Annotated in this window: 47 protein-coding genes, 2 tRNA genes and 1 other annotated feature (1 of these 50 running past the window's edge); of the genes, 13 read left to right on the top strand and 36 right to left on the bottom strand. The window is 49.9% G+C overall.

Translation table 11 applies throughout. The features are described from left to right. Positions 1–4: 4 nt before the first annotated feature. The 9 genes from RTU33_RS12580 to RTU33_RS12540 form a co-directional block, all read right to left on the bottom strand. A complete protein-coding gene (locus RTU33_RS12580; RefSeq protein ID WP_312627785.1) occupies positions 5–2,356 on the bottom strand; it encodes a type VI secretion system tip protein VgrG in 2,352 nt (783 codons plus the stop codon). After that, positions 2,353–5,007 carry a type VI secretion system ATPase TssH gene (tssH, locus tag RTU33_RS12575; RefSeq protein WP_312627783.1) on the bottom strand — a complete coding sequence of 885 codons (2,655 nt, stop codon included), beginning with the start codon at positions 5,005–5,007 and terminating at the stop codon, positions 2,353–2,355. Before tssH ends, RTU33_RS12580 begins: the two co-directional genes overlap by 4 nt. 171 nt (positions 5,008–5,178) lie before the next feature. After that, complete coding sequence (gene hcp, locus RTU33_RS12570) at positions 5,179–5,670, bottom strand: type VI secretion system effector Hcp (RefSeq protein WP_028019678.1); 492 nt, start codon at positions 5,668–5,670, stop codon at positions 5,179–5,181. Between the two features lie 13 nt (positions 5,671–5,683). Next, positions 5,684–7,381 carry an OmpA family protein gene (locus RTU33_RS12565; protein ID WP_312627780.1) on the bottom strand — a complete coding sequence of 566 codons (1,698 nt, stop codon included), beginning with the start codon at positions 7,379–7,381 and terminating at the stop codon, positions 5,684–5,686. After that, positions 7,378–8,067, bottom strand: coding sequence for a type VI secretion system protein TssL, short form (gene tssL, locus RTU33_RS12560; RefSeq protein WP_312627778.1), 690 nt, complete (start codon positions 8,065–8,067; stop codon positions 7,378–7,380). Before tssL ends, RTU33_RS12565 begins: the two co-directional genes overlap by 4 nt. Next, on the bottom strand, positions 8,064–9,404 hold the full coding sequence (tssK, locus tag RTU33_RS12555; protein WP_312627776.1) for a type VI secretion system baseplate subunit TssK: 1,341 nt from the start codon (positions 9,402–9,404) through the stop codon (positions 8,064–8,066). Before tssK ends, tssL begins: the two co-directional genes overlap by 4 nt. Before the next feature lie 16 nt (positions 9,405–9,420). Further along, positions 9,421–10,971: a type VI secretion system contractile sheath large subunit gene (gene tssC / locus RTU33_RS12550; protein WP_312627773.1), complete on the bottom strand. Its 1,551-nt coding sequence runs from the start codon at positions 10,969–10,971 to the stop codon at positions 9,421–9,423. A 35-nt stretch (positions 10,972–11,006) separates the two neighbouring features. Next, entirely contained in the window at positions 11,007–11,504 is a 498-nt protein-coding gene (gene tssB, locus RTU33_RS12545) for a type VI secretion system contractile sheath small subunit (protein ID WP_312627771.1), read from the bottom strand. A gap of 869 nt (positions 11,505–12,373) precedes the next feature. Beyond that, a tRNA-Ser gene (locus tag RTU33_RS12540) sits at positions 12,374–12,463 on the bottom strand. Positions 12,464–12,555: 92 nt separating this feature from the next. On the opposite strand from RTU33_RS12540, the gene mtfA reads away from it, so the two are divergent. Together mtfA and RTU33_RS12530 are read left to right on the top strand one after the other, a co-directional pair. Further along, positions 12,556–13,353, top strand: coding sequence for a DgsA anti-repressor MtfA (gene mtfA, locus RTU33_RS12535; protein ID WP_312627769.1), 798 nt, complete (start codon positions 12,556–12,558; stop codon positions 13,351–13,353). A 100-nt stretch (positions 13,354–13,453) separates the two neighbouring features. After that, positions 13,454–13,529 (top strand) — tRNA-Asn (locus RTU33_RS12530). Between the two features lie 107 nt (positions 13,530–13,636). Here RTU33_RS12530 and RTU33_RS12525 read toward each other — a convergent pair. The 4 genes from RTU33_RS12525 to dacD form a co-directional block, all read right to left on the bottom strand. After that, entirely contained in the window at positions 13,637–13,972 is a 336-nt protein-coding gene (locus tag RTU33_RS12525) for a DUF496 family protein (protein WP_312627767.1), read from the bottom strand. Positions 13,973–14,136: 164 nt separating this feature from the next. Next, the gene (locus RTU33_RS12520) at positions 14,137–15,195 is read right to left on the bottom strand and encodes an FUSC family protein (RefSeq protein ID WP_312627765.1); all 1,059 of its coding nucleotides are present in this window, start codon (positions 15,193–15,195) and stop codon (positions 14,137–14,139) included. Positions 15,196–15,296: 101 nt separating this feature from the next. Next, on the bottom strand, positions 15,297–15,770 hold the full coding sequence (sbmC, locus tag RTU33_RS12515) for a DNA gyrase inhibitor SbmC (RefSeq protein ID WP_312627763.1): 474 nt from the start codon (positions 15,768–15,770) through the stop codon (positions 15,297–15,299). Between the two features lie 129 nt (positions 15,771–15,899). Further along, positions 15,900–17,066 carry a serine-type D-Ala-D-Ala carboxypeptidase DacD gene (dacD, locus tag RTU33_RS12510; protein WP_312627791.1) on the bottom strand — a complete coding sequence of 389 codons (1,167 nt, stop codon included), beginning with the start codon at positions 17,064–17,066 and terminating at the stop codon, positions 15,900–15,902. 186 nt (positions 17,067–17,252) lie between these two features. On the opposite strand from dacD, the gene sbcB reads away from it, so the two are divergent. After that, positions 17,253–18,677, top strand: a complete 1,425-nt coding sequence (gene sbcB / locus RTU33_RS12505; RefSeq protein WP_312627761.1) for an exodeoxyribonuclease I — start codon at positions 17,253–17,255, stop codon at positions 18,675–18,677. Positions 18,678–18,740: 63 nt separating this feature from the next. On the opposite strand, the gene RTU33_RS12500 is transcribed toward sbcB, so the two are convergent. The 4 genes from RTU33_RS12500 to RTU33_RS12485 all read right to left on the bottom strand — a co-directional run bounded on the left by RTU33_RS12500 (position 18,741) and on the right by RTU33_RS12485 (position 22,158). Further along, a complete protein-coding gene (locus tag RTU33_RS12500; protein ID WP_312627759.1) occupies positions 18,741–20,099 on the bottom strand; it encodes an APC family permease in 1,359 nt (452 codons plus the stop codon). Further along, on the bottom strand, positions 20,089–20,151 hold the full coding sequence (gene yoeI / locus RTU33_RS12495) for a membrane protein YoeI (protein ID WP_101706264.1): 63 nt from the start codon (positions 20,149–20,151) through the stop codon (positions 20,089–20,091). The genes RTU33_RS12500 and yoeI overlap by 11 nt, the downstream gene beginning before the upstream one ends. 232 nt (positions 20,152–20,383) lie before the next feature. After that, the gene (locus tag RTU33_RS12490) at positions 20,384–21,301 is read right to left on the bottom strand and encodes a LysR family transcriptional regulator (RefSeq protein ID WP_312627757.1); all 918 of its coding nucleotides are present in this window, start codon (positions 21,299–21,301) and stop codon (positions 20,384–20,386) included. A 38-nt stretch (positions 21,302–21,339) separates the two neighbouring features. Then, the gene (locus tag RTU33_RS12485; protein ID WP_312627755.1) at positions 21,340–22,158 is read right to left on the bottom strand and encodes an SDR family oxidoreductase; all 819 of its coding nucleotides are present in this window, start codon (positions 22,156–22,158) and stop codon (positions 21,340–21,342) included. A gap of 176 nt (positions 22,159–22,334) precedes the next feature. Between RTU33_RS12485 and hisL the strand changes: the two genes are divergently transcribed. The 9 genes from hisL to hisIE all read left to right on the top strand — a co-directional run bounded on the left by hisL (position 22,335) and on the right by hisIE (position 29,626). Beyond that, positions 22,335–22,385 carry a his operon leader peptide gene (hisL, locus tag RTU33_RS12480; protein ID WP_001364200.1) on the top strand — a complete coding sequence of 17 codons (51 nt, stop codon included), beginning with the start codon at positions 22,335–22,337 and terminating at the stop codon, positions 22,383–22,385. Continuing rightward, positions 22,361–22,484 (top strand) — a sequence feature (His leader region). Its footprint overlaps the gene before it by 25 nt. 45 nt (positions 22,485–22,529) lie before the next feature. Then, positions 22,530–23,429 (top strand): ATP phosphoribosyltransferase, encoded by a 900-nt coding sequence (gene hisG / locus RTU33_RS12475; RefSeq protein ID WP_312627753.1) that lies wholly within the window; start codon positions 22,530–22,532, stop codon positions 23,427–23,429. A 95-nt stretch (positions 23,430–23,524) separates the two neighbouring features. After that, entirely contained in the window at positions 23,525–24,829 is a 1,305-nt protein-coding gene (gene hisD / locus RTU33_RS12470) for a histidinol dehydrogenase (RefSeq protein WP_312627751.1), read from the top strand. Further along, positions 24,826–25,887, top strand: a complete 1,062-nt coding sequence (gene hisC, locus RTU33_RS12465; RefSeq protein ID WP_312627749.1) for a histidinol-phosphate transaminase — start codon at positions 24,826–24,828, stop codon at positions 25,885–25,887. Before hisD ends, hisC begins: the two co-directional genes overlap by 4 nt. Continuing rightward, positions 25,884–26,951 (top strand): bifunctional histidinol-phosphatase/imidazoleglycerol-phosphate dehydratase HisB, encoded by a 1,068-nt coding sequence (hisB, locus tag RTU33_RS12460; protein ID WP_312627747.1) that lies wholly within the window; start codon positions 25,884–25,886, stop codon positions 26,949–26,951. Before hisC ends, hisB begins: the two co-directional genes overlap by 4 nt. Next, positions 26,951–27,541, top strand: a complete 591-nt coding sequence (gene hisH / locus RTU33_RS12455) for an imidazole glycerol phosphate synthase subunit HisH (protein WP_312627745.1) — start codon at positions 26,951–26,953, stop codon at positions 27,539–27,541. Before hisB ends, hisH begins: the two co-directional genes overlap by 1 nt. Beyond that, positions 27,541–28,278 carry a 1-(5-phosphoribosyl)-5-[(5-phosphoribosylamino)methylideneamino]imidazole-4-carboxamide isomerase gene (gene hisA / locus RTU33_RS12450; RefSeq protein ID WP_312627743.1) on the top strand — a complete coding sequence of 246 codons (738 nt, stop codon included), beginning with the start codon at positions 27,541–27,543 and terminating at the stop codon, positions 28,276–28,278. The genes hisH and hisA overlap by 1 nt, the downstream gene beginning before the upstream one ends. Next, the gene (gene hisF / locus RTU33_RS12445; protein WP_312627741.1) at positions 28,260–29,033 is read left to right on the top strand and encodes an imidazole glycerol phosphate synthase subunit HisF; all 774 of its coding nucleotides are present in this window, start codon (positions 28,260–28,262) and stop codon (positions 29,031–29,033) included. The genes hisA and hisF overlap by 19 nt, the downstream gene beginning before the upstream one ends. Further along, the gene (hisIE, locus tag RTU33_RS12440; RefSeq protein WP_312627739.1) at positions 29,030–29,626 is read left to right on the top strand and encodes a bifunctional phosphoribosyl-AMP cyclohydrolase/phosphoribosyl-ATP diphosphatase HisIE; all 597 of its coding nucleotides are present in this window, start codon (positions 29,030–29,032) and stop codon (positions 29,624–29,626) included. Before hisF ends, hisIE begins: the two co-directional genes overlap by 4 nt. 63 nt (positions 29,627–29,689) lie before the next feature. Here the strand turns inward: hisIE and wzzB are convergent, their stop codons facing one another. Next, complete coding sequence (wzzB, locus tag RTU33_RS12435; protein ID WP_312627737.1) at positions 29,690–30,694, bottom strand: LPS O-antigen chain length determinant protein WzzB; 1,005 nt, start codon at positions 30,692–30,694, stop codon at positions 29,690–29,692. 238 nt (positions 30,695–30,932) lie between these two features. Here wzzB and RTU33_RS12430 point away from each other — a divergent pair, with 238 nt between their 5' ends. Next, a complete protein-coding gene (locus RTU33_RS12430; RefSeq protein WP_312627735.1) occupies positions 30,933–31,937 on the top strand; it encodes an NAD-dependent epimerase in 1,005 nt (334 codons plus the stop codon). A gap of 55 nt (positions 31,938–31,992) precedes the next feature. Here the strand turns inward: RTU33_RS12430 and ugd are convergent, their stop codons facing one another. The 18 genes from ugd to wcaM all read right to left on the bottom strand — a co-directional run. Continuing rightward, a complete protein-coding gene (ugd, locus tag RTU33_RS12425; protein ID WP_312627733.1) occupies positions 31,993–33,159 on the bottom strand; it encodes a UDP-glucose 6-dehydrogenase in 1,167 nt (388 codons plus the stop codon). Positions 33,160–33,380: 221 nt separating this feature from the next. Next, positions 33,381–34,787 (bottom strand): NADP-dependent phosphogluconate dehydrogenase, encoded by a 1,407-nt coding sequence (gene gndA, locus RTU33_RS12420; RefSeq protein ID WP_312627731.1) that lies wholly within the window; start codon positions 34,785–34,787, stop codon positions 33,381–33,383. A 125-nt stretch (positions 34,788–34,912) separates the two neighbouring features. Continuing rightward, positions 34,913–36,067, bottom strand: a complete 1,155-nt coding sequence (gene glf, locus RTU33_RS12415) for a UDP-galactopyranose mutase (RefSeq protein WP_312627729.1) — start codon at positions 36,065–36,067, stop codon at positions 34,913–34,915. A gap of 8 nt (positions 36,068–36,075) precedes the next feature. Then, positions 36,076–37,011 (bottom strand): glycosyltransferase, encoded by a 936-nt coding sequence (locus RTU33_RS12410; RefSeq protein ID WP_312627727.1) that lies wholly within the window; start codon positions 37,009–37,011, stop codon positions 36,076–36,078. Beyond that, positions 36,983–37,978, bottom strand: a complete 996-nt coding sequence (locus RTU33_RS12405) for a glycosyltransferase (RefSeq protein ID WP_312627725.1) — start codon at positions 37,976–37,978, stop codon at positions 36,983–36,985. The genes RTU33_RS12410 and RTU33_RS12405 overlap by 29 nt, the downstream gene beginning before the upstream one ends. Next, positions 37,968–39,119 carry a glycosyltransferase family 4 protein gene (locus RTU33_RS12400; RefSeq protein WP_312627723.1) on the bottom strand — a complete coding sequence of 384 codons (1,152 nt, stop codon included), beginning with the start codon at positions 39,117–39,119 and terminating at the stop codon, positions 37,968–37,970. Before RTU33_RS12400 ends, RTU33_RS12405 begins: the two co-directional genes overlap by 11 nt. Next, complete coding sequence (locus RTU33_RS12395) at positions 39,116–40,288, bottom strand: hypothetical protein (RefSeq protein WP_312627721.1); 1,173 nt, start codon at positions 40,286–40,288, stop codon at positions 39,116–39,118. Before RTU33_RS12395 ends, RTU33_RS12400 begins: the two co-directional genes overlap by 4 nt. Beyond that, positions 40,285–41,247: a glycosyltransferase family 52 gene (locus RTU33_RS12390; RefSeq protein WP_312627719.1), complete on the bottom strand. Its 963-nt coding sequence runs from the start codon at positions 41,245–41,247 to the stop codon at positions 40,285–40,287. Before RTU33_RS12390 ends, RTU33_RS12395 begins: the two co-directional genes overlap by 4 nt. 2 nt (positions 41,248–41,249) lie before the next feature. Beyond that, positions 41,250–42,452, bottom strand: a complete 1,203-nt coding sequence (locus RTU33_RS12385) for an oligosaccharide flippase family protein (protein ID WP_312627717.1) — start codon at positions 42,450–42,452, stop codon at positions 41,250–41,252. Then, positions 42,452–43,138, bottom strand: a complete 687-nt coding sequence (locus RTU33_RS12380) for an acylneuraminate cytidylyltransferase family protein (protein WP_312627715.1) — start codon at positions 43,136–43,138, stop codon at positions 42,452–42,454. Before RTU33_RS12380 ends, RTU33_RS12385 begins: the two co-directional genes overlap by 1 nt. Beyond that, positions 43,135–44,190: a nucleotidyltransferase family protein gene (locus tag RTU33_RS12375; RefSeq protein WP_312627713.1), complete on the bottom strand. Its 1,056-nt coding sequence runs from the start codon at positions 44,188–44,190 to the stop codon at positions 43,135–43,137. The genes RTU33_RS12380 and RTU33_RS12375 overlap by 4 nt, the downstream gene beginning before the upstream one ends. Positions 44,191–44,207: 17 nt before the next feature. Next, entirely contained in the window at positions 44,208–44,855 is a 648-nt protein-coding gene (locus RTU33_RS12370; protein WP_312627711.1) for an acetyltransferase, read from the bottom strand. Beyond that, positions 44,848–45,921: an N-acetylneuraminate synthase gene (neuB, locus tag RTU33_RS12365; protein ID WP_312627709.1), complete on the bottom strand. Its 1,074-nt coding sequence runs from the start codon at positions 45,919–45,921 to the stop codon at positions 44,848–44,850. The genes RTU33_RS12370 and neuB overlap by 8 nt, the downstream gene beginning before the upstream one ends. 6 nt (positions 45,922–45,927) lie before the next feature. Next, positions 45,928–47,091: a UDP-N-acetylglucosamine 2-epimerase gene (gene neuC, locus RTU33_RS12360; RefSeq protein WP_312627708.1), complete on the bottom strand. Its 1,164-nt coding sequence runs from the start codon at positions 47,089–47,091 to the stop codon at positions 45,928–45,930. A 5-nt stretch (positions 47,092–47,096) separates the two neighbouring features. Continuing rightward, positions 47,097–48,239, bottom strand: coding sequence for a LegC family aminotransferase (locus RTU33_RS12355; protein WP_312627707.1), 1,143 nt, complete (start codon positions 48,237–48,239; stop codon positions 47,097–47,099). Between the two features lie 15 nt (positions 48,240–48,254). Beyond that, positions 48,255–49,445: a UDP-N-acetylglucosamine 4,6-dehydratase gene (locus tag RTU33_RS12350; RefSeq protein ID WP_312627705.1), complete on the bottom strand. Its 1,191-nt coding sequence runs from the start codon at positions 49,443–49,445 to the stop codon at positions 48,255–48,257. Between the two features lie 354 nt (positions 49,446–49,799). After that, positions 49,800–50,693, bottom strand: coding sequence for a UTP--glucose-1-phosphate uridylyltransferase GalF (gene galF / locus RTU33_RS12345; protein WP_312627703.1), 894 nt, complete (start codon positions 50,691–50,693; stop codon positions 49,800–49,802). A gap of 145 nt (positions 50,694–50,838) precedes the next feature. After that, positions 50,839–51,325, bottom strand: partial view of a colanic acid biosynthesis protein WcaM gene (wcaM, locus tag RTU33_RS12340; protein ID WP_312627701.1) — the end only. Its footprint extends 917 nt past the window's final position; the window shows 487 of its 1,404 coding nt (coding positions 918–1,404); its start codon lies beyond the right edge, outside the window; the stop codon is at positions 50,839–50,841.

The following is a 51,325-nucleotide window of genomic DNA, read 5'->3' as shown; positions in this document are numbered from 1 at the left end:
CTTGTCAGGAAAAACTGAAGTTACTGAAAGGTTCGGCCGTTTCAGGTGCCACATTCGGGAAATCTTCTGGCTTGTTGGCCTTTTCTTTGCGCCCGTAGAACCCGGCTTTTGTCCGGTACTCACCAAATGTGGCAGATTCGATGCCGTTGGCATCCAGGCTGATATAACTTCCGCCGCCATTAATCACCACACGCTTATTCGCTGTAATATGGATTTCATCCTCAGTACTGATAATACTCAGTTCCCCGCGCGCCATCAGTTCCATCAGATCGTTTTGTGCCTGCACCTTCACCGGCCCCTGATTCGCTATCAGCTTGATCCCCAGCTTGCGCACAAACACGCTCAGGGCATTACCCACCCCGATGAACAGGTTCTTCACCACGCTGACGTCGGCATTTTTACCGGCCGTGGCAATCAGGTTCTGCCCGGCTGAGACCTGCAGGTGCTCGCCGCTGGTCAGCGCCATACCCTCCGGCGCGCTGAGCAACAGCACCGACTTTTGAAGGTCGCTAATTTCTTGTTCCAGCAGTTTGATTTGCGCCTGGAGATCGGCCGGGTTCGCGGTCGCCTTCTGCGCGTCATTCGAGATGTCGGTCATCTGCTCCCGGGCGTTACCCAGATTGTTGACCGCCGACTGCATTTCCAGCACCTTGCCCTGCGCTTTTGCCTGGCCATCCGCTGTGATGAACAGCCCTTTCTGCGCCCGGATGGCCCCCCAGCTGTCGGTTCTGAGCTCAAAACCCTCGCCGCGCTTCTGTTTTTCGCTGTCGACGAGGTGGCCCAGGTTCAGCTGGCTCTTGCCGCCATGCTCCGTCGAGACCTTGATGTGCTCCTGGCCGCGATTATCGTCGAGGCGAATTTTGTTGTTCGCAGGTGTGCGCAGGACGTTGCGTTTGTAGTTCTGAATAGTGACGTGGTCACCGTGAGCCGAGTCGTGCAGCACGCCGGAGATATACGGCCTGTCCGGGTTACCGTCCTCAAAACCAATCGCCACTTCGGTGCCCGCCAGCAGCGGCAGGTGCAGGCCGTAAGTGTCACCCGCGTACGGTCGCGACTGACGCACCCACAGGCTTTCAAAACCGGTCTCCCGGCTATCGCGGTCAAACAGCATATTAACGCGATAGCGACCGTCTTTATCGATATGGCCGTAGGTGTCATTTTCGGTGGTGCTTGTCACGCGCGCCGGGAGTGTGCCGGCCATTACCGGGCGCTTGCCGGGTTCCGGGCGGAAACCAAAATCCGTGCTGTCCGGCATTCCGCTGAAATGTACTTCAAAATCTTTGTCGCGTTTTGCTGCACTGGTCATTTCGGTGATGACCATACCCTTGCTGAACACCTCAGCCACTTCATAACCGCCGGTCACCTTCAGCACCTGACCCGGAGAGAGCAGCGGGCAGCTGGTAATGGCCTGCGCCTGCGTCTGGCCATTCAGGTAGCGTTCATGGCGAATACGGGCGTAAAACGCGCCGGACTCCGGGGCCGGATTGCGGTCATATGCGCTGCCCTGGGTCAGGTAGTTATCGGCATAGTGATAGGCATCGCCGTAGGTGGTCGCATCCCCGCTGGTAGCATCTACAAGCGTGTTCATGTCTTCCGTGGCCTGACGGTAGTTGTAGTCGCGGGTGCTGACCTGCTTCTGCACCACGGTGTGGTGGCATTCCATGCCCCACACCGCGTCCGCACCTGTCGAATGCTGGCCTGACGGCGGCACCGACGGCAGTGTCAGGCTTTTCTCGTAACCCTGCTGGCTGTCGTAAAACTCCACCACGTCAATATTAAGGCGCGTGTCGGTGGTAAAGCGGAACCAGATGCCCACCTCGCCCAGCAGTCGGGTGATAAAGCGCAGGTCGTCTTCGCCGTACTGCATCACCTGCTCACGGCGCGGATACTCTTTGCTCAACGAAAACAGAAAATCCTGGCCGCGCATGGCGTGGCGCTCACGCAGGATTTTTTCCACGATTTGCGGAACGGACAGGTCCTGGTAGATGGCGTTCTGGTGTGAACGGTCAAGCAGCGCCAGGCGCGGCGTGAGGGTCAGGGCGTAGTGAGTTTCATCCTTTGAGGTTCCGAGGCGCTCGAACCCACTCACCACACCCTGAAGGGTGCGCACGGCCTGCTGTAGCTTAATACCAAAGCCCTGGTCAACCGGGGCCTGCAGCGTCAGGGAGGCTGTTTTCATCAGCATCATTTCTTTGCTGATAGCATGCTCACCGCTGGTGAACTCAATGCGGTAGCTGAACGGTTTGCTCAGAGCTTCGTTGCCTTCAAATGCCAGCACATCCAGCTCTGCTTCACAGCCTTTCACTGCCAGCAGGTGGTGGTTGTGGCTGAATCTTATCGGGGGATTGTTGCTCATGCGTTCTCTCCTTCAGTCCGGTTGAAGTCCAGTGAGATCCCCTCTTCCTCGCTCCAGCCGAGCGTCAGAGATTGCGGTTTCTGTTTTGCAGCCATGTGGGTCAGCAACTGCTGGCTCAGCACCGGCAGAATTTGCTGGTTGAGCAGGCTGTCGACGTTACGCGCGCCGGTGTCCGGCAGCAGACAGGCTGAAGTCAGCGCGTCATACAGGCTTTCGTCAATTTTAGTGGTCAGGCCGTAGTGACGGTGCAGGCGCTTGCTCACCTGGGCAAGCTTCATTTCCACGATGGTGCGCATGGCGTTTTCTGCCAGCGGGCGATAAATCACCGTCTGGAAACGGGCGAGCAGCGCGGGCTGGAAGTGGTCACGCAGGATCGGGCGCAGCAGTTCGTGCAGGTCGCCTTCGGTGGCTTCTGGCTGTTCGCCCAGCAGCTGCATCAGATGGTCGCTGCCGAGATTAGAGGTCATCAGAATGACCGTGTTACGGAAGTCGATTTCCCGGCCTTCGCCGTCGCGCATAAAGCCACGGTCGAACACCTGGTAGAACAGGTTCATCACGTCGCGGTGCGCTTTCTCCACTTCATCCAGCAGAACAACGCTGTACGGGCGCTTGCGCACGGCTTCGGTCAGAATACCGCCCTGACCATAACCGACGTAGCCCGGAGGCGACCCCTTCAGTTGGGAAACAGTGTGCGGCTCCTGGTATTCCGACAGATTGATGGTAATCAGCGATTTCTCGCCGCCATACATCACGTCGGCCAGCGCCAGCGCGGTTTCGGTTTTCCCCACGCCGCTCGGGCCGACCAGCAGAAACACACCCTGCGGGCCGTCCTCGGACGTAAGCCCGGTTTTTGCCGCACGCAGGCGCTGGGCGATGGCTTCAAGCGCCACATCCTGTCCGACCACGCGTTTGCCGATTTCGTTTTCCAGGTTCAGCAGTTCGGTCTGCTCGTCTTTCATCAGTGAAGACAGCGGCACGCCTGTCCAGTCGGCAATCACGGTGGCGACGGTGCGCACGTCCACATCCACGGAAAGCAGCGGATTGCTGTGCTGCATGCCGTTCAGTTCCTGCTGCAGCGCGTGCGTCTCGCTCTGACGGGAGATGTCCTGGCGGCTTTCCAGCAACTGCTCTGTGAGTTTCAGCTCCTGCCCGTACTGGGTTTCCAGCTCGTCGAGCGCAACGATAAGGTCGTTCTCTTCCTGTTCGATTGCCGTCAGGCGTTCACCTTGGCTCTGACTGCCAACAGCGATATCTTCCAGCAGCGCCTGCTTCTCCATTTCAAGGGAAGTAATCTGCGAGCGAATGCGGGTCAGCTGTTCCGGCACGGTGTCGAGGCTCATACGCACGCGGGCAGCAGCGGTATCGAGCAGGTCAACCGCTTTGTCCGGTAGCTGGCGGCCTGTTAAATAACGGCGTGAAAGCGTAACGGCGGCGCGCACCGCATCGTCGGTGATGTGCACATTATGGTGTTCGGCATAGCGGGATTTCAGACCTCTGAGCATCAGGCAGGCGGTGTCGTCGTCGGGCTCGTCCACCTTCACCATCTGGAAGCGGCGCTCCAGCGCAGCATCACGCTCGAAGTACTGCTTGTACTCGCTCCATGTAGTGGCGGCGATAGTGCACAGCTCACCGCGCGCCAGCGCAGGTTTCAGCAGATTGGCCGCATCGGCGCCGCCCGCCTGGTTGCCCGCGCCGATGATGGTGTGCGCTTCGTCGATAAACAACAGGATCGGCGCCGGCGACTGCTGCACGGCATCGATGACGTTTTTCAGGCGCTGTTCAAATTCACCCTTCACGCCTGCTCCCGCCTGTAACAGGCCAAGATCAAGGGTACGCAGCACAACAGACTTGAGGGATTCCGGCACGTTGCCTTCGGCGATGCGTAATGCAAGCCCTTCCACCAGTGCCGTTTTGCCGACACCCGGCTCGCCGACCAGAATCGGGTTGTTCTTACGACGACGGGAGAGAATGTCCACCATCTGGCGGATTTCAGTGTCGCGCCCAAACACCGGGTCGATTTTACCTTCCTTCGCTTTGGCGGTGACGTCGAGAGTGAACTTATCCAGCGCGTTCTGTAGCGCAGGGTTGAGTTCGCCCTCTTTCCCTTCAGCCCCAGCCGGGCGACCAATGATTTCCACCTCGCCGCCGGAAGAGTGTATAAGTTCTGCCTCCAGCTGCGCTTCCGGGCGCTCGTCGGATTGCGCATCCAGCAGCGGACGCAGGCGCTCCAGCTGACTCTGACCTACTGTCAGCAGCGGCCACAGGCCGTCGCAGTGGATAAGCTTCGGGCTGTCAATCAGCGCCATCAGCAAATGCTGACTGCGAATTTGTTCTTCACCCTGAAGAGATGCCGCCATCCACGCCTGTTTCAGCAGCGTGTTGAGGGAGTCCGCCAGCCCCGGACGACTGCGCACCGAGCGTGGAAGCCCATCCAGCCAGCCCAGCAGCGCCTGCCACATGCCGTCCATATCCCACTCGTAGCGACGGGCCAGCACGGTGAGATCGCCTTCGCCCTGCTCCAGCAGCTTGAGCAGCCAGTGTTCAGGCAGAATTTCCGCGTGTGCGCGAGTCTGACACAGGGAAGCGGCGCCTTCCAGCGCGCGAGCACAGTAAGGATTAAGGCGACGTAACAGGACAGCTGAGTTTTCCATTTTTTTCTCTCTTGTTGATTCCCGTGCATGCTACCGCCCGTCGCTTTCCACTTTGACAGGGAACCCAAGCGCATCAGGTCAGGCAGATAGATTGTGTGATTCTTTGCTAAATGCCCGACTCACAGACACTCAGCAAAAAACTGCGGACAGGGAGATCTGTCCGCATGGGGCTTACGCAGTGGCGCGTTCGTTCCAGGAATCGGAATGAATGATGTTGCCGTCTTTGTAGGTCCAGGTGATTTTTTCGTAACGCAGCTCGATCTGCTCGAGGTGGTTGTGCTTCTCGAAAGAAGGATCCTTGATGTCATGCATCACAGGGTTCACTTTCACCACTTTTACGTTTTCGAGTTTGGTGTTGAAGTACTCAACTTCCTGGCCCGCGTCGTTGATTTTGTACCACTTGAATTCCGCTGACTTGAGGGTCTGACCGGTGGTCACGGCCTTGTACAGGTACGGGCTGGAGGAGTCGATTTCCTTGGTGAACAGGAACGGGGTGTGAATACGGGTGCCGGTCAGCTTGCCGGTATTATTGTCGGTCGGGATGTACAGGTTATGCTGCTGTGCAACCACTTCGATGCTGCCTTCACGGTCCTGCACGTCAACAGACCCTTTGATGTCTGCACCGCCGTCGTCCTTCAGCCAAAGATAAACAGGAATTGCCATCGGATTTACTCCATTAATGTTGAGAAACGTCATCATCCTGCGATGACGCCTGGGTGTTGCCCGGTATCTGACAGGCGTTGGCCTGCGGTACCAGACTAATTTCGACACGACGGTTGAGCGCACGGCCCTCCGGGGTGTCATTGGTTGCGACCGGGCGGCTTTCGCCATAGCCCTGCACCGCAAAACAGCTTTCCGGCACATCACCTGTATCGCGCATCCAGTTGCGCACCGCTTCGGCACGCTTCTGGGAGAGCGTCTGGTTCATCTGTGGATTGCCGGTGTTATCGGTATGCCCCGCCACCACAATCAGCCAGCCGGGTTTGGCCTTAATCCCCACCAGCGAGTTGACCAGCAGTTTGGTTGAGCCAGGTTTGAGGTCATATTTGCCTGAATCGAACAGCGACATGCTGTCGAGGCGGATAATTTTCGGCACCGCTTTGGGTTTTGGCGGCGGTGGCGGTGGAGGCGGAATATAGGAACGGATAGCATCCAGAACAGGCAGCCGCAGCCGCTCTCCCTGGTAGAGCCCAAGACTCATGCGAAGCGGATTACCGTTCCTTGCCCAGTCATCCAGTTGAGCAGCATCTTCACGCAGCACGCCGACCGCCGCGGCCTTCAGGCTGTAATCATCCGTTGAAATGCGATCGTAGCGATTGATGTCAAAACTCATACGATGCAGGAGCTGGCGGTTGTTCCAGCCACTGCCGCACAGGGCAACAATCGCTGCAAACGTGAGCAGGCAAAACCCCAAACGCCATGCCCGCTGACGCGGCGTCAGCCCCTGGCCTTCTGGTAGCAGGGGGAGCACGAAATCAGGCAACAGCGACATGACCGTGCTGTCCGTCCCTACCGGTTGCCAGCCAGCTACATGCTGCATGGCAGTATGGCGGGAAAGCCACGCTGTCCAGACCGAAGAGGCCAGGCTGCCGGCAAGGATAGGGCCAATACCCCACAACACTGCGGTCGGGGCTATTGCCGGGATATCCGGATTCTCATCCATGAACACCGCTTTGACGTGCCGATGGAACCAGGTCATCAGGCTGTTCATCAGAACCTGCTGCTGCATCGCCATGGCGCCTCCCGTAGTGACCCAGGCCGCAATGGAGCACGGAGCTGAAGATTCACGCCAGACGCTGATCCCCTCCCCCGGTATGGCGGCCTGCCAGAGCATGTCGTTCATCATGGCGCTGCCCACCAGTCCGTTCAGCACCAGGGGCACGGAGTGTCCTGTTTCTTGCCGCAGCTGGCTGATTTGCCAGCGCAGGGCCAGCATCTTGCTGGTAAGCGCTTCGCCATCAGCATGCCTCTGCGGGCAGATACAGACCATAACCGAAAGCTGGCGTCCCCAGTCCGGACGCAGCCACAGTAGCTGTCTCGCTACCTGGTCAACATCCTGATTTTCTTCAACGCGGATCCAGCAGCCATGCGTCACGGTCAGCACCTGCGATGCTTCTGGCCACGCCTGGGGTAAATCGCCACAAACAAGCACAACAGGCTGACGATATGCCGCCTCCGGCAGATTATCGAGACGCGCTGTGAGGTTTTGTTCTGAATGGCGGGAGGCCACGTACAGAAGCGCAGCGATTCCACCCCAGGCGATCAGCAGGATAAGGACCGAAACCAGTCGTGGCACGGGCAGAAAGCCCAGGCAGATCGTCCCCGTCAAAAGAGCCGCCCAGAGTGCAAGCCAACGCTGTTGCGCAGGACTCATTTCACCGCCCCAGGCAACAGAGTTACCAGCATCTGATCCAGCCAGTGGTTCAGCCCCCACCACAGTGCAGTGACCACTAAGGCACTAACGACAATGCGAACAGGCCAGGAGGAAAACCAGTTACCGACCCCTCGCCCGCTGCGGCTTTCCGCGAGAATCGGATGCGTTTGCGGATATGAAAAAGGCACCACGTGTTCACTGAGCGCGTTCACCAGCTTTTGCCGTTCCGGATCGTTCAGCGAGCGGAAGCTACCGAGGAACCCCAGCATCATGACACGCTGGAAACAGGTCACTACGGCACTCTCTGGTGCAAGTTCATGCAATACGTCACGCATGCGGTCACAGAGCGTATCTCCCGCTTCCATCGTGCCCAGGAAATGGCCCTGCAGGGGAATGTCATACCACTGGACGCAGGCATCATCCTGCAGGCCACGGTTTTTCACCGCTTCATCGATCAACGCACACTGGGCGGTAAGAATATGCATGCAGCTGGCGTCATCCAGCCCCTTCTCCTTCAACGCCAGCTGCACGCGTTCAACATCTGCAACGCAGCGTTCCCACAGCACCCGGCCTTCGCCCTCCTGAAACGTTGGACCGTGGCGCAGGCTGATGACCTGCAGCCAGGTGTCCTGCAACAGTGCATCTATATCGATGGGCGCGGTCATTCCACGCTTGTTTTCACTCATGTTCTCAGTACCGCGAAGAGTTCAAGTTCAGGTTCACCGAGCGTGCCTGGGGTGTAGAACATACAGCTGCCGCTCTCCAGCATTTCCTGTGCGGCCGGGTGGGACAGGTCCAGAGAGAAATACTGGTTCTCCAGGCGCAGCGGAATGGCCGCCGGGACATGGCGTAAGGGTTTCAGTGGAATACCCTGCCGGGAGGCATTCACCAGGCTTGTAACGTAATCCGGGCTGCCGACTTTACATTGACGGGGGAACTGCTCCTGCAGCTGCGCCACCGGAACAGGTGAACGTACAGACAGGTAATAGTCCGCCCCTTCCAGCAGGCGTGGATCCTGCAACCGAGCCAGCCACTGACGCAGGCGCTTGTCATGCGTGAGCTCAATGGACACCACGCGGGAGGGAAGACTGGCTTCCAGTAAATCGCTTAACAGGTCGAACAGCGGCGGGAAAACCGCATTCAGATGCTCGTGCTGATAAACCGGAATAGCGCTGACCTGGTGCTCAAGGGAGAACGTCAGAAGGCTACCCGCCAGACGAGCCAGCTCCGGGAACAGCCGCTCAACGGCGCTTTGCGGAAAACGTTGAAATTGCCCCAGCACGGGCTCCGCGCTGTTGAGCGCATTGAGTAGCCAGAACAGGGAGACATCGGCCACCGCAAAGTCAGCCATTCGCTCGTTGCTCTCACGACGCATAGACATCAGCCGCGTCAGACGCGCCCGAAGCTGCGTCATCAGTTGTTCAAGCTGTGTGGTTAACCAGCGGCTGCTCCGTACCGTCAAGAGTGGAGGAAGGAAGGTATCATCCAGCGTCCAGACACCCTGAGAATCCTGCTGCAGGCGCGCCACCGGGCAGGTCAGATAATCGCTGTTATTCTGGTGGGCAAAGCGCAAGCTGAGCTCAGGTTGCAGGACCGCAATCTGGCGATTGTCATCGCCAAACTGATTGCGAACATCATGCCAGCGCTGGCGATAGCGAACCGGACGTTCAGCCACTTCATCGGTTTTCAGGCAGTTGCCGCCATTGGCACGCCACAGCGGCAGCGCCAGTACCACAACGGTTTCATGCGATTCGCCGTCAAGCGAAAGTACCGACGGAAGACCGTCGGCATTATCACTATCAACAAGCGTGCCATCCTGAAAACGAATATGCAGCCTGCGGGCCTGTAGGCGGCCAAGCTTTAGCGTCTCCGGTTCAAATGCCGCCTCAATCACCCCCCAGGGATGGCTCAGGCCCATTTGCGCGATGCATTCCGCAGACCAGGCCGCATATGCGGCCTGTTGCTGGAAGTGCTGGGGCGAGACCATAATCCCTCTGCCCCATAACGGTTGTTCCGTTTTCATCGGCTTCCTGCCTTAGTTACGATTTCGCCTTCGGCATCTGGGAAACCAGAGACAGATTGACGTCCATCCCTTCCACCTGGAAGTGCGGCACGGCGTACAGCTTCACGCGGAAGAAGCCCGGGTTATCTTCGATATCTTCCACCATCACTTTCGCATCGCGCAGCGGGTGAGAAGCCTGCAGCTCGTCGCCCGGATCGGTCATTTCGGTGACCAGACCACGTACCCAGGTATTCAGCTCCAGCTCCAGCAAACGCCGGTCCTTGGTGGTACCGATGTTTTCACGCTGGATAAGCTTCAGATAGTGCGCGATGCGCGACAGCAGGAAGATGTACGGCAGACGTGCGTTAATGCGGCTGTTGGCTGTTGCATCAGCGGTATCGTACAACGCCGGTTTCTGCGTGGAGTTGGCAGAGAAGAAGCACGCATAGTCGCGGTTTTTATAGTACGACAGAGGAATGAAGCCGAGGTTGGCGAATTCAAATTCGCGGGTTTCCGGGATCATCACTTCTGACGGAATTTTCACCTGATTACCGGTACCGAGGTCGTACAGGTGAATTGGCAGGTCCTGAACCGCACCACCGGCCTGCGGGCCACGAATTTGCACGCACCAGCCGTTGTTGATGAAGCTTTTCACCATATTGGCAGCGAACGCGAAAGAGGCGTTGGTCCACAGATATTTGTCGTGATCCGGGCCTTTCACTTCTTCGATGTAGTTGAAGCTGCGCACCGGCACGGTGTCCGGGCCATACGGCAGACGACCGAGCACGCGCGGCATCACCAGACCTATGTAGCGGGAATCGTCAGTATCGCGGAAGGATTTCCATTTTATATACTCGGCGCGGTCGAAGTAGTTACCGATATCCTTGATGGCCGCCACTTCTTCCATAGTCTCTTTCAGGAAGAATTTCGGGCCTGCGGAGCCGATAAACGGCATGTGCGCAGCAGCAGAGACTTTGGACAGGTTGCGCATCAGCGCCACGTCCTGAGCAGAGGCGTCGAACTCGTAGGCAGAGATAATCGCGCCAATCGGCTCACCGCCCGGGGTGTCGTATTCCGCGATATACGTCTGCTTGTACAGGCCGCTCTGAATGATTTCCGGGGAATCTTCGAAGTCCTGACGAAGTTCGTCTTTAGAGAGATCGAGAATTTCCAGCTTCACGTTCTGCCGGAAATCAGTTTTATCCACCAGCGACTTCAGCCCACGCCAAACGGATTCCACTTTCTGAAATTCATCGTTATGCATTACCTGGTCGAGCTGACGGCTGATCTGGAAATCCAGCTCAGCAATGTGATGGTCGAGCAGGGTTTTATCGAGTTTTTCGACGGACTGGCCCGATTTTTTCAGGCACTGCATGAAGACCTGAACGGCAGCGGTAACGCGTGCATCAGCAGAAGTTTCCGCCATCACGTTATTATCCTGGAAGCCGTCGAGTTCACCGAGTTTCGAAACCGGCGTTAAATTAATTTTTTCAAACAGTGACGCGTACACCCCGCCCTGAGGCAGCGTTTTTTCCAGAGTGATACCGCCCGCCTGATTCTGGGATTCATTATTCAGAGACATAAGCATTTTTCTCGTAATTATTCCGTTAACGTTTCCAGTAATTAATCCTGGGCCGGGGCAAGTGCATTCAGCTCATTACGCAGTTCGTCGCTGAGCATCGGGTCTTTAAGAATTTTCTCGAGTTCTTTACGGAAGGTAACATTATCAAGAAGGTTAGATTTTAAATCGCGCAGTAAATTACGCATGGCGAGCATTGCACGCAGCTGTGGGATTTGACGGGCAACCTGCTCGGGTTCGAAATCCTTCATCTCCTGAAACTGAAGATGGATATTTTCTTCGGAGCCATCGTTTGCCAGGGTGTTTTTAACGGTAAGATTAACTTCCGGATTCAGGTCAGCCAGCACGCTGTTGAAGTTGTTCTTGTTGACATTGATTTTCTCACGCTCAGACAGCGTACCTTCTGCTTTCCCGTTACTGAAGTCGCCCACTGTCAGAAGCTTGAGTGGGAGCTCAACCTTCTTCTGGGCCCCGCCCGTATGTAAATCAAGTTTTATATTAACTCGTGCCTTAGGTATTTCCTGCTGAAATGAATCTGCCATGTGGTATCTCCTGAATAAATGCATCCATTGAAGGGGAGGCTGGTCGTATGAAAAACGATTTCTGTTTTACCAGTAATGTAATTAAAAGTAAAACAGGGGAAACACATTTAAAACTTAAGCACCACTCAAATGAAATTCAGCATAATTACAGAGTGCGACTCCTACTGGCTTCCAGAGCGATAAAAGCCATAAATTAAGAATTTTCGAAATGAAAGTTAATCCTGATAATTAATATAAAATAATTATAATTAAACCAACATTCATTTTTTTGGTGAATGTACTAGTGGTTTCATTATTTTGGCATATTGACGAAATAAGCTTAAAGACAGACGTGTACGGGTAGCGTCAGTTTTATTTATGGGTAAAGACCGCATGATACATGCTAGCCCTGCCAGGTCCGGATAAGACGATATCGGGCAGAGAATAGTCACCTTCCGGGATTTGACGGACGGCCTCTTCCTTAAACTAAGGTGTACTCGTGGTGTGCCCATCGTCTTCTCCTGTACTCAAAATAAACATCGGGATCGTCTACCAGGGCTGGCTCCGTCCATCAACGGCCACAAAGTGTCTGGCTTATCTGTGGCGATTCACATTTTTAAGAGTCAGGAGCATGGTCAGAAATGCAGCATCGTCTTTACTTAAATGAACAAAAAGCTAGATACCACTCTCAAGTTGTACAAAACATCAATGACTTGAAAAAAGGCAAAGGCTAAACTCCGGAGTACTTCTGATTTGTTCTGGCTTATTGGCTAGACAGATTGTTGCTCAGGGATGAACGTTCGAGAGGAAATGAAGTGAACATCTGGTGGCATACCAGGCATGTGAAATACAGAAAAGATTTTTAAATTCAATGCATTGAAGATAATGAGTGGCGGAGAGAGGGGGATTTGAACCCCCGGTAGAGTTGCCCCTACTCTAGTTTTCGAGACTAGTCCGTTCAGCCGCTCCGGCATCTCTCCGCAGAATGGTTGCCATGATGCCAGGATCTTTGGCATTTTAACAGGCCCTGCCCCTTTAATTGATGTCAAGTGACGAGTTTGCGAGCAAAGCGATGATTAAATGGCCCTGGAAAGCAAATGACGCCCCCCTTAACGCGGATATCCCATGGGAACAGGCGCTTGCCATCCCTGTTCTGGCAAGCCTGTCACCGGAAGAACAGCTGAGACTTACGCAGCTGGCAGACCGTTTTCTACAACATAAGCGTCTCGTCCTGCTGCAGGGATTAGAGCTGACGCCACTGCAGAATGCGAGGATCGCCATGCTGTTTTGCCTGCCGGTTCTGTCGCTCGGCCTGGAGTGGCTTGACGGCTTTCATGAAGTGTTGATCTACCCTGCTCCGTTTGTCGTGGATGACGAATGGGAAGATGATATTGGACTCGTGCATAACCAGCGAGTGGTGCAGTCCGGACAAAGCTGGCAGCAGGGGCCTATCGTGCTGAACTGGCTGGATATTCAGGACTCCTTCGACGCCTCCGGCTTTAACCTGATAATCCATGAAGTGGCGCACAAGCTTGACGTCCGTAACGGCGATCGCGCTAATGGCGTGCCTTTGGTATCGCTGCGCGAGGTCGCAGGCTGGGAACATGACCTGCATGCGGCAATGAACAACATTCAGGATGAAATTGATTTAGTAGGTGAAAGCGCCGCCAGCATTGATGCTTACGCGGCCACAGACCCTGCGGAATGTTTCGCCGTGCTATCAGAATACTTCTTCAGCGCACCTGAATTATTTGCCCCCCGTTTCCCGGCACTGTGGCAACGTTTCTGCCATTTTTACCAGCAGGATCCACTACAGCGAATGCGTGATAATGGTGGCAGCGAAAGCGCTAATCTACGCGTAGTTCACTAAAACGACACATTGCCTCTATTTCATGCAATCGAATCAGGCAGTTAAATTTAGTATTGACACAAAATAGGGCGGCTATTAATATGCGCCTCGTTCACACGATTCCTCTGTAGTTCAGTCGGTAGAACGGCGGACTGTTAATCCGTATGTCACTGGTTCGAGTCCAGTCAGAGGAGCCAAATATAGAAAAGCCTGCTTTCGAGCAGGCTTTTTGCTTTTCTGCGTTCAGCAGAACAAAAAAAACGGTGAGGCTTTGCCGTCACCGCTTTCTTCACCGATACCGCTATTATTCTGCTTTAGAATCAGCCGTTTTCAGCTCGCCCATCACTTTCAGCTTTTTGGAGATCTCGCGACGCTCTTTGGAGAGTTCAGCATTTTTGATGATGTAGTCATCTACGCGATCTTCGTAGTCGGTTTTCATGCTGGCAATGATGCCCTGAATGGCTTCCACGCTCATGCCCGGCTTGATGTAATCACTGAGGTTGTCGAGCAGCAGTACACGCTTCTGGTTGTCACGGACCTTTTTCTCAACGTCCTGAATTTCGCGCTGCAGTTTGTTTTTACGACGGAACAGACGAACAAACTCCAGAACGTCCTGGAACGAAGGTTTGGTTGTTTCCATTTTTACACCCCTGATAATTGAGATTCGGATTCGTAAAACAGCCGCTACAGGTAAACATAACTGCTGGCGACCGTGAATGACAATGGTTTTTGCTCTGGCTTAATCATAACCCTAAACCGAGCTGAATCGAAACAACCATCCGGTAAAGCGTGACCATCCGGGCGTTATTTACGCAATGCCCGGCAAATCAGATGCGACAGCAATTCCAGCTGGCGCGCCAGCTCCATGCTCAACCAGACGTAGCCATGCATTGGGGTTTCCGATAAATTCTCGCCCTTATAATCATTCACCAGCTGGCGCAGCTCAGCGACGATGTCATTGAGCTTTTCGTTATTGGCAAGAATAGGCTGCGGATTGCCTTCGTATAGCGCATGCGCAATGGTGAGCAGTGTTTGCTGCGTCATCTGCTGCATGTCTCGCAAGGTATGTGCATTGAGCATCACATAATGGCTGCCGCGCGAGGCCCAGTACGCGTTGATTTGCAGCTCCAGCATACAGACCAGATTGCGGTTGACGGTCTGGATCCCTTCAAAAATGGCTTTCTGGATATGGGTTTCTTTACTGGCGGGAGAGATAAGGCCACGCATCTTGACGACTTCGTTTAGCGTTTTTTGCATCCGCCGCTCCAGGCGCGGGCGCTCCAGCAAATTGGGAGAAAAGCCGGTCTGATAGAGGCGGTTAAGCTCCGTTACGTAGCCAGCCATCTGGATACGCCAGTGCAGGAAAGCCCGCTGCGGCCAGATCCCCGTGAACAGCATCGCCAGAAGCGAACCAATGATCACATCGCCGCTTCGCCACAGCGCGGTGTGCATATCACCTGCAGGTGCCCCGACAACCACTGAAAGCGTGATGCCGATAAGCAGCGCCTGATACGGTTTCTTACCGAGCGCCAGCCAGCCGCAGAGAAACATCGCTGCCGCGCACCATAGCAACATTAACGGCAGGGACATCAGTTCGAGCTTCAGCGCGACGAGCCCCATCGCCGATCCAAGGATTGTACCGCCGATACGTTCGAACGCACGTGGCACCACATTTCCCCAGAAGGAAATGGGCCCCATAAGAACAACCAGCGTAATGAGCGGCCAGGTGCCTTCAGGGACGTCAAACAACCGGATTAACAGGAAGGTCAGAATAAACGCAAGAGCAATTCGCACACCGTGAACAACACGGTAGTGGCGGTAGAGACGAATTTCAAAAGGACTCAGTGATTTATCGGCGCGCACATCCGCTCTCCGGCCTGGGCAGAAAACACAATTGTATCTGTTTTTCTGCCGCTGGCATCACGAATGTAGAAATAACCTTTCAGACAGCAGGTATTTTTACCTTAAACGCGGCGTTTTTTAACAGGGACATACATTTCGATATCCCAGTGGCCGTCCTGATTGCCGTCGTTGAGGTACAGTTCGAAGCATGGCTTCGCGTCCAGCTCATGGTCTTTATCCTGCAATACGCTGTTGAAGAACTGATACCATGGCGTGGAGAAGTCATGATCGATCACGCGCGCCGACGCTTTGGCGTACAGCCCTGCCTCCACTTCAGTGACGATCACCCCTTCACTGTTAGCTGGCGGCGTGAACCCATCCACTACTGTGACAACGGTATCACAGCGCAACTTTTCGGCCGGGACTTCGTCAGGATTATCGTAATAAACGGCCACCCACTCTTTCGCCGGGATCTTTTGCCCGCTAACCCACATTGCCAGCTGTTCGAAGCCCTGCTTTACGGTCTGCTCCCACGGACCGACCATGTGAAAACCGGCCACTACGCGTTTTTGCTGCTGAGTGATGCTGTAATCCATACTGCCTCCGCTAACGATTTACTGGATAAATATACATATAAAATCTAGCAAACACATCTGATGGAGTATGTGCGATATTTCACAGAACATAAAAGTAAAACGCCCCCGGATGGGAGCGTTCAGAGAGGATCAGGCTTTGTGATGCAACCAGTCGCTGAAGCGGGAGAACATGCCGCCTTTGCCAACGCTTTCCAGCGTCACCAGCGGCCAGTGGGCAATAATTTTATTGCCGTCGTACAGTTCAATTTCACCTACGCGCTGATGGGCCGCGATCGGTGCATCCAGCTCTTTTTTGTCGAGTACGTATTTCGCCTTAATGTTCGGCACTTCGGATTTCGGCAGCGACAGCCAGAAATCCTGATCGGTGCCAAGACTCACCTGCTCTTTGTCCCCGTACCAGATACGCTCTACGCCCACCTGCTTGCCATTTTTCAGCACCTCGACCGTGTCGAAATTCTGCTGGCCCCAGTGCAGCAATTTACGCGCCTGATCTTCTCGGCCTTTGGAGCTTGCCGCGCCCATCACCACGGCAATCAGGCGGCGATTGCCGTCCACGGCAGAAGCAATGAGGTTAAAGCCAGCGCTGGCAGTATGGCCCGTTTTCAGCCCGTCGACGTTGAGGGTTTTATCCCACAGCAGCCCGTTACGGTTGTTTTGAGTGATGCCGTTCCACGTCAGGCTTTTTTCGCTATACATGTGGTAGAAATCAGGCTCACCGTGAATGATGGCGCGGGAAAGCACAGCCAAATCGTAGGCCGAACTGTGCTGACCCGGCGCATCCAGACCGTGTACGGTTTCAAAATGCGTGTCCTTCAGGCCGAGTTTTTGCACGTAGCTATTCATCATATTGACGAACTGCGGCTGTCCGCCTGCGACATAATCCGCCAGCGCCACGCAGGCATCGTTTCCTGAATCGACGATCAGGCCACGACTTAAGTCGTGAACGCTCAGCCTGTCGCCCTCCTTCAGAAACATCAGGGACGATCCGTCAAAGACGGGATTTCCTTTCGCCCACGCATCGCGGCCCACGGTAACCATGTCATCCGGGCTGATACGGTGGCTGTCAATCGCGCGATCGACCACATAGCCAGTCATTAGCTTGGTCAGGCTCGCTGGATTGCGCTGCTGATGTTCGTTACCGGCGGTCAGAACCTGGCCGGTGGTGTAATCCATCAGAACCCAGGCCGCAGCCTGAATAGCTGGAGGTTGAACGGGTGCGGGAATGTAATCTGCGGCAACTGCGCAGGAAATGCCCGAAGCGAGCAAAGAAACAGCAATAAACAAACGGCCTTTCAACAGCATATCCTCAATTTCTCGTATTCCCGTTCTTTTTACGGCAGTTACGCTTTACTGACAGCGTTAAATTGCAAGGAAATATGACATTTCCTGCGAGCAAGGCCGCACGGCTCGTGTGTATGCTTCTGATGAGAGGGCAAATCGTTTACCATGACGGGCTAATGCGCACACGGGTTACTGATTACTATGCAAGACACGCCATCGCAAGCCGGCTTCCTGTTTCACGATTACGAAACCTTCGGCACCAGCCCACAGCTGGACAGACCCGCACAATTTGCGGCCATTCGTACCGACGCTGATTTCAACATCATCGGCGAGCCCGAGGTGTTTTACTGCAAGCCCGCCGACGATTACCTGCCGCAGCCTCAGGCGGTAATGATCACCGGCATTACGCCGCAGGAAGCGCTGGCGAAGGGCGAAAACGAAGCCGAGTTTGCCCGTCGAATCCACGATCTGTTTACCGTGCCGAAAACCTGCGTGGTCGGGTATAACAACGTACGATTTGACGATGAAGTCACCCGTAATATCTTCTACCGCAACTTTTACGATCCCTATGCCTGGAGCTGGCAAAATCATAATTCCCGCTGGGATCTGCTTGATGTAATGCGTGCCTGCTACGCACTGCGCCCGGAAGGTATCAACTGGCCCGAGAATGACGATGGCCTGCCGAGTTTCCGCCTGGAGCACCTGACCAAAGCCAACGGCATTGAGCACAGCAATGCGCACGATGCGATGGCGGATGTTTACGCGACGATAGCGATGGCGAAGCTCGTCAAAACGCAGCAGCCTCGCCTGTTTGATTACCTCTACAGCTACCGAGGCAAAAACAAGCTTGCAACGCTGATAGACGTGCCGCAAATGAAGCCGCTGGTGCATATTTCAGGCATGTTCGGTGCCTGGCGGGGCAATACCAGCTGGGTCGCACCGCTTGCGTGGCATCCGGAGAACAAGAACGCAGTAATAATGGTGGATCTGGCGGGCGATATTTCTCCGCTGCTGGAGCTGAGCGCCGATGAGCTTCGCGAGCGCTTATACACGCCAAAAGCCGAGCTGGGCGAGCTGGTAGCCGTTCCCGTTAAGCTGGTGCATCTGAATAAATGCCCGATCCTGGCGCAGGCCAATACGCTACGTCCGGAAGATGCGGATCGCCTTGGTATTAACCGCCAGCAGTGCCTGGATAACCTCAAAGTGCTGCGCGAAAATCCACAAGTGCGTGACAAAGTCGTGGCGATTTTCGCCGAAGCCGAGCCATTCGTTCCCTCAGAAAACGTCGACGCCCAGCTCTATAACGGCTTCTTCAGCGATGCAGACCGCGCCGCGCTGAAAATCCTGCTGGAAACGGAACCGCGTAATCTGCCTGCGCTGGATCTGACGTTTGCCGATAAGCGCATCGAAAAACTGCTGTTTAACTATCGTGCCCGAAACTTCCCGGGCACTCTGGACGAAGCAGAACAGCAGCGCTGGCTACAGCACCGCCGTAATGTGTTCACACCGGAATACTTACAGGCTTACGCCCAGGAACTTGAAGCGCTGTACGCCCAGCATGCAAACGACAATGAGAAGCTTGCCCTGTTAAAAGCGCTGTATCAGTACGCACAAGAGATCGTCTGAGGCTGAATTGCAGACATAAAAAAACCGGAGACACTGTCTCCGGTTTTTTATTGCTTAACAAAATTAAGCGATATCTTCGTACTGAGGAACCGGGTTGCGGAAGCTTTTGGTCACGCAGGCCAGGTAAATCAGGCCCAGCGCGCCCCAAATCAGACCGAGTACCATCGAGCTCTCTTCCAGGTTAATCCACAATGCGCCCACGGTCAGCGCGCCACATACCGGCAGAACCAGGTAGTGGAAGTGGTCTTTCAGCGTTTTGTTACGCTTCTCGCGGATCCAGAACTGGGAGATCACCGACAGGTTAACGAAGGTGAAGGCCACCAGCGCACCGAAGTTGATCAGCGCCGTGGCGGTAACCAGGTCAAATTTAATCGCCAGCAGTGCAATAGCGCCTACCAGCAGCACGTTCCATGCCGGGGTACGCCATTTCGGATGCACGTAGCCGAAGAAGCTTTTCGGGAAGACGCCATCACGGCCCATCACGTACATCAGACGGGAAACGCCTGCGTGTGCCGCCATACCGGAAGCCAGAACGGTCACGCTGGAGAAGATCAGCACGCCCCACTGGAAGGTTTTACCAGCCACGTACAGCATGATTTCAGGCTGTGACGCATCCGGATCCTTAAAGCGCGAGATGTCCGGGAAGTACAGTTGCAGGAAGTAAGACGCAACGATAAATACCAGGCCGCCAATCAGCGCCGTCAGGAAAATCGCTTTCGGGATAACGCGTTCAGCATCTTTGGTTTCTTCAGACAGAGAAGAGATACCGTCGAAGCCCAGGAACGAGAAGCACAGAATCGTCGCGCCGGTAATCATCGGAGTGACATGTGCACCATCAGACCAGAACGGACGGCTGCTTGCCAGCGTACCGGCACCCACACCGTTGTAAACGCCCCAGATGATCATGCCGACAATGACAGCAACGATACCCATCTGCAGCACCACAATCAGGGTGTTGAAGTTAGCCACGGTTTTAATGCTGCGCAGGTTAGAGATAGTCATAAAGGCCACCAGCGCAACAACAAAGATCCACGACGGCACCGAAGGCACCAGCGCTTCAAAGTAAATTTTTGCCAGCAGAATGTTGATCATCGGCATGAACAGATAATCAAGCAGCGAAGACCAGCCCACCATAAAGCCAACCGTCGGGCTAATGGATTTCTGGGCATAGGTATAGGCGGAACCTGCGGACGGATAGCGGCGAACCAGCTTACCGTAGCTTAATGCGGTAAACAGGATGGCTATCAGAGCGAATGCATAGGCTGTCGGGACGTGACCGTCGGTCAGTCCTGATACGATACCGAAAGTATCGAACAGCGTCATAGGCTGCATATAGGCAAGACCCATCATAACAACCGGAATCAACGTAAGCGATTTACGTAATTCCACGCGAGAGGTGTTTGGAGTAACGTTATGCGACATGGTCATTCCCCTTTACGGTGAAAACCGTCGCGTAAGCAAAAAATTGCCCCATTTTTTGGATTTCCTCGGCGACAACAACTGTCGATTTTTAGGTAAGTATCTATCCGGTACGAAGCCCGGCCTCTTGTTTTGTATGAGTGTGTCTCGAAAGCAAAAAAATAACCGACGCCTCAAAGTTGCGTCGGTTAGTCTCATTTTTTGCTGGCGCGCATTTTGCCCCTTTCCACACATAAACACAAGAGAATGCATGGCACTCCAGACAATTCTCTGCGCTAACTGTCTGATTATTCATCGCTGCCGCGCTGGTACACGGCAGCGATAGCACTATTTGCTAAAACCGCATCCCTCCACCAGCGGCTGGCAAGGCCCGCAGTTTGTTCATTCCACCCCATCCACACTGCATCAAACGGCATATGAGCCGTAACCTGCTTTTCCACCAGCGCTCCGCTTTCAATAAAACGCTGGGCCAGATAGCGCGGCAAATAGCCGCAGCCCAGCCCGCTAATTTGGAGCTCCAGCTTGGTTTTAAAGTCAAAAACGGTGATCGCTTCCTGGTCGTCAAGCAGCTGCTGAAATGCCGGGCAGTCAGGCGTGGTGCCATCTCCCACCACAATTGCCCGGTGGCGTTTGATGATTTTGCGATTTAAAGGCTCAACCTCAGAGGCCAACGGATGATGCGGCGCCACGACGAAAATCTGCTCCAGCTCCCCAAGCGGAGCAAAACCAAAATCGCTGAGCGGTGGAGGATCGTGTAACGCACCGACGACAATATCCGCACGTCCCTGAATCAGCGCTTCCCAGGAACCGCCGAGCACGCCATTGATAAACTTGAGTCGGGTTACATTGTGGTTTTCATAGAACCGTTCAATGAGAGGAGCCAGTAAAGAGAAAGGAAAGGTATCATCCACGCCGATCACCAGATCGTTCTCCCAGCCTTCATGCAGCTTGATGGCCTGCTTTTCCAGCTCACGTACGGTATGCAGCACCTCCCGTCCTTTCTCCAGAAGCATTTTACCGGTGCGCGTGAACGTCGCCCGGTGGCCGCTGCGGTCAAGCAGTTGAATATTGAGGTCACTTTCCAGCTTATGAATGGTGTAGCTCAGCGCCGACGGCGTTTTAAAGAGCTTTGCCGAGGCCGCAGCAAAACTCCCTTCTTTATCAAGCGCATCAAGGATGATGAGGACTTCCAGCAATGGTTTCATCGTCGCTCCTTACGGTACGCGATGTCACCGCGGGAGCGTTATTCCAGCGGCATCACCAGCGGATCGGGGTACTGATATTCAAACCCCAGTTCTGAACAAATGCGGTTGCCATCAATAATGCGTCCTTTCTCAGCGCTGTCGCTGAACACCGGCGGTTCAAGCCCCAATTCGCGCGCCATCTGCGGATAGAAGGTTGAGCGCGAAGGATGGCCTGGCGCACAGAGATTATAGATATGACCGCCTTTCGGTGCCTGAAGCAGGAGCGCAATCGCAGAAATGACATCCTCAAGATGCACCAGGTTAACGCCCTGCTGACCGTCCGGCGCGGATTTCCCGGCAAAGAACCGACCCGGATGGCGGCCCGGGCCGACCAGACCCGCGAGCCGTAAAATATCCACTGACGTGCCCGGAAGATTATGCAGCCAGTCTTCCAGCTCTTTTAGCACCCTGCCGCTTGAAGTAATCGGCTCGCGAGACGCAGTCTCTTTAATCGCCCCCTGCCCTTTTCCGTATACGGACGTTGAGCTGGTAAAGACGATGCGCGGAATATGATACGCCAGAGCGCTATCAACAATTTCCTGCACCGCACGCAGATAAAATTCCTCTCCCGGTCCGCTACGTCGGGCGGGGAGCGTAATCACCAGCGCATCAACGTTCATCAGCGCGTCCAGATCGTCGGCATCACAGATCAGCTCAGGCTCCAGACGCAGCATGTAGCTCTCAATGCCACACATCCGCGCGGCCTCAACCCCATCCTCAGTCGTTTTACTGCCGGCCACCTGCCAGCCCCGGGCCGTTAATGACAGCGCCAGCGGCATACCCAGCCAGCCCAATCCCACGATGGCGACCTTTTTCATCTGCGTTCTCCTGACATGTTCGCATTCCTCTAATAAGGCTACGCCAGCCCTTGCCAACTGACAATTTATCTGGCGAAGATGAAATGAATTAATGATGAAAAAAAGGCCTTGCATTCAGCTGATGAACTGGTTTAGCTTAAAAGGCATCAAATGCATAAGCATTCAACGAGAAATTTATGACACGCGTTCAATTTAAACACCACCATCATCACCATCACCCTGACTAGTCTTTCAGGCGATGTGTGCTGGAAGACGGTTAGATCTTCCAGTGGTGCAGAACGCAAGAGAAAGCCCCCGGAAGATCGCACTTCCGGGGGCTTTTTTTTGGGCGCAGTTTTTCAGTGATTGAGACGGGATACGAGGATAAGAAAATGACAGACAAGAGCCGTTTACGCATAGCTATGCAGAAATCTGGCCGCTTAAGCGATGATTCACGCGAATTGCTGGCCCGCTGCGGCATAAAAATCAATCTGCACACCCAGCGCCTGATTGCGCTGGCAGAAAACATGCCAATCGATATTCTGCGCGTGCGTGACGACGATATCCCCGGCCTGGTGATGGATGGCGTGGTTGACCTCGGCATCATCGGTGAAAACGTGCTGGAAGAAGAGCTGCTGAGCCGCCGTGCCCAGGGTGACGATCCGCGCTATTTCACCCTGCGTCGTCTGGATTTCGGCGGCTGCCGCCTGTCGCTTGCCACCCCGGCTGACGAAGCCTGGGACGGCCCGGCTGCGCTTGACGGCAAACGTATCGCGACCTCTTATCCACACCTGCTGAAGCGCTACCTTGACCAGAAAGGTATCTCGTTCAAATCCTGTCTGCTAAACGGCTCTGTAGAAGTTGCTCCACGTGCAGGCCTGGCAGATGCCATCTGCGATCTCGTTTCTACGGGCGCAACGCTTGAAGCCAACGGCCTGCGCGAAGTTGAAGTGATTTATCGCTCCAAAGCCTGTCTGATTCAGCGCGACGGCGAGATGCCGGAAGTCAAACAGCAGCTGATCGACAAACTGCTGACTCGTATCCAGGGCGTGATCCAGGCTCGCGAATCGAAATACATCATGATGCACGCGCCAACCGAGCGCCTGGAAGAAGTCGTTGCCCTGCTACCGGGTGCCGAGCGTCCAACAATTCTGCCGTTGGCAGGCGATCAGCAGCGCGTGGCAATGCACATGGTCAGCAGCGAAACCCTGTTCTGGGAGACGATGGAAAAACTGAAAGCGCTCGGCGCGAGCTCCATTCTGGTGCTGCCGATTGAGAAGATGATGGAGTAACTCCAGGTGACGGTGCCCGGTGGCGCAGAGGCAAACCGGGCCTACGGGTCTTGCAGGCCGGATAAGCGACACGCATCCGGAAAAAGGAAAGTGATATGAGCTTCAATACCATTATCGACTGGAACAGTATCAGCCCTGAGCAGCAGCGCGATCTGCTGATGCGCCCGGCTATTTCGGCCTCAGAAAGCATCAGCAGCACCGTGGCGGAGATCCTCAACAACGTCAAAGCCAACGGCGATGCGGCACTGCGTGAATACAGTGCAAAATTTGATAAAACCGACGTTGCGGCCCTGAAAGTCAGCAAACAGGAAATCGAAGCGGCCAGCAGCCGTCTGAGTGATGAACTGAAGCAAGCAATGGCAGTCGCCGTAAAAAATGTGGAGACCTTCCACGTTGCACAGAAGCTGCAAACCGTCGACGTGGAAACGTTGCCTGGCGTGCGATGCCAGCAGGTCACGCGTCCAATTGCCTCCGTCGGCCTGTATATCCCAGGCGGCTCTGCCCCGCTATTCTCAACGGTATTAATGCTCGCGACGCCAGCGCGCATCGCGGGCTGCCAAAAAGTGGTGCTGTGCTCGCCGCCCCCCATTGCCGATGAGATCCTCTATGCGGCAAAACTGTGTGGCGTACAGGATATTTTCAACGTCGGCGGTGCACAGGCCATTGCCGCACTGGCGCTGGGCACCGAATCCGTGCCGAAAGTCGACAAAATCTTTGGCCCGGGCAACGCTTTTGTCACCGAAGCCAAACGTCAGGTCAGCCAGCGCCTTGATGGAGCCGCCATTGATATGCCAGCCGGGCCTTCGGAAGTGCTGGTCATTGCCGACAGCGGCGCAACGCCGGATTTCGTGGCTTCGGATTTACTTTCGCAGGCGGAGCACGGGCCGGATTCGCAGGTCATTTTGCTGACGCCGGATACCGATATGGCGTCCAGGGTCGCAGTCGCTGTTGAACGTCAGCTTGCTGAACTGCCTCGCGCAGAAACTGCACGCCAGGCGCTCTCTGCAAGCCGTCTGATCGTCGCCCGCGATTTAGCCCAGTGCGTGGCAATCTCTAACCAGTACGGCCCCGAGCACCTGATCATACAAACTCGCGATGCGCGTTCGCTCGTTGATGGCATCACCAGCGCCGGCTCCGTCTTTTTAGGCGACTGGTCACCGGAATCAGCAGGTGATTACGCCTCCGGCACCAACCATGTGCTCCCGACCTACGGTTACACAGCCACCTGTTCGAGCCTCGGTCTGGCAGACTTCCAGAAACGCATGACGGTGCAGGAACTCTCAAAAGAGGGCTTTGCCGCTCTGGCTTCCACCATTGAAACGCTGGCCGCAGCAGAACGCCTGACCGCCCATAAGAACGCCGTCACCCTGCGCGTTGCCGCCCTCAAGGAGATGAAATGAGCATTGAAGAGTTAGCCCGCAAAAACGTCCGCGATCTGACGCCCTATCAGTCCGCCCGTCGTCTCGGCGGCAAAGGCGATGTCTGGCTGAACGCTAACGAATTTCCGACGGCGGTGGCGTTTGATCTTTCACAGCAAACGTTAAACCGCTATCCGGAGTGCCAGCCGAAAGCGGTAATTGAAAATTACGCGCAGTACGCAGGGCTGAAACCGGAGCAGGTGCTGGTCAGCCGTGGCGCTGATGAAGGCATCGAGCTGTTGATTCGCGCGTTTTGCGAGCCGGGTAAAGACGCCATTCTGTTCTGCCCGCCGACCTACGGCATGTACAGCGTCAGCGCCGAAACCTTTGGCGTGGAGTACCGCACCGTCCCGGCGCTGGAAAACTGGCAGCTCGATTTGCAGGCCATTAGCGACAAGCTCGACGGTGTAAAAATCGTCTATGTGTGCAGCCCGAATAACCCAACCGGGCAGATCATCAATCCGCAGGACATTCGCGTTCTGCTGGAAATGACGCGCGGCAAAGCCATTGTGGTGGCCGATGAGGCTTACATTGAGTTTTGTCCGCAGGCGACGCTTACCGGCTGGCTTGCTGAGTACCCGCATTTAGTCGTGCTGCGCACGCTCTCTAAAGCTTTTGCCCTCGCCGGGCTGCGCTGTGGTTTTACCCTGGCAAATGAAGAGGTGATTGCGTTGCTGCTGAAAGTGATTGCGCCCTACCCGCTCTCCACTCCGGTGGCCGATATTGCCGCTCAGGCGCTGAGCCCGCAGGGCATCAACGCCATGCGCGATCGCGTGGCGCAAATCCTTGAAGAGCGTCAGTACCTTGTCAGCCAGCTGCGCGAGATCCCATGCGTGGAGCAGGTTTTCGATTCGGAAACGAACTACATTCTGGCGCGAATCACCGCCTCAAGCGCGGTCTTCAAATCTCTGTGGGATCAGGGCATTATCTTGCGGGACCAGAACAAACAACCTTCCTTAAGCGGCTGCCTGCGCATCACCATCGGCACCCGCGATGAGAGTCAGCGCGTCATTGACGCCCTTCGTGCGGAGAAAGTATGACCCAGAAGTTCCTCTTTATCGATCGTGACGGCACCCTGATTAGCGAGCCGCCGAGTGATTATCAGGTTGATCGGTTCGACAAACTGGCGTTTGAGGCTGAAGTGATTCCTTCCCTGCTGAAGCTGCAAAAAGCGGGCTATAAGCTGGTGATGATCACCAACCAGGACGGACTCGGTACCGACAGTTTCCCGCAGGCGGATTTTGACGGCCCGCATAACCTGATGATGCAGGTGTTCACCTCCCAGGGCGTGACATTCGAAGACGTGCTGATTTGCCCGCACTTTGAAACGGACAACTGCGAGTGCCGCAAGCCGAAAACCAAAATGGTTGCCGCATGGCTGAACGACGGCGTAATGGATACCGCAAACAGCTACGTAATCGGCGATCGTGCAACGGACGTTACGCTTGCCGGCAACATGGGCATCACCGGCCTACGCTACAGTCGCGACGACCTCAACTGGCTGAAAATCACCGAACAGCTGACGAAACGCGACCGCTATTCGCATGTAGAGCGCAGCACGCGCGAAACACAGATCGACGTCAAGGTATGGCTCGACCGCGAAGGCGGCAGCAAAATCAACACCGGCGTCGGCTTTTTCGACCATATGCTCGATCAGATTGCCACCCATGGCGGATTCCGCATGGAAATCACCGTCAAAGGCGATCTCTATATTGACGATCACCACACGGTAGAAGATACAGGCCTTGCGCTGGGTGAAGCGCTGAAGCTGGCGCTGGGCGACAAGCGCGGCATCAACCGCTTCGGCTTTGTGCTGCCGATGGACGAGTGTCTGGCCCGCTGCGCGCTGGACATCTCCGGTCGGCCGCACCTCGAATACCGCGCAGAGTTCACCTATCAGCGCGTCGGCGACCTCAGCACCGAAATGATCGAGCACTTCTTCCGCTCGCTTTCCTACACCATGGGCGTGACGCTGCACCTGAAAACGAAAGGCAAAAACGATCATCACCGTGTGGAAAGCCTGTTCAAAGCCTTTGGCCGCACCTTACGCCAGGCGATCCGCGTCGAGGGCGACACGCTTCCTTCCTCGAAAGGAGTGCTGTGATGAACGTCGTTATCCTTGATACCGGCTGCGCGAACCTTAACTCGGTGAAATCAGCCATTACCCGTCACGGTTATGAACCTGAGGTGAGTCGTGATCCGGATGTTGTGCTGCGCGCCGATAAACTTTTTCTGCCCGGCGTCGGCACGGCTCAGGCAGCAATGGATCAAATTCGCGAGCGCGAATTGATCGACCTGATCAAAGCCTGCACTCAGCCAGTGCTGGGGATTTGCCTCGGCATGCAGCTGTTGGCGCGCCGCAGTGATGAATCAAACGGCGTCGATATGCTCAACATCATTGAACAGGACGTGCCGAAAATGACCGATTTCGGCCTGCCGTTGCCGCACATGGGCTGGAACCGCGTCTATCCAAAAGCGGGAGACCGCCTGTTCCGCGGCATTGAAGATGGCGCATATTTTTATTTCGTGCACAGCTATGCAATGCCGGTTAATCCATGGACGATCGCCCAGTGCAACTATGGCGAACCGTTCACTGCCGCAGTGCAGAAAGATAATTTCTTTGGCGTGCAGTTTCATCCGGAGCGCTCCGGCGCCGCTGGCGCGCAGCTGCTGAAAAACTTCCTGGAGATGTGATGATCATTCCGGCATTAGATTTAATTGACGGCACCGTTGTCCGTCTTCACCAGGGCGATTATGGCCAGCAGCGCGACTACGGTAACGATCCGCTGCCGCGCCTGCAGGAATACGCCGCGCAGGGCGCACAGATATTGCACCTCGTTGACCTCACGGGTGCGAAAGATCCGGCAAAGCGTCAGATCTCACTGCTCAAAAGTCTTGCTGCAGGCGTTGACGTTCCGGTGCAGGTTGGCGGGGGAATTCGCACTGAAGAAGACGTAGCTGCGTTGTTGGATGCGGGCGTGGCTCGCGTGGTGATCGGCTCGACCGCCGTGAAGTCGCCCGAAATCGTCAAAGGCTGGTTTGAGCGCTTCGGCGCGGAAAAGCTGGTGCTGGCGCTCGATGTGCGCATTGATGAGCAAGGGACAAAGCAGGTTGCGGTCAGCGGATGGCAGGAAAACTCCGGCGTGACGCTGGAAGAGCTGGTCGAAATTTATCTTACGGTGGGCCTGCAGCACGTGCTTTGTACCGACATTTCCCGTGACGGCACCCTCGCGGGTTCAAACGTATCGCTGTACGACGAAGTTTGCGCCCGCTATCCGCAGGTTGCGTTTCAGTCCTCCGGCGGCATCGGCGATTTAAACGATATTGCCGCCCTGCGCGGGACCGGCGTGCGCGGCGTGATTGTCGGACGCGCGCTGCTGGAAGGAAAATTCAACGTAACGGAGGCTATCGAATGCTGGCAAAACGGATAATACCTTGCCTGGACGTGCGTGATGGTCAGGTGGTGAAAGGCGTTCAGTTCCGCAACCACGAAATCATCGGCGATATCGTCCCGCTGGCGAAACGCTATGCCGAGGAAGGCGCAGACGAGCTGGTGTTCTATGACATTACCGCCTCCAGCGATGGCCGTGTTGTCGACAAAAGCTGGGTATCGCGCGTAGCAGAAGTCATTGATATTCCTTTCTGCGTGGCGGGTGGGATTAAGTCTGTTGACGACGCAGCAAAAATCCTCTCTTTCGGCGCCGACAAAATCTCGGTTAACTCCCCTGCCCTGGCCGAACCTGAACTGATTACCAGGCTTGCCGATCGCTTTGGCGTACAGTGCATCGTCGTGGGAATTGATACCTGGTTCGATGCAGAAAGCGGGAAGTATCACGTAAACCAATATACCGGCGACGAAAGCCGCACCCGGGTGACAAAGTGGGAAACCCTTGACTGGGTGCAGGAAGTACAAAAGCGTGGCGCGGGTGAAATAGTACTGAACATGATGAACCAGGACGGCGTGCGTAACGGCTACGATCTGGCGCAGCTGAAAAAAGTGCGCGAAGTCTGTCATGTCCCTCTGATTGCGTCCGGCGGCGCAGGCACGATGGAGCACTTCCTCGAGGCCTTCCGTGATGCAGACGTTGATGGCGCACTGGCCGCCTCCGTCTTCCACAAGCAAATCATTAATATTGGCGAATTAAAAGCGTACCTGGCGGCTCAGGGCGTGGAGATCAGAGTATGACGGAACAACTGGACTGGGAAAAAACCAACGGACTGATGCCTGCTATCGTACAACACGCGGTATCTGGTGAAGTTCTGATGCTGGGCTATATGAATCAGGAGGCGCTGGCGAAAACGCAGGAGAGCGGCAAAGTGACCTTTTACTCCCGCACTAAGCAGCGCTTATGGACCAAAGGGGAAACTTCCGGCAACTTTCTGAACGTCGTGAGTATCACCCCGGACTGCGATAACGACACGCTGCTGGTGCTGGTCAATCCCATTGGCCCGACCTGCCACAAAGGCACCTCAAGCTGCTTCGGCGAAACCGCTCACCAGTGGCTGTTCCTGTATCAGTTGGAACAGCTTCTGGCAGCCCGTAAAACGGCCGATCCTGCCAGTTCCTACACGGCGAAGCTATATGCCAGTGGGACTAAACGCATCGCGCAAAAAGTGGGTGAGGAAGGCGTGGAAACAGCTTTAGCGGCAACGGTTAACGATCGTCATGAGCTGACTAATGAAGCATCTGACCTTATGTATCACCTGCTGGTACTGCTCCAGGATCAGGAGCTGGATTTGACCACGGTGATTGAGAACCTGCGTAAGCGTCATCAATAGCTTTCAACAGATGTAAAAAAACCGGGCTCAGCTGATGCCCGGTTTTTTATTGCCAGCGCTGTCTTATGCTTTCGGCTGATAGTTACGCAGTGCGTTGCGGCCCAGCACGATGCCAGCGCCCACCATACCGCCCAGCAGCACGGAAAGGACAAGGATAATCGCACGTTTCGGGCTGTCACGACGGATCGGCAGCGTTGGTTTCATAACGTAGCGATAGGCATGAATATTTGACACCTTTGGTTCATCGTCTTTACCGCCGCTCATCAGATTTTCCACATCCAGCAGCGTCTGACGCGTCTGGTAGTAGCTGTCCGGGAAAGTCAGCGGGCGCGTCGCTTCGTTTTTCACCATTGCGCTCAGCGCATCACTGCCCAGCATAAACATGGTGTCCTGTGAAACCTGATCGGCCTGCTGAACCTGCGGCAGCTTGATTTTAGATTGCTCAGCGATGGTTAACGCCTGGCTAATCTGGGCAATACGCAGCGCTTTTTGCTCCGTCGCCACTTTTTCCTGAGTGGTCAGCGACTGCTCCAGATCGTTCTTACGGGAGCCAATGTTGGATTTGAGGTCGCCCTCAACGGCTTTGGCGACGTCCTCATCAACTTGTTGGATATATTTTGCCAGGGTCTGCTGTGCCTCTTCTGCCGTATGTGCGGTGTAAGACACGCGTAGTGGAAGACTCTGCCCCTTAACGGCTGTCTCAATGTTCAGCTTCTCAGGCTCTTCCTGGTTGTCAAGGTTCTCGGAAAGTGCGGAGAATGAGGAGTTGAAACGGGTGATAAAATCCTGCTGGATCGCCCCAATCGACGGCGCGCTGTTGCCATAAAGAATATTCATGGCATTGGCGTAGCTTGAAACCATCCCTGAATCAGGCTGTGTGACCAGTGCTGTGGAGGTCCATTTCTCCTTAGCAACCATGATGTAACCCACGGCAAGCAAAATGGCGACAATCACACATACGATGATGGTGACCTTCCCACGCCAAATTTGCACAATCAAATCAATAAGATCAATTTGCTCCGGCTCGCTGCTGTGACCGGTACTGCTTTTATAATTGTCCTGAGTCATACCAACCTTAACTGCATCAAAGAAAACTTCAGAAAAGCCCACAAGGCGAGATAGTCTACCTGTGTCCTTAAGAATTTCTATAAGAATAATGCCCGAACGCGACGATACTAACCGAAAAAACGGGCTACGCTAATTGTAGATAACGATTATCTTTTTGCATTCGCTAACGGTATGATTTTGCTTTCAGTTATACCAGACGCGATGTGGCGATTTTCTGGTCAGTACTTGAGGAATAATAATGAAATACCTGGTTACCGGTGCGGCCGGTTTTATCGGCTTCCACGTCAGTGAACGTCTGCTGCAGGCGGGTCATCAGGTTGTCGGGATCGATAATCTCAACGACTACTATGACGTCAATCTGAAACAAGCGCGTCTCGATCTGCTGCAAAAGCCGGGTTTCAGCTTCCATAAAATCGATCTTGCCGACCGTGATGCCATGGCAACCCTGTTTGCCAACGAGAAATTTGACCGCGTCATTCACCTTGCAGCTCAGGCTGGCGTGCGTTACTCGCTGGAAAACCCACACGCTTATGCCGATTCAAACCTGACTGGCCACTTAAACGTGCTGGAAGGCTGTCGTCATAACAAGGTTCAGCACCTGCTGTATGCTTCATCCAGCTCGGTTTACGGCCTGAATCGTAAAATGCCGTTCTCAACCGATGATTCAGTTGATCACCCGGTGTCGCTGTATGCCGCCACCAAGAAAGCCAATGAGCTGATGTCGCACACTTATGCTCACCTGTACGGTCTGCCGACCACCGGCCTGCGTTTCTTTACCGTCTATGGCCCGTGGGGCCGTCCGGACATGGCGTTGTTCAAGTTCACCAAAGCTATGCTCGAGAACAAGCCTATTGACGTCTACAACTACGGCAAGATGAAGCGTGACTTCACCTATATCGATGATATTGCAGAGGCAATTGTTCGTTTACAGGATGTGATCCCGCAGGCCGACCCGGACTGGACGGTTGAAACAGGTTCCCCGGCAACCAGCTCAGCACCGTATCGCGTCTACAACATCGGCAACAGCTCGCCGGTTGAGCTAATGGATTACATCACCGCGCTGGAAGAGGCGCTGGGCATTGAAGCAGACAAGAATATGATGCCGATTCAGCCTGGCGACGTGCTGGAAACCAGCGCCGATACGCAGCCTCTGCAAGCCGTCACTGGCTTTAAGCCGGAAACCTCAGTGAAAGACGGCGTGAAAAACTTCGTTGACTGGTATCGCAGTTTTTACAACGTCTGATCAAAAAAGCGAAAGGCCCTCACTGAGGGCCTTTTTTTATGCATCCGATAATGTATCAGTCATTGCCAAACAGATCGCGGGTATACACTTTATCCGCCACGTCATCCAGCTCTTTCGCCATACGGTTGGAGATAATGACGTCCGCTTCCTGCTTGAATGCATCCAGGTCACGCACCACGCGGGAATGGAAGAATTCATCTTCCTGCATCACGGGCTCATAGATGATGACCTGCACGCCTTTCGCCTTGATTCGCTTCATGATCCCCTGAATAGAGGAGGCGCGGAAGTTGTCCGAACCGCTCTTCATGATCAGACGATAAACGCCCACCACTTTCGGCTTACGGGAAAGAATGGAGTCCGCAACGAAGTCTTTACGCGTACGGTTGGCATCCACAATCGCGCCAATGATGTTGTTAGGCACAGATTCGTAGTTTGCCAGCAGCTGCTTGGTATCTTTCGGCAGGCAGTAACCACCGTAGCCGAAGGATGGATTGTTATAGTGATTGCCGATTCGCGGATCCAGGCACACGCCTTCGATGATCTGACGAGAGTTCAGTCCCAAACTTTCCGCATAGCTGTCCAGCTCGTTGAAGTAAGCTACGCGCAGCGCCAGGTAAGTGTTGGCAAACAGCTTAATCGCTTCTGCTTCGGTTGAATCAGTGAACAGCGTCGGGATATCTTTTTTGATCGCCCCTTCCTGCAACAGCGCGGCAAAGCGTTTTGCGCGCTCAGACTGTTCACCAATCACGATACGTGATGGATGCAGGTTGTCGTACAGCGCACGCCCTTCACGCAAAAATTCTGGCGAGAAAAAGACGTTGTCGATACCGAGACGTTCTTTAATCTCATTGGTAAAGCCAACCGGAATAGTCGACTTAATGATCATCACCGCGTTTGGATTGATTTCAGTCACATCGCGAATCACCGACTCAACGCTGGAGGTATTGAAGTAGTTGGTTTTCGGATCGTAATCGGTTGGGGTGGCAATGATGACGTAATCTGCATTGCGATAGGCATCTTCCTTGTCCGTTGTAGCGCGGAAATTCAGCGTTTTGGTCGCCAGGTACTCTTCAATCTCTTTATCGACGATCGGCGACTTCTTCTGATTAAGCATATCAACTTTGGACTGCACGATGTCCAGTGCCACCACTTCGTGGTGCTGGGCAATCAGAATGCCGTTTGAAAGGCCAACGTAGCCGGTACCGGAAATTGTAATTTTCATTAGACGCAACTTTTTTCAGTTAACGGGTAGAGATGGCGCACTCTCGCCACCACGATAATCAAAACTGTTGAGGGTTGTACCTTTTGCATTGCAGGGCTGTCAAGGCAAAGGGCCTCGATCGGTGCCTGATTGAGGCGACATTCAGACTACTTCGAATACTCGAATGCAAAAGGCCCGGAGACAAGCTCCGGGCCTTTTTTATCGCAGAGGATTAATTGAGATTAATCCAGCCACTCGGTGTGGAACACACCTTCTTTATCAGTACGCTTGTACGTGTGGGCTCCGAAGTAGTCACGCTGCGCCTGAATCAGGTTGGCAGGCAGAACTTCCGCACGGTAGCTGTCGTAGTAAGCGATAGCGGCAGAGAACGTTGGAACTGGAATACCGTTCTGCACGGCATAGGCCACGACGTCACGCAGCGCCTGCTGGTAATCATCAGCAATTTTCTTGAAGTACGGTGCCAACAACAGGTTCGCGATACCTGCATTTTCAGCATACGCATCGGTGATTTTCTGCAGGAACTGGGCACGAATGATGCAGCCTGCGCGGAAGATCTTCGCGATTTCGCCGTAGTTCAGATCCCAATTGTACTCGTTGGAAGCAGCACGCAGCTGAGAGAAGCCCTGAGCGTAGGAAACAATTTTGCCCAGATACAGGGCGCGACGCACTTTCTCAACGAACTCAGCTTTATCACCTGCAGGTTTCGCCTGAGGACCGCTCAGTACTTTAGAAGCCGCAACGCGCTGCTCTTTCAGAGAAGAAATATAACGAGCGAATACGGATTCGGTGATCAGAGACAGCGGCTCACCGAGATCGAGAGAGCTCTGGCTGGTCCACTTGCCGGTGCCTTTGTTAGCAGCTTCATCCAGAATCACATCGACCAGGTATTTACCCTCTTCATCTTTCTTGGTGAAGATATCTTTAGTGATGTCAATCAGATAGCTGTTCAGCTCGCCGTTGTTCCATTCAGTGAAGACCTGAGCCAGCTCTTCGTTAGAAAGCTTCAGGCCGCCTTTCAGCAGAGAATAAGCTTCAGCAATCAGCTGCATGTCGCCATATTCGATACCGTTGTGAACCATCTTCACATAGTGGCCCGCGCCGTCAGGACCGATATAGGTCACGCATGGCTCACCGTCTTCTGCCACAGCAGCGATTTTGGTGAGGATTGGGGCAACCAGCTCATACGCGTGCTTCTGACCGCCAGGCATAATCGATGGGCCTTTCAGTGCGCCTTCTTCACCGCCAGAAACGCCGGTACCGATGAAGTTAAAGCCTTCCGCTGAGAGTTCACGGTTACGGCGAACGGTGTCCGGGAAGTAGGAGTTGCCGCCTTCAATGATAATGTCGCCTTTATCCAGGTAAGGCTTGAGTGATTCGATGGCTTTGTCCGTGCCCTCGCCCGCCTTCACCATTAACAGGATACGGCGTGGTGTTTCCAGAGACTCGACGAACTCCTGCACCGTGTAGAAAGGAGCCAGTTTCTTGCCAGGATTTTCGGCAATCACTTCCTCAGTTTTTTCACGGGAGCGGTTGAAGATGGAGACGGTATAACCACGGCTTTCGATGTTGAGCGCCAGGTTGCGCCCCATCACTGCCATACCGACGACGCCGATCTGTTGCTTGGACATTACATACTCCTGTCAGGTGTGGTCACCGCGCAGGGTGCGCGCGGCTTGGAATGTGGGGAAGATGTTAACTCAAAATGAATCCAAGGGAACTAAAAAGAAGCCAAAGTTAACTGGAAAAAATGCGATTAGAGTATCTCTTTAACGAAAACGGGCATTTTATTGCTACCATTTCTCGATTGGATAAAAAGCTTCGCAGTATCCAAGGCTTCACGAATAGTAACATCCATATCCAGATATCGATAAGTCCCAAGCCTTCCGATAAAAGTTATATTAGTGAGCATAGACGCAAGAGTATGATATTTCACTAACATCTCTTTCTCTTTAACCATCCGAACTGGGTAATATGGAATATCACCTTCCTCACATGCACGGCTATATTCTTTATATACTATAGAATCATCGTGTTGTTCCCACGGAGAGAAATACTTATGCTCAGTTATACGAGTATAGTCCACCGAATTATCACAGTAATTCATCACTGCGCACCCTTGATAATCGCCATGATGACGCTCGGTAATAAAATCCAGCGTACGATATCCAAGGCGTCCTAGTTTATGTTCAAAGAAACCATCAATGGTACCACTGTAGAAGACATGTTCATAAAATTGTGATTCCATCATTGACTGACTGAAATCAGTGTTAATATGTAAAGTTATTTTAGGATGATCAATTAAATTTTCAAAAAGAACTTCATAACCATCTTTTGGCATGCCCTGATAGCGATGAGAGAAATAGTTATCATTATAATTAAACCGAACAGGAAGTCTTTTTAAGATGCTTGCAGGTAATTCAGTTGGAGATACTCCCCATTGTTTAATGGTATAAAATTTGAAAAACGCCTCATACAATTCCTTACCTAAGAATTTCAAAGCCTGCTCTTCAAAATTCAGAGGTTCTCCAATACTGGAATCACCCTTGCTACGAATAAAATCCTTGGCTTCATTAGGCGTGAGAGTTTTATTAAAAAATTGGTTAATGGTCAACAAATTTATAGGAAGCGAAAAAACTCTATTTCCAGTCACGGCTTTCACTCTATTTTCATAAGGCATGAAAGTGCAGAATTTATTTACATACTCCCATACCTCAGAATCATCCGTATGGAATATATGAGGCCCATAAGTATGAACCATTACATTTGTATGCTCATCTCTTTTCGAGTAGCAATTACCACCAATATGTTCACGGCTTTCATAAATAATAACATCAAATCCGTTTTCGGCCAATTCTCGAGCAATTACAGCACCAGACAACCCAGAACCAACAACCGCGATACAAGACATAAAAACTCCTAACTCGGCAAATATTTTTTATTCAGACGAAATGTTTTAGACATACCATCCCTGAATGCATCGATTAACATTCTCGCACCAGACAAATCACACTTGGCTAAACAGTGTAGTAAAGCCATGACAAACACAGTAACGATTCTAAAATAAATATAAGGCTTGACACCATAAGTTTTTTGAATTCTAAAATAATTTCTAAACATAAAATAGCCTTTCCATGATTTTAGAGCAACTGACTGAGTAAAAGGTATTTTACGATAAATTTTGCTTTCAGATATACATTTAATCAATATCTTTTGCTCAGTGGCTTTCAATGCAAAATCAAGGTCATCATTGAAAATGAAGAATGCTTCATCAGGGAAGCCAACCCTATCAAAGACGCTACGGTGAATAATCGGCCCTTCAAAAGGAATTGAGCTAATCACATATTCAGAAGTTTCGGAGTTATATATATCAACCACCGTTTGTCTTTTAGGCCTCAAATAAAATGGATTTTTCAGATCATAGATAACAGCAGATATTTCCGCACACGATTTATCAGCAATATTGAATCTCATAGGCTGTATAATTGTATTCTGATTTAAATGTGGCAGAGCATATTCTAAGCAATGCCGATCCATTTCAATATCATCATCCGCAAGCCATATATAATCATATCCTGCATCCCATGCGAGTTTACTACCAATACGAAAACCTCCAGCACCACCCGCGTTATATCCTGTATTGTGATATGTTACATTCAAATCAGGAAATTCATTTTTGAACGTCAATACAACTTCAGTAGTATTGTCATTGCTATTGTTGTCGATAACAAACACAGCATCAGGAAGGATGCTCATCTGAGCAATTGAAACCAGCGCTTCGGATAATAGTTGAGAACGATTATATGTTACTAGAACAAGGGCAACATTACTTTTTGAGAGTTCGTTTGAATGCATGTAAGTCTCGAATTTTTTTTGTAAAAGTGAAAATTTTAATAAATGATATGAGCTTAAATATAATAACAAGGGTTCTTATTTTAAGAGGAGTTAATCCCATCGGATAAACTATATCTTTACTAACTTTTTGTTTAAATAACCTGTTAACTTCCCTGACAATAGAATCATTTGTTACACCTTGCTTCAACACTTTTAGCATTAAAAGCAAGTATACACTCAGTACATAATAGTCATAATAAGCGTATGACCTTACAGGAATAAACGACGGCAGGCTGACCTCAAAAACGTGAAATTTTGTAAGCTGCTTAGAATCAACGACTTGATTAACAGCTGAATTCGGTTGATCTACATAGTTATATAGAATATTGCTTGATACTGTTATCAGCGATACAGAGGCTAGAGCTTTAATAATAAACTCAAGATCCTCGCAATGGTGGACATCTACATTGAAAAGTAGATTATTTGATTCTATCACCTCTCTTCTGATAACAGTCGCACATATATGTACGGGTATTTTTTTTTCAAAGAGAAATGACAATACTTGAAACGAATCAATGCAATTGAGATCTGAGTAAGAATATTTTCTTCTTACATCACCATCATTCAATACAGTCTGATATCCAAACAAAAGTACTTCAGCATTCGACAAATTCAAATCAAGACTTTCAAATATGCTTCGCTCGTAGTAATCATCCGAATCAAGGAACATTATATATTCCCCGACGGCTGCATCCATCCCTACATTCCTCGCATTTGACACACCTTGATTATCGATAGTGATCAACTTCAAATATGGAGTAAAGTTCTGGTTAATCAGCTCCAGCGTCTTGTCACTTGAACCATCATTAACTATAACAAGCTCAACATCATCTCGATCATGAATTACATTCTGGAATTTGTCTAATGTAGACTCAATATGAGCCTCAGCATTGTAGCAAGGCATAATTACAGAATATTTAATTCCCATACTTAACCTCTTGAAACAATTTCATCCAGCGAGCTGATATATTTTCTATGGAATATTGTAACGAACTCTTCAATGCTTGTTCAGAAAACTCAACTAATAGGTATTTATTAGACAACATCGATTTTAATTTTTCGGCATACAAATTTTCATTACGGAGCTCTACAACATATCCATTTTTATTAGACTCGATTATTTCCACAGGGCCGCAAGGACAATCATAAGCTATACATGGCACCCCAGAACTCTGCGCTTCAATTAATACCATTGGAAGCCCTTCAAAATTTGAACTAGAGGCAATAATCGATGCATTCTCATATATTTTTTCAATATCGCTCACAAATGGCTTTATGTGCACATTAAAGATACCATTCGTTCTTATCTGAGATTCAAGCTCGGTCGCTAAAGGCCCTTCACCATAAATAGTCAAACTCCAGTCAGGAAAGGTTTCAGCTACCCTACTCCAAATTCGCAAGAGAGAATCAAAGCCTTTTTGTTCGACAAGTCTCCCAATAGCAACTACACGTTTAGATTCAATATTCGCCCGGAGCCTAGGTGACAATGGACTTGGATTATAAATATAGTCAACATTTTTTATGCCGTCATCAAGCCAAGACTGCTTATCCGCTTTAGTCAGAACAATTAACTTATCTAAATACTTCACATTGCGTAAAAGTTGTCGGTCACGAAAATAAGAAAGCATTTTATAAATTGGACTATTACTTATTGAAGAGTAAATATATTTCCTGTAGTTTCGGGAAAAATGTAACTCCCCAATTCGCTTGAAATCACCAGTCAACTTATGGAAAAAATCAATTTCACGACCAAAATAACTTATACAGATGTCTGCTTCATTCTCGTTTAGCCAAGCCTGTACTTTCTTTTTATACTGTGATTGTCTTGACAGATAACCTAAAATCTTTTTAAGAGGGTTATTACCTTCATAAAAATCAATATTTAATTCAACAAGTTCAACCCTAGGATCCAAAGGATAAAAAGGAGCCCGCCCTTGATTGGAATTCATAACTATCGATATTTCAAGATCTTCAAAATTATCGACGAAATAGTTAATTTTGGTAGTTAGAACTCTCTCCATCCCACCCGCTTTGTATAAAGATGGAATGAAATACACAATCTTCGTCATGGAAGGATCCTTTTTTTCATGCAATGCAACAGCAACAAAGGCCAGACCGAGTATCCAAGTTGCAAATTTATTGGCTGCTGTGCGTAAATGGCAACAATTCCAACTGCCATCATTAACGATAACTCTTTATATCTTATTGCAAGAGCTAATATTGCAAACAAAGCATAATAGTAGATAATTGAATTAACCGCACCTAACCCAACAAGAGGAGTTAGCGGGTTCTCTCCATAAAGCCCTAACTCTTGCTTACAGGAATCAGGTTCAAAATAACATCTCGATTTGATACCAAAGACTAGAACTGACGGATCGTCCTGGAGGATATCGTATGCGTTTAACAGTCTAAAGCTACGGTTATCCCCTTTAATAGCACCACCGTCATTGGAGCTCTGAAAACGCTCATAAATATATTGCTGTGTATAGTTCCCTACGGGAGAAAAACTAATAGCAGTAAATGACAGAATTCCAATAACAAACGTAATCAGAGAATTGCGTATATTTAAAAGGCTTAGAATGAAAAAAGCAGAAAAGATAATATATGCTAAACTAAACGTAATATATCCAAGCAATAAAAGAACAACTGTCATTTTGAGATTATTTTGTCTTACCCGTCGAATGCAAAGCAAACTAGATAATATCCAAATTAGATGCCCAGGCTCAAGATAGATTCCAGAGGGTCGTATAAACTCATTGTCTTTTACTACGGTAAAGGTAGTCAGATAAAAAAAATAATCCCTGCCGAATACATTAAATAACTTTATCTCGGCCCCGCCAGTTGACAGTGAAATAACAAATCCAATCCAGCACCCAATAAGAATGAACAATAATGCGCGGGAACTAATGCTAATAAATATATTTAAACCGTCACCATTTAATAGCGCAATCACTAAAAAGGAGAGGCCAATTGATACTGGGATTACTAGATACCTTACATCTGACCATTTAAAGATCAATATAAAGGAAGCTATAGTTATTAATATAATTAAAAAATAAAGGGTAATGCTTACTTTGTTGCTTATACATATAACGACCGCAAACGTCATTAGTAATAACGATATAGCAATCCCAGGCAGACCTATTAACTCGAATAATGTTGATGGAACGAGCAAAGCCCACACAATAGCAACGAATAGTATGCTTTTATTTTTAAACGATTTAACGCTTAGATTCATTTGAGATCCTCAACATGCTCACATGCATTCACTAACAGTATTGGTGAAGCTCCAAGATCGATGATCTCATTACATAGGTCAGAAATAACAGTGTTGACCAGATCACTAATACAAATAAAGCATCTGATGCCGTTCACATTGAGAACATTAAATTGTGCACTACTTCCAAATCCATAAATATCTACAACATAGCCAGCACCCAAATAACCGAGAATAATATCCTCTGCAATTTTTTCGCTTTCGATTATATATTGAGAAAACGCACTACTTTCTTCTCTGGGGTGTGGTAAATATAAAATATCTTCTATGCCATGCAAAAATGAGAGTACTGACGTCTCCAATAAACCTGCATATTCTGATCTAATCACAATATCCCGATAAACTGTTCCTAAGAAAATAGAAACTGTTTTACCTTGAGGTTTGAAATCAATCATCGAAGCATCAAACAATGGAATAAACTCCACTTTGTCAATTATATTTTCCCTGTTTTTATAAATCGAATAATGAACTTGAGACTCGTTGACTACTCTATCACGATAATATCGCCTACCAAAAATGAAGTGTAATATCATCTTAAATTTTGACAATTTTATATTTTTATAAAACAAGGAATCTCGAGTGATATTTGCTGTGCCATCATCATATGTGATTATTTGTTTAAAATCCAAATAGGATAATAGATAATGAACAATCTGGTTATCAATGCTGCCCAAATATATATTATTGATTTTTTGTATTTTTTTTGCAAATATGTAAAGTTTTAACAGTAAGCTTAAGCTGAAAGGTTGACTACAATACTCAGATATACACATCTCTCTGGATAGTCTCTGATAGTAGTATCTATTTTTTTTGTTATCAGTGTCAGTATAATAAAATAGTGAAGATGGAAGGTTAGATTTACTAGAGATTTGATTAGCAATTAATGACTGTAGAGGGGTGAAGCATATAAATAAATCCATTTCTATTCCTCACCTCTGTTACAGATTAGTCCATATAACAGCAATACGCATACAGAATTAGATAAAATCAAAGATGCACTCAGCACTGTTAAACTTATCTCTTTTAACACCAGCACAATCCCAATATGAGCTACACTTGTAATGATAGTACAAAACGCTATTTTTTTATTTTCGCTTAGATAAAACAAATAATTAACAAGCAACAAATAAGGTATTTGTATTCCCATTCCTAGTGTAAATAATGCTACCATCACTGATATATGAGCATAGTTTTCCCCCAAGAAATAAGAGTAAACATCGTCAGGAATAAAAAACAAAATAACGCCAGGAATAAGGCTAAGAGGCAAAATACGGATAAAATATTTTCTTATTGTTCTACCATTAAAAATATTTTTCTTGCAAGCCTCAAAAAAATATGGAACTCCTGCTTTATTTAAAGCCATGATAACAATCAGAGAAATGCTGGCAACCTGATAGGCAGCGGAATAAAATGCCAAAGAAGAGAGGTCATAAGTTTGAGCAACTAAAAGTCTGTCTAGTTGACCTTTGACATATAAACTTGCTTGATGAAGAATAAGTGGAAAACCAAAGCTAAAGCAATATAAAAAATTCAACCTCAATGTATTATAATTAAATTTACAATAAACAGTTCTTAATGACAGTGGTAGGGCTATCAATATGGATATAAGTAGTCCCAAGATAATAGATAACACTCTAAAAATATAATCATGACCTAATATTTCTATGAATGCAACTGTACAAAAAACCGATATAGTTGAATTCCCCAACTGCAATATCAGATAGTTTCTCACTTTTTTTTGGCATTGCTGAACTGAGCTCAGAACATTGTATATTGACTGAACTCCAGCACATATTATTGCATAAAGAATGATTTTTTGACTAAATGCATAAGCAATCGCAAAAAAAATAGCATCCAGAAGAATTATCAAACCTATCGACAGGATTATAAGATTTGTAAAATTCCTCGAGCCATATCTGTAGTAGTAACGAGAAATCGCTCCTTCAAAACTCCAGTTCACAGCGATTATAAATACACCAGATAAAGCCATAAACAAACTGAGTTGCCCAAAAGCTTCAGGATCAAGGACCCGTGTAAGGTAAGGCAATAGCAAAAATGGCAGTGCTTTAGAAAGCATTTCTCCTACAAAAAAAGCGCTCAAGCCTCGGACTGATTTGACTTTCATTATTGTGCCTTAGCTTTTTTTTGCAATAAATATTCAGCGTATTCGAAATCTTCAATATAGTCTATATCAATTGAACTCACTCGATCCATTAGGTAGCCATAAGCATTTTTGTCATAGAAATTAAACGCATCACTATCCAATTTCTTTGCGTCAAATAGATAAATAGCACCATTCAAACGATAGCCAACCCTTCCATCCGGGTCAGAATATGCCTGACTAAGAAACCCATCTAAATTTAGATCATTATCTAAATAGTTACTCCAGCTTATTTTATGTTCACATTCCGTTATCGATATAACAGAGGATGCTTTATTCTTTATGAATAATGAAATTGCATTTTCTATATCCGCTGAAGTTCGGAGTGGCGAAGTAGGCTGCAATATTGCAATTGCATCATAGCATGGGTTTTTGCCGTAAATGTATTTTACTACATCAATTGTACTCGTTTCATCTTGAGATAGATGCGCTGGTCTTAATTCAGGTACAAGAGCTCCTGCAGCTCTTGATAATTCGGCGATCTCAGGATCATCAGTACTCACATACACCGTTGAAATCCCCGAGGCATTCATTGCAGCCTCAATAGTCCAGGTAATCATCGGTTTGCCATGAAGCATTTTTTTATTTTTACCCGGAAGCCTTTTACTCCCACCTCGAGCAGGTATTATTGCTAGCACTTTCAAACTCATTTTATATTCAATCCAACTATATCTGATTGCGCCTTATTAAAATCATCCATACGGCCAATGTCCAGCCAGTATTCATGAATAGGGAACATAATCACATCTTCTTTTTTAGCAATTTCTTGCTCAAGTAAGGTTGGCATGTCTATTTTTTGTTGTCGTGGAACATTTTTGAAAAGCTCAGGGCTTACGACATAAATGCCAGCATTGACAAAGTATCGCTGAATAGGCTTTTCTTGCATGGAAATGATGCGATGCCCATCTCCATTGATTACCCCGTAAGGAATTTGGTAATCATATTCACGGACGCACATTGTTGCTTTTGGCTGGTACTTATTATGGAAATCAAGTAACCGCTCAAAGTCTACGGTGGTAAGCACATCACCATTAATCATTAGTAATGGCAGTTCAGGCGTGTTTTCAGGCAATAGACCAAGCGCCCCTCCCGTTCCTAACGGAATTTCTTCATGGACATATGTGATATTGGCGCCCCAAGAACTTCCATTTCCAAAATAATTTGTTATTTGTTCAGGCATGTAATGCGTAGAAATATAAATGTTCTTAAATCCAGCTTTGAGAAACTGTTCAAGCAGTATTTCCAGGATTGGCTTACCACCAACTTTCAGCATTGGTTTCGGACAAGTATCAGTAAGGGGGCGTAAGCGAGTCCCGAACCCACCAGCCATAATGAAAACCGGGTTCTCAAGTACTGATTCAATGGTCGTGCTGCTAAGAGTTTCCAGGCCAATGACTACACCATCCTGCATGATTGGAATAGAGAGAATCCCTTTACTGGTCATGATTCTGTGGAGCTCTTTCCGAGTAATATTCGCAGCAGCAGTAATTGGATTTTTATTCATTACATTGTTAACTTCTGCGCTCAGAGGTAAATTATTCAGTAGCCCCCTGCGAATATCTCCATCGGTGACTACACCGACTAAGCGGCATTTATCATCCACAACCAATGCCGTACGCAATGCTTCATTATTGATAATTTCTAAAGCTTCACGTACCGTGCATTCTGGTTTAATTAATATATTCTTCCAATGCTGTGTCATTTTAACCTTCTTTTGCTTTATCGCAGGACGGACCGTTGTGCGTAAACTTTTTGTTCCGGCAATGTATGCCTGGTAACTAAAGCACCGGCTGTTACAACTGTCCCTTTTCCAAGCCGAATATTTTGAATGATCGTTGCATTAACACCTACGAATACATCATCTTCGGTTTCGCACTGACCACAAATCACAGCCCGTGGCGCGACGAAATTGTAGGAGCCAATTCTGCTATCATGCTCAATAATAGCTCCTGTATTAATAACTGTATGGCTCCCAATCACAGCACCAGCCTGAATGACTGCACCTGTGAACACCTGCACTCCGGGAGCCAGGACAGCATAAGGGGATACATAGGCGCCATCCGCAACGACCGTTTCAAAAACGTATCCCTTAGCTAAATATTTTTCGTTAACTGTTTTTTTTATACCAGAGCCAGGTAATACGCCAATGCAATTAACTAAAGATACTTTTTTGGGGTCAAATTTCGCGATGTCATCATCATGACTGAGCACATCTATCCCATCAAAAATGCGTCGTGATGAGACATCAACGGTACTGACAATAGCTTTTATATCGCGATGTTGCTGTTTCAATATATCAGCAATAACGCTGGCATGGCCACCACCACCAATAAGGATGACGTTTTTTTGCCTATCAGCATTATTCACTAATAAGATCCCCAGGCTTATAGGACTTACTGGCAGGTTTATTCAGGAGATTCCAGTATAAGTATGGGGACATACCGGTTCCTGGGCGTTTGATCGCCACATTCTCATTCGTAAAACATTCCCCTTCATTGATAGTGAGGGAAGCTACGAGACTTTTCCTTGCAACGCTTTTATTTTTAATTTCTGACACGGTAGGTGCTTTCACAGCACTGCCCAATGCTTTCTCAACCTTGCGAATAGACTGTACCATCTCAGCAAGCTCATGAGGCTCAAGTGAAGCTTTGTGATCTGGCCCTTCCATATTTTTATCAAGCGTAAAGTGCTTTTCGATAATTTTAGCACCGCGTGCAACAGCTGCGACGGGAATTGTAATCCCTTCACTGTGATCCGAATAGCCTGCAGGGAGATCAAAAGCAAGACCCAAAGTGTCCATTGCACGAAGATTAATCTCTTCCATCGGCGCAGGGTACTCAGTAGTGCAATGGAGAATAAATACTTTTTCCCTCAAAGCTTTTTGGCCTTCCTCTGAAGCATAGGCTTGCTGAAAAGCATCAACCCCGGGTTGTACATTGAGGCTAGCAGTATAGCCAAATGCGATGACACCCAATGCAGCCTCAATTTCGGACAATGTTGCCATCCCGGTCGAGACTATGATGTCACAACCTGTACGAGCGTGCTCGAGGATGAGAGGAGCATTTGTTAATTCTCCTGATGGCAATTTGAGCCTTTTAAGGCCTAACTCATTCACCAAAAATGCCAGACTTTCAGAGTCGAATGCCGTTGAAAGGAATTCAATCCCAAGATGGTTACAATAGTCGATTAATCTATGATGGGCTTCCCACGAAAGTTCAAGCCGGCTTAACATTGCAAGCTGCGATTCCTGCTTTTGGGTATTAACCACCTGATAATCGGCCTGAACGGCCTCAGCGGTAACAAGGTTTACTGCCTTGAATGTCTGAAACTTTACAATGTCAGCCCCGGCCTTATAGGCAGCATCTACAAGTTGGAATGCGAGTTTTTCGTCACCGTTGTGATTTACACCGGCTTCAGCAATGATAAGCGTCATAGAGTTTCACTTAATGTCGTAGAATTTCTTACTTGGATTAAATCGCAGGGACTTAATCATTTTAATCACTTTGGTGCTTGCATCGCCTTGCCCATAGGGATTGGAGATAATCTCATCCCGCTGCATGTAAGTGCGATTGATTGCCGCTTTCAGTGCCTCATAGATAGACTCCTTGGTGGCATCGCAATGTAAGACACTTTTGGCAGCCAAACGCCCTTTTTGCCTTTCACCAATATCTACTGTCGGTACGTTAAATGCAGGAACTTCAATTATCCCACTTGATGAATTACCAATAACCGCAGCTGAATGCTTGACTGCGCTGAGGTAACGAACCTGCCCTAATGATGGAATGGCCAGTACTCTCTGCGGATGTTTAGCTGCATAAGCCTCAAGCAGCGGAATGATTTTTCGCCCGCCATCATCTGCATTTGGGTAAGTCAAAAGAATCTGATAGTTCTTGAATTCATCCAAAGCAGCCAGAAGCGCTTCAAAACTTTCCTCCGCAGGCTCATGACTTAGTGTCACAGGATGATAGGTCACCAACAGATAAGGCTGTTTTAAAGGAAAATTAAGCGAGGAGGCGAGCTCTGACACGGCCATAAAACTGCCGCGCGATAAGTAATCTAAGCCAATTGCTCCCACATTTTCTACGCGGCTGGGGTCCTCCCCCAACTGAATTACCCGCCGTTTATATTCTTCCGTAGATGTACCATGGAGATAACTTAATTTTGTTATGGCATGTCTGATCGCATCATCATATGCCCCTTCCGTAATTTCTCCACCATGCAGGTGCAAAACGGGGATACGGAGGATCATCGCAGTTTGCGCCGCCGCCAGAGCTTCGAAACGGTCGCCGAGAATAACCAAAACATCTGGCTGCAATCGAGCCAGAGCATCAGTAAAGCCCAACACGCCCAAACCCATACTTTTTGCAGTTCCTACGGACGAATCAGACGAGAGCAAAATTTCAATCTTCTCATCGATTTTAAATCCATCTTTCTCGATCTGTTGCCAGGTACTACCAAATTCTGGAGAAAGATGCATTCCGCTGACAAGGAGCTGAAGCTCCAGTTCCTTGTCATTCTGAATGTCTTTCATTAGCCAGTATAGCAATCCGTATTCAGCACGCGTTCCTGTGAATACCGCGACTTTGCGTTTTGCTGTAACCATCAAATTCATTCCACCGGTGAGCTTGGTAAATTAACCAATTGTGCTTCAATTCGTTCTGAATGTTTCAGGTCATCCCTTAATGCATTTTCAAACATTGGCAAGCGATGCATCAATTTCCATATTGGGCGAGCCATAACTTTTGCTTCATTCATTTGAGCAAGTAAGGCATCACGCGCATCAGCATTCTCACAAATGACAGCATTCAGCCAGTAATTGGACTGGGCATATTCAGGTTCTTTTACGAAGCTAAGCTCTGACCCCGCAAAGAATTCTTCATAACGCTGAGCCAGAACGCGTTTTTGCTTCAGGAACGAATCAAGTCGTTCCATCTGCCCACAACCGAGGGCTGCGTTGAGGTTTGGCATGCGATAATTGAAGCCAGGTTCGTCATGATAAAACTCATAGGGATGCGGAACTTTTGCCGTCGTGGTCACATGCTTCGCACGCACTCCTGCCTCCGGAGAACGGCAGAAGACCATGCCGCCGCCCCCCGTGGTAATAATTTTATTACCATTAAAACTTAGAGCTCCATATTCACCAAGCGTACCGGTATGTCTGCCTTTGTAGAAAGAACCCAAGCTTTCGGCAGCATCCTCAATAAGAATGATGCTCCACTTTTGGCAAATGGCGATCAATTCATCTAACTCAACCGGATGTCCAAATGTATGCATAGGGACAACCGCACGGACAGCCTGTCGCGTTTTGCGGTGAACACAACCCTGTTCTGTAAGCTCAGTATTTTCACTCAACCAGTTATCTAAAGCCTTAGGGCAAAGTCCGAGGCTTACCGGTGAGACATCAGTAAAGACTGGTTCAGCTCCCAGATGGTAAAGCGCGTTACAGGTCGCAACGAAAGTCAGGGCCTGAGTTATGACTAAGTCGCCACGTTTAACTCCAGCAAGATACAGAGCGGCACTTAGTGCCGCAGTGCCATTTACTGTAGCGACTGCACGCGCAGTCCCTGTGTATGCTTCCATTTTACGTTCGAAGTCATCAACATATTTACCGACGCTAGAAACGAACGTGCTATCTAAAGTATCCAGTACGTATTTTTTTTCGTTGCCATTAAAGACAGGCGCATGCAATGGAATAAACTCTTCCGTTTTGTATACGTCGCGAACAAATTCGATAATAGAACTAATATTCATTCGAGAGTGCCTTGCTTACATTTTGCTGTCGAGATACTTACCCGTTTCTTTATGCCCAAAATCTGGAATCATTTCAAAAAACAGTTTAACAATATCTTCCTTACTCCACTCAAGAGATGTCTTCATCTCCTGAATTTTCTCTTCAAAGTGAGACAACAACATTGGATCATAAAGGGGCTCATTCTTAATGATGCCCAGATTAATAAATCGCTCCATATCAAGCGTTTCTTTATCGGTGAAAAACTCTTCGAAATCCTTCTCACCAGTTGTATCACTCGAGGTAAACAGGCACGGCCACTTCCCCTGAGCTGGTAATGTCTTAGCCAGTTCACGCGCCTCATCCTCGCTTTCACAAAGATGAGGTTCATATCCACGCTGTTTTAAATATAGTACTGCGATATCTGCAAATGAGATCAAGTGGAGAGCTTCACTCAGTTTCGGGAAAAATATGTCGCGATTATTACCGAAGATACATGACATCAGGCAAAGCTCTCCCGACTCCTGCGGAGTGACAAAGTAACGTTTGATGTCGTTTGGTGCCACCAGTGGTTGCTGTTTTTGGATGCGCTGGTTAAAACCATGCAGCAAAGAACCGTCAGAGAAAGCAACATTGGCAAATCGAGCGGTAGAGATAGCTATTTTTTCGCTTTTGCGCATCAGGAACATCTCCATAATGCGTTTAGATGCCCCCATCATATTTACTGGATTTGCCGCTTTATCCGTTGATACGCAGAAGAATTTTTTTACGCCTGCTGCAATAGACTGTTCAATTGTTTTATCTGTATTGAGGATATTTACCTCAATCATGCGCATCAATGTAAATGGATCTTTTTCACTACGAACATGTTTTAATGCTGAAAGGTTTAATACGTAGTCATATTTTCCATCGGACTTGATGAACGCATCATATTCCGTCGAGCCAATATCTAGCGCAAAAGTCTGAAAATCACCATCAATATACCCAAATGAGCTTCGGATATCGCGCACCAATTCAACCATATTGTTTTCACTGATATCAACAACATGAAGTTTTAGAGGGTTGCGCTTAAAAATTTCTTTAGTCACCGCCTGACCAATTGACCCGGCACCACCTAAGACGAGAAAACGGGATGAGGAAACAATTCGTTTTAATTCTTTTTTATTTCCTGAAACATCTTCACTAAACAGTGCTTTAGTGCGTCCAATGAGTTGAAGGATATTATCCATGTTTTGGCCCAGTTAATTAAGAGTGGTTAGGTTAAACCATTTAGTCATGACAAAAAATATATACGCTACCGCCCCTGGCTCAACAGCTACCAGTACACTGCACGTAAAGTTAGACTCCCTGCCATCTCATCAGCCTAAAAGGAGACTGATAGCAGAAAAATGTAATCCAATATTGTCGTCCGAATCAGGACTCAAAACAAGGGTAAATCCCACTTTTCGAACACAAAAACAAACTGCAAAGGGAATGCTTATTCATTGATTTTAAAAACAAAAAACGGCAAAGGTGCCACAAGTGCGCGCTAACCGCACCATGACCTCCCCTGCCGTTTAATCAGGCACATCGTGCCTCATAAACTAGTCGACCAGCAGCTTCTTGATACTTTCCCGGAACTTAGCGCCCTCTTTCAGGTTGCGCAGCCCGTACTGAACGAATGCCTGCATGTAGCCCATTTTTTTGCCGCAGTCGTAGCTTTCGCCGGTCATCTGCATTGCATCAACGGATTGTTTCTTCGCCAGTTCAGCAATCGCGTCTGTTAGCTGTACGCGACCCCAGGCACCCGGCTCGGTTTTCTCGAGCTCGGCCCAGATATCCGCTGAAAGCACATAGCGCCCTACCGCCATCAGGTCGGAATCCAGCGTTTGTGGCTGATCGGGCTTCTCGATAAAATCAACAATACGGCTGATTTTACCTTCTACGTCCAGCGGCTCTTTGGTTTTGATAATCGAGTATTCACGCAGATCGCCATCCATATGTTTTGCCAGCACCTGGCTGCGGCCCGTTTCGCTAAAGCGGGCAACCATTGCAGCGAGGTTATAGCGCAGAGGATCGGCGGTGGCGTTATCGAGCACGATATCCGGCAGCACAACCACAAACGGGTTGTCGCCAACGATCGGGCGCGCACAAAGAATGGAGTGGCCTAAGCCAAGAGGCTGTGCCTGACGCACGTTCATGATGGTCACACCCGGCGGGCAGATGGCCTGCACTTCCGCCAGCAGCTGGCGCTTAACGCGCTGTTCCAGCAGTGACTCAAGTTCATAAGAGGTGTCGAAGTGGTTTTCAACTGCATTCTTTGACGCATGAGTAACCAGGACGATTTCTTTGATCCCTGCAGCAACAACCTCGTCGACAATGTACTGAATCATCGGCTTGTCAACGATCGGCAGCATTTCTTTAGGAATGGCCTTGGTGGCAGGAAGCATATGCATCCCGAGGCCCGCTACCGGAATAACTGCTTTCAAATTAATCATTATCATGTCCACCTATGAATGGTTCGAGAATTATAGCCAGTCGGAACGTTTTATCCAGCATGTTTTTTTGATGATACCTGGCAGAATTTTATAAAACTTCAGGGTTAATCTGATAGTTATCTTCGCTTACCAGGAATCGTCGTATTTATTTCCCCGGTAGCTGGAAGTTTAACCGGTTGGTATTCACCACCTGCTGATCCACCCGGTCGATATCCACCGATCGCTGGCCCTTTTCATTCACCGCCTTAATGTTCGCCAGCGACAGCAGCGTGTCCTCTTTCGCCATGAACTTGCCTCGCACATCCTTGCGTAAATCGAAGTTCATCGATAGCGCAGGCCCCCGTTCAGCATCCTGCATCACATTGATATTGCGTATAAAGAGATGCTGCGGTTTATTGTGCAGCTCCAGCGAGGCTCGCTTCAGGTTAAGATTGGTAATGGAGACGAACGATTGCGCGTTGCCGGAAGAAATCTGGATCCCCCGCAGCTTGTACGGCAGCGTCGTGTTATCCATCTGAACATCATTGAGGCGGAAATTTTGTGGGATTGAGAGGTAGTTACCCTTGATCACTCCGTAGCCAATCAGCATCCCGGCGCTATTCACCATATTGACATTATCAATAATGAAATTA

This window comes from Scandinavium sp. (genome assembly GCF_032012665.1).
Lineage (GTDB): Bacteria > Pseudomonadota > Gammaproteobacteria > Enterobacterales > Enterobacteriaceae > Scandinavium.
The sequence above is the reverse complement of the archived record's forward strand: the minus strand, read 5'-3'. Positions and strand labels throughout refer to the sequence as shown.

What these genes read in the sequence shown, in the direction of transcription:
- tssC (WP_312627773.1), bottom strand. Translation starts at nt 10,971, where the DNA reads ATGCTTATGTCTCTGAATAATGAATCCCAGAATCAGGCGGGCGGTATC.
- RTU33_RS12400 (WP_312627723.1), bottom strand. Translation starts at nt 39,119, where the DNA reads ATGACGAAGATTGTGTATTTCATTCCATCTTTATACAAAGCGGGTGGG.
- wzzB (WP_312627737.1), bottom strand. Translation starts at nt 30,694, where the DNA reads ATGACTCAGGACAATTATAAAAGCAGTACCGGTCACAGCAGCGAGCCG.
- mtfA (WP_312627769.1), top strand. Translation starts at nt 12,556, where the DNA reads ATGATTAAATGGCCCTGGAAAGCAAATGACGCCCCCCTTAACGCGGAT.
- RTU33_RS12385 (WP_312627717.1), bottom strand. Translation starts at nt 42,452, where the DNA reads ATGAAAGTCAAATCAGTCCGAGGCTTGAGCGCTTTTTTTGTAGGAGAA.
- tssH (WP_312627783.1), bottom strand. Translation starts at nt 5,007, where the DNA reads ATGGAAAACTCAGCTGTCCTGTTACGTCGCCTTAATCCTTACTGTGCT.
- RTU33_RS12565 (WP_312627780.1), bottom strand. Translation starts at nt 7,381, where the DNA reads ATGAGTCCTGCGCAACAGCGTTGGCTTGCACTCTGGGCGGCTCTTTTG.
- RTU33_RS12395 (WP_312627721.1), bottom strand. Translation starts at nt 40,288, where the DNA reads ATGAATCTAAGCGTTAAATCGTTTAAAAATAAAAGCATACTATTCGTT.
- sbcB (WP_312627761.1), top strand. Translation starts at nt 17,253, where the DNA reads ATGCAAGACACGCCATCGCAAGCCGGCTTCCTGTTTCACGATTACGAA.
- RTU33_RS12500 (WP_312627759.1), bottom strand. Translation starts at nt 20,099, where the DNA reads ATGTCGCATAACGTTACTCCAAACACCTCTCGCGTGGAATTACGTAAA.
- hisH (WP_312627745.1), top strand. Translation starts at nt 26,951, where the DNA reads ATGAACGTCGTTATCCTTGATACCGGCTGCGCGAACCTTAACTCGGTG.
- RTU33_RS12380 (WP_312627715.1), bottom strand. Translation starts at nt 43,138, where the DNA reads ATGAGTTTGAAAGTGCTAGCAATAATACCTGCTCGAGGTGGGAGTAAA.
- RTU33_RS12390 (WP_312627719.1), bottom strand. Translation starts at nt 41,247, where the DNA reads ATGGATTTATTTATATGCTTCACCCCTCTACAGTCATTAATTGCTAAT.
- glf (WP_312627729.1), bottom strand. Translation starts at nt 36,067, where the DNA reads ATGTCTTGTATCGCGGTTGTTGGTTCTGGGTTGTCTGGTGCTGTAATT.
- RTU33_RS12375 (WP_312627713.1), bottom strand. Translation starts at nt 44,190, where the DNA reads ATGACACAGCATTGGAAGAATATATTAATTAAACCAGAATGCACGGTA.
- gndA (WP_312627731.1), bottom strand. Translation starts at nt 34,787, where the DNA reads ATGTCCAAGCAACAGATCGGCGTCGTCGGTATGGCAGTGATGGGGCGC.
- hisC (WP_312627749.1), top strand. Translation starts at nt 24,826, where the DNA reads ATGAGCATTGAAGAGTTAGCCCGCAAAAACGTCCGCGATCTGACGCCC.
- RTU33_RS12430 (WP_312627735.1), top strand. Translation starts at nt 30,933, where the DNA reads ATGAAATACCTGGTTACCGGTGCGGCCGGTTTTATCGGCTTCCACGTC.
- RTU33_RS12405 (WP_312627725.1), bottom strand. Translation starts at nt 37,978, where the DNA reads ATGGGAATTAAATATTCTGTAATTATGCCTTGCTACAATGCTGAGGCT.
- hisG (WP_312627753.1), top strand. Translation starts at nt 22,530, where the DNA reads ATGACAGACAAGAGCCGTTTACGCATAGCTATGCAGAAATCTGGCCGC.
- hcp (WP_028019678.1), bottom strand. Translation starts at nt 5,670, where the DNA reads ATGGCAATTCCTGTTTATCTTTGGCTGAAGGACGACGGCGGTGCAGAC.
- RTU33_RS12580 (WP_312627785.1), bottom strand. Translation starts at nt 2,356, where the DNA reads ATGAGCAACAATCCCCCGATAAGATTCAGCCACAACCACCACCTGCTG.
- RTU33_RS12410 (WP_312627727.1), bottom strand. Translation starts at nt 37,011, where the DNA reads ATGCATTCAAACGAACTCTCAAAAAGTAATGTTGCCCTTGTTCTAGTA.
- tssB (WP_312627771.1), bottom strand. Translation starts at nt 11,504, where the DNA reads ATGGCAGATTCATTTCAGCAGGAAATACCTAAGGCACGAGTTAATATA.
- neuC (WP_312627708.1), bottom strand. Translation starts at nt 47,091, where the DNA reads ATGGTTACAGCAAAACGCAAAGTCGCGGTATTCACAGGAACGCGTGCT.
- RTU33_RS12355 (WP_312627707.1), bottom strand. Translation starts at nt 48,239, where the DNA reads ATGAATATTAGTTCTATTATCGAATTTGTTCGCGACGTATACAAAACG.
- RTU33_RS12350 (WP_312627705.1), bottom strand. Translation starts at nt 49,445, where the DNA reads ATGGATAATATCCTTCAACTCATTGGACGCACTAAAGCACTGTTTAGT.
- sbmC (WP_312627763.1), bottom strand. Translation starts at nt 15,770, where the DNA reads ATGGATTACAGCATCACTCAGCAGCAAAAACGCGTAGTGGCCGGTTTT.
- hisB (WP_312627747.1), top strand. Translation starts at nt 25,884, where the DNA reads ATGACCCAGAAGTTCCTCTTTATCGATCGTGACGGCACCCTGATTAGC.
- neuB (WP_312627709.1), bottom strand. Translation starts at nt 45,921, where the DNA reads ATGACGCTTATCATTGCTGAAGCCGGTGTAAATCACAACGGTGACGAA.
- hisD (WP_312627751.1), top strand. Translation starts at nt 23,525, where the DNA reads ATGAGCTTCAATACCATTATCGACTGGAACAGTATCAGCCCTGAGCAG.
- hisF (WP_312627741.1), top strand. Translation starts at nt 28,260, where the DNA reads ATGCTGGCAAAACGGATAATACCTTGCCTGGACGTGCGTGATGGTCAG.
- RTU33_RS12490 (WP_312627757.1), bottom strand. Translation starts at nt 21,301, where the DNA reads ATGAAACCATTGCTGGAAGTCCTCATCATCCTTGATGCGCTTGATAAA.
- tssL (WP_312627778.1), bottom strand. Translation starts at nt 8,067, where the DNA reads ATGAGTGAAAACAAGCGTGGAATGACCGCGCCCATCGATATAGATGCA.
- RTU33_RS12485 (WP_312627755.1), bottom strand. Translation starts at nt 22,158, where the DNA reads ATGAAAAAGGTCGCCATCGTGGGATTGGGCTGGCTGGGTATGCCGCTG.
- tssK (WP_312627776.1), bottom strand. Translation starts at nt 9,404, where the DNA reads ATGAAAACGGAACAACCGTTATGGGGCAGAGGGATTATGGTCTCGCCC.
- hisIE (WP_312627739.1), top strand. Translation starts at nt 29,030, where the DNA reads ATGACGGAACAACTGGACTGGGAAAAAACCAACGGACTGATGCCTGCT.
- ugd (WP_312627733.1), bottom strand. Translation starts at nt 33,159, where the DNA reads ATGAAAATTACAATTTCCGGTACCGGCTACGTTGGCCTTTCAAACGGC.
- RTU33_RS12525 (WP_312627767.1), bottom strand. Translation starts at nt 13,972, where the DNA reads ATGGAAACAACCAAACCTTCGTTCCAGGACGTTCTGGAGTTTGTTCGT.
- galF (WP_312627703.1), bottom strand. Translation starts at nt 50,693, where the DNA reads ATGATTAATTTGAAAGCAGTTATTCCGGTAGCGGGCCTCGGGATGCAT.
- hisA (WP_312627743.1), top strand. Translation starts at nt 27,541, where the DNA reads ATGATCATTCCGGCATTAGATTTAATTGACGGCACCGTTGTCCGTCTT.